The organism is Aquaspirillum sp. LM1, from assembly GCF_002002905.1.
Classification (GTDB): Bacteria; Pseudomonadota; Gammaproteobacteria; order Burkholderiales; family Aquaspirillaceae; genus Rivihabitans.
The window spans coordinates 1,545,321-1,602,991 of record NZ_CP019509.1; the positions used below are offsets into that span (position 1 = coordinate 1,545,321).

The 57,671-nt window shown below is 62.6% G+C and carries 48 protein-coding genes and 2 tRNA genes (1 of these 50 only partly in view); 25 read left to right on the plus strand and 25 right to left on the minus strand.

Annotated features, from left to right (window positions below):
* On the plus strand, positions 1–1,643 hold the 3' portion of the coding sequence (locus tag BXU06_RS06635; protein WP_077297986.1) for a glutamine--tRNA ligase/YqeY domain fusion protein. Its footprint begins 61 nt before the window's first position; 1,643 of the gene's 1,704 nt are visible here — the last part of the coding sequence; its start codon lies beyond the left edge, outside the window; the stop codon is at positions 1,641–1,643.
* A 1,044-nt stretch (positions 1,644–2,687) separates the two neighbouring features.
* Here the strand turns inward: BXU06_RS06635 and BXU06_RS06640 are convergent.
* A complete protein-coding gene (locus tag BXU06_RS06640) occupies positions 2,688–3,875 on the minus strand; it encodes a VWA domain-containing protein (RefSeq protein WP_077297988.1) in 1,188 nt (395 codons plus the stop codon).
* Between the two features lie 98 nt (positions 3,876–3,973).
* Between BXU06_RS06640 and BXU06_RS06645 the strand changes: the two genes are divergently transcribed.
* Genes BXU06_RS06645 through BXU06_RS06655 form a run of 3 tightly spaced genes read left to right on the plus strand, consistent with a single transcriptional unit; the run spans position 3,974 to position 7,597 of the window.
* Positions 3,974–5,407, plus strand: coding sequence for a coniferyl aldehyde dehydrogenase (locus BXU06_RS06645; RefSeq protein WP_077297990.1), 1,434 nt, complete (start codon positions 3,974–3,976; stop codon positions 5,405–5,407).
* Between the two features lie 34 nt (positions 5,408–5,441).
* Entirely contained in the window at positions 5,442–6,008 is a 567-nt protein-coding gene (locus tag BXU06_RS06650) for a hypothetical protein (RefSeq protein ID WP_077297992.1), read from the plus strand.
* Positions 6,005–7,597 carry a GMC family oxidoreductase gene (locus BXU06_RS06655; protein WP_077297994.1) on the plus strand — a complete coding sequence of 531 codons (1,593 nt, stop codon included), beginning with the start codon at positions 6,005–6,007 and terminating at the stop codon, positions 7,595–7,597. The genes BXU06_RS06650 and BXU06_RS06655 overlap by 4 nt, the downstream gene beginning before the upstream one ends.
* An 862-nt stretch (positions 7,598–8,459) precedes the next feature.
* Here the strand turns inward: BXU06_RS06655 and BXU06_RS06660 are convergent.
* A complete protein-coding gene (locus BXU06_RS06660) occupies positions 8,460–8,858 on the minus strand; it encodes a hypothetical protein (protein WP_077297996.1) in 399 nt (132 codons plus the stop codon).
* A 357-nt stretch (positions 8,859–9,215) separates the two neighbouring features.
* On the opposite strand from BXU06_RS06660, the gene BXU06_RS06665 reads away from it, so the two are divergent.
* The 4 genes from BXU06_RS06665 to BXU06_RS06675 all read left to right on the plus strand — a co-directional run bounded on the left by BXU06_RS06665 (position 9,216) and on the right by BXU06_RS06675 (position 14,431).
* Positions 9,216–10,451, plus strand: a complete 1,236-nt coding sequence (locus tag BXU06_RS06665) for a chloride channel protein (RefSeq protein ID WP_077297998.1) — start codon at positions 9,216–9,218, stop codon at positions 10,449–10,451.
* A gap of 46 nt (positions 10,452–10,497) precedes the next feature.
* The gene (locus tag BXU06_RS17335) at positions 10,498–10,854 is read left to right on the plus strand and encodes a hypothetical protein (RefSeq protein ID WP_150125133.1); all 357 of its coding nucleotides are present in this window, start codon (positions 10,498–10,500) and stop codon (positions 10,852–10,854) included.
* A 337-nt stretch (positions 10,855–11,191) separates the two neighbouring features.
* Positions 11,192–11,890 (plus strand): hypothetical protein, encoded by a 699-nt coding sequence (locus tag BXU06_RS06670; protein ID WP_150125134.1) that lies wholly within the window; start codon positions 11,192–11,194, stop codon positions 11,888–11,890.
* A gap of 411 nt (positions 11,891–12,301) precedes the next feature.
* Entirely contained in the window at positions 12,302–14,431 is a 2,130-nt protein-coding gene (locus tag BXU06_RS06675; RefSeq protein ID WP_077298002.1) for a TonB-dependent siderophore receptor, read from the plus strand.
* A 115-nt stretch (positions 14,432–14,546) separates the two neighbouring features.
* Here BXU06_RS06675 and BXU06_RS06680 read toward each other — a convergent pair.
* The 3 genes from BXU06_RS06680 to BXU06_RS06690 all read right to left on the minus strand — a co-directional run bounded on the left by BXU06_RS06680 (position 14,547) and on the right by BXU06_RS06690 (position 16,600).
* A tRNA-Thr gene (locus tag BXU06_RS06680) sits at positions 14,547–14,622 on the minus strand.
* 58 nt (positions 14,623–14,680) lie between these two features.
* Entirely contained in the window at positions 14,681–15,457 is a 777-nt protein-coding gene (gene yaaA, locus BXU06_RS06685) for a peroxide stress protein YaaA (RefSeq protein ID WP_077298004.1), read from the minus strand.
* Between the two features lie 51 nt (positions 15,458–15,508).
* Positions 15,509–16,600, minus strand: coding sequence for an AI-2E family transporter (locus BXU06_RS06690; protein WP_077302718.1), 1,092 nt, complete (start codon positions 16,598–16,600; stop codon positions 15,509–15,511).
* 144 nt (positions 16,601–16,744) lie between these two features.
* On the opposite strand from BXU06_RS06690, the gene purM reads away from it, so the two are divergent.
* From purM to BXU06_RS06720, 6 genes are all read left to right on the plus strand, one after another.
* Positions 16,745–17,782: a phosphoribosylformylglycinamidine cyclo-ligase gene (gene purM / locus BXU06_RS06695; RefSeq protein WP_077298006.1), complete on the plus strand. Its 1,038-nt coding sequence runs from the start codon at positions 16,745–16,747 to the stop codon at positions 17,780–17,782.
* Between the two features lie 178 nt (positions 17,783–17,960).
* A complete protein-coding gene (gene purN / locus BXU06_RS06700; RefSeq protein ID WP_077298008.1) occupies positions 17,961–18,590 on the plus strand; it encodes a phosphoribosylglycinamide formyltransferase in 630 nt (209 codons plus the stop codon).
* Positions 18,565–19,620 (plus strand): DUF3108 domain-containing protein, encoded by a 1,056-nt coding sequence (locus BXU06_RS06705; protein WP_077298010.1) that lies wholly within the window; start codon positions 18,565–18,567, stop codon positions 19,618–19,620. Before purN ends, BXU06_RS06705 begins: the two co-directional genes overlap by 26 nt.
* A complete protein-coding gene (locus tag BXU06_RS06710; RefSeq protein ID WP_374754326.1) occupies positions 19,616–20,875 on the plus strand; it encodes an RsmB/NOP family class I SAM-dependent RNA methyltransferase in 1,260 nt (419 codons plus the stop codon). Before BXU06_RS06705 ends, BXU06_RS06710 begins: the two co-directional genes overlap by 5 nt.
* A gap of 170 nt (positions 20,876–21,045) precedes the next feature.
* A complete protein-coding gene (locus BXU06_RS06715) occupies positions 21,046–21,579 on the plus strand; it encodes an OmpA family protein (RefSeq protein WP_171982136.1) in 534 nt (177 codons plus the stop codon).
* 111 nt (positions 21,580–21,690) lie between these two features.
* Positions 21,691–22,467 carry a zinc ribbon domain-containing protein gene (locus BXU06_RS06720; RefSeq protein WP_150125135.1) on the plus strand — a complete coding sequence of 259 codons (777 nt, stop codon included), beginning with the start codon at positions 21,691–21,693 and terminating at the stop codon, positions 22,465–22,467.
* Between the two features lie 79 nt (positions 22,468–22,546).
* Here BXU06_RS06720 and BXU06_RS06725 read toward each other — a convergent pair whose 3' ends face one another.
* From BXU06_RS06725 to BXU06_RS06740, 4 genes are all read right to left on the minus strand, one after another.
* Entirely contained in the window at positions 22,547–24,031 is a 1,485-nt protein-coding gene (locus BXU06_RS06725) for a calcium-binding protein (RefSeq protein ID WP_077298018.1), read from the minus strand.
* A 544-nt stretch (positions 24,032–24,575) separates the two neighbouring features.
* The gene (locus tag BXU06_RS06730) at positions 24,576–24,800 is read right to left on the minus strand and encodes a hypothetical protein (protein WP_150125136.1); all 225 of its coding nucleotides are present in this window, start codon (positions 24,798–24,800) and stop codon (positions 24,576–24,578) included.
* A gap of 232 nt (positions 24,801–25,032) precedes the next feature.
* Positions 25,033–25,108 (minus strand) — tRNA-Asn (locus tag BXU06_RS06735).
* A 184-nt stretch (positions 25,109–25,292) separates the two neighbouring features.
* Positions 25,293–26,102: a hypothetical protein gene (locus tag BXU06_RS06740; protein WP_077298022.1), complete on the minus strand. Its 810-nt coding sequence runs from the start codon at positions 26,100–26,102 to the stop codon at positions 25,293–25,295.
* Between the two features lie 534 nt (positions 26,103–26,636).
* On the opposite strand from BXU06_RS06740, the gene BXU06_RS06745 reads away from it, so the two are divergent.
* Entirely contained in the window at positions 26,637–27,959 is a 1,323-nt protein-coding gene (locus BXU06_RS06745; protein ID WP_171982137.1) for an NYN domain-containing protein, read from the plus strand.
* Between the two features lie 88 nt (positions 27,960–28,047).
* On the opposite strand, the gene BXU06_RS06750 is transcribed toward BXU06_RS06745, so the two are convergent.
* From BXU06_RS06750 to gpmI, 4 genes are read right to left on the minus strand one after another with little or no spacing between them, the layout of a single operon-like run.
* Positions 28,048–29,529, minus strand: a complete 1,482-nt coding sequence (locus BXU06_RS06750) for a S41 family peptidase (protein ID WP_171982138.1) — start codon at positions 29,527–29,529, stop codon at positions 28,048–28,050.
* Between the two features lie 30 nt (positions 29,530–29,559).
* The gene (locus BXU06_RS06755; RefSeq protein WP_253189541.1) at positions 29,560–29,979 is read right to left on the minus strand and encodes a murein hydrolase activator EnvC; all 420 of its coding nucleotides are present in this window, start codon (positions 29,977–29,979) and stop codon (positions 29,560–29,562) included.
* Positions 29,925–31,064: a murein hydrolase activator EnvC gene (locus BXU06_RS06760; protein ID WP_077298028.1), complete on the minus strand. Its 1,140-nt coding sequence runs from the start codon at positions 31,062–31,064 to the stop codon at positions 29,925–29,927. The genes BXU06_RS06755 and BXU06_RS06760 overlap by 55 nt, the downstream gene beginning before the upstream one ends.
* Positions 31,061–32,584, minus strand: coding sequence for a 2,3-bisphosphoglycerate-independent phosphoglycerate mutase (gene gpmI / locus BXU06_RS06765; RefSeq protein WP_077298030.1), 1,524 nt, complete (start codon positions 32,582–32,584; stop codon positions 31,061–31,063). Before gpmI ends, BXU06_RS06760 begins: the two co-directional genes overlap by 4 nt.
* 218 nt (positions 32,585–32,802) lie before the next feature.
* On the opposite strand from gpmI, the gene BXU06_RS06770 reads away from it, so the two are divergent.
* Positions 32,803–33,597: a 3'-5' exonuclease gene (locus tag BXU06_RS06770; RefSeq protein WP_077298032.1), complete on the plus strand. Its 795-nt coding sequence runs from the start codon at positions 32,803–32,805 to the stop codon at positions 33,595–33,597.
* A 117-nt stretch (positions 33,598–33,714) separates the two neighbouring features.
* Here the strand turns inward: BXU06_RS06770 and uvrA are convergent, their stop codons facing one another.
* Positions 33,715–36,531, minus strand: coding sequence for an excinuclease ABC subunit UvrA (gene uvrA / locus BXU06_RS06775; RefSeq protein WP_077298034.1), 2,817 nt, complete (start codon positions 36,529–36,531; stop codon positions 33,715–33,717).
* A 239-nt stretch (positions 36,532–36,770) separates the two neighbouring features.
* Between uvrA and BXU06_RS06780 the strand changes: the two genes are divergently transcribed.
* The 4 genes from BXU06_RS06780 to BXU06_RS06795 all read left to right on the plus strand — a co-directional run bounded on the left by BXU06_RS06780 (position 36,771) and on the right by BXU06_RS06795 (position 41,100).
* The gene (locus BXU06_RS06780) at positions 36,771–38,132 is read left to right on the plus strand and encodes an MFS transporter (RefSeq protein ID WP_077298036.1); all 1,362 of its coding nucleotides are present in this window, start codon (positions 36,771–36,773) and stop codon (positions 38,130–38,132) included.
* On the plus strand, positions 38,133–38,657 hold the full coding sequence (gene ssb, locus BXU06_RS06785; protein ID WP_077298038.1) for a single-stranded DNA-binding protein: 525 nt from the start codon (positions 38,133–38,135) through the stop codon (positions 38,655–38,657).
* 164 nt (positions 38,658–38,821) lie between these two features.
* Positions 38,822–40,432 carry a peptide chain release factor 3 gene (locus BXU06_RS06790; protein ID WP_077302722.1) on the plus strand — a complete coding sequence of 537 codons (1,611 nt, stop codon included), beginning with the start codon at positions 38,822–38,824 and terminating at the stop codon, positions 40,430–40,432.
* Positions 40,433–40,464: 32 nt separating this feature from the next.
* A complete protein-coding gene (locus BXU06_RS06795; RefSeq protein WP_077298040.1) occupies positions 40,465–41,100 on the plus strand; it encodes a TetR/AcrR family transcriptional regulator in 636 nt (211 codons plus the stop codon).
* A 94-nt stretch (positions 41,101–41,194) separates the two neighbouring features.
* On the opposite strand, the gene BXU06_RS06800 is transcribed toward BXU06_RS06795, so the two are convergent.
* The 6 genes from BXU06_RS06800 to BXU06_RS06825 all read right to left on the minus strand — a co-directional run bounded on the left by BXU06_RS06800 (position 41,195) and on the right by BXU06_RS06825 (position 48,231).
* The gene (locus BXU06_RS06800; protein WP_077298042.1) at positions 41,195–41,875 is read right to left on the minus strand and encodes a Fe2+-dependent dioxygenase; all 681 of its coding nucleotides are present in this window, start codon (positions 41,873–41,875) and stop codon (positions 41,195–41,197) included.
* A 381-nt stretch (positions 41,876–42,256) separates the two neighbouring features.
* Positions 42,257–44,488 carry a catecholate siderophore receptor Fiu gene (locus BXU06_RS06805; protein WP_077298044.1) on the minus strand — a complete coding sequence of 744 codons (2,232 nt, stop codon included), beginning with the start codon at positions 44,486–44,488 and terminating at the stop codon, positions 42,257–42,259.
* 303 nt (positions 44,489–44,791) lie between these two features.
* On the minus strand, positions 44,792–46,135 hold the full coding sequence (locus BXU06_RS06810) for a sulfite reductase subunit alpha (protein ID WP_077298046.1): 1,344 nt from the start codon (positions 46,133–46,135) through the stop codon (positions 44,792–44,794).
* 37 nt (positions 46,136–46,172) lie between these two features.
* On the minus strand, positions 46,173–47,009 hold the full coding sequence (locus tag BXU06_RS06815) for a DUF4198 domain-containing protein (RefSeq protein WP_077298048.1): 837 nt from the start codon (positions 47,007–47,009) through the stop codon (positions 46,173–46,175).
* A 17-nt stretch (positions 47,010–47,026) separates the two neighbouring features.
* Positions 47,027–47,542, minus strand: a complete 516-nt coding sequence (locus BXU06_RS06820) for a DUF2271 domain-containing protein (RefSeq protein WP_077298050.1) — start codon at positions 47,540–47,542, stop codon at positions 47,027–47,029.
* Between the two features lie 44 nt (positions 47,543–47,586).
* A complete protein-coding gene (locus BXU06_RS06825; protein ID WP_077298052.1) occupies positions 47,587–48,231 on the minus strand; it encodes a PepSY-associated TM helix domain-containing protein in 645 nt (214 codons plus the stop codon).
* A 325-nt stretch (positions 48,232–48,556) separates the two neighbouring features.
* On the opposite strand from BXU06_RS06825, the gene BXU06_RS06830 reads away from it, so the two are divergent.
* Genes BXU06_RS06830 through BXU06_RS06840 form a run of 3 tightly spaced genes read left to right on the plus strand, consistent with a single transcriptional unit; the run spans position 48,557 to position 50,475 of the window.
* Positions 48,557–49,297 carry an energy transducer TonB gene (locus tag BXU06_RS06830; RefSeq protein WP_150125137.1) on the plus strand — a complete coding sequence of 247 codons (741 nt, stop codon included), beginning with the start codon at positions 48,557–48,559 and terminating at the stop codon, positions 49,295–49,297.
* 45 nt (positions 49,298–49,342) lie between these two features.
* Positions 49,343–50,053, plus strand: coding sequence for a MotA/TolQ/ExbB proton channel family protein (locus BXU06_RS06835; protein WP_077298056.1), 711 nt, complete (start codon positions 49,343–49,345; stop codon positions 50,051–50,053).
* Entirely contained in the window at positions 50,050–50,475 is a 426-nt protein-coding gene (locus BXU06_RS06840; RefSeq protein ID WP_253189542.1) for a biopolymer transporter ExbD, read from the plus strand. The genes BXU06_RS06835 and BXU06_RS06840 overlap by 4 nt, the downstream gene beginning before the upstream one ends.
* A 99-nt stretch (positions 50,476–50,574) precedes the next feature.
* Here BXU06_RS06840 and BXU06_RS06845 read toward each other — a convergent pair whose 3' ends face one another.
* Positions 50,575–51,249: a hypothetical protein gene (locus tag BXU06_RS06845; protein WP_077298058.1), complete on the minus strand. Its 675-nt coding sequence runs from the start codon at positions 51,247–51,249 to the stop codon at positions 50,575–50,577.
* Positions 51,250–51,522: 273 nt separating this feature from the next.
* On the opposite strand from BXU06_RS06845, the gene BXU06_RS06850 reads away from it, so the two are divergent.
* Entirely contained in the window at positions 51,523–52,395 is an 873-nt protein-coding gene (locus BXU06_RS06850; protein WP_253189543.1) for a DMT family transporter, read from the plus strand.
* A 56-nt stretch (positions 52,396–52,451) separates the two neighbouring features.
* Positions 52,452–52,799 carry an STAS/SEC14 domain-containing protein gene (locus tag BXU06_RS06855; protein ID WP_077298060.1) on the plus strand — a complete coding sequence of 116 codons (348 nt, stop codon included), beginning with the start codon at positions 52,452–52,454 and terminating at the stop codon, positions 52,797–52,799.
* 123 nt (positions 52,800–52,922) lie between these two features.
* Here BXU06_RS06855 and BXU06_RS06860 read toward each other — a convergent pair whose 3' ends face one another.
* The 4 genes from BXU06_RS06860 to dnaB all read right to left on the minus strand — a co-directional run bounded on the left by BXU06_RS06860 (position 52,923) and on the right by dnaB (position 57,636).
* A complete protein-coding gene (locus BXU06_RS06860; protein ID WP_077298062.1) occupies positions 52,923–55,151 on the minus strand; it encodes a TonB-dependent receptor in 2,229 nt (742 codons plus the stop codon).
* A 130-nt stretch (positions 55,152–55,281) separates the two neighbouring features.
* On the minus strand, positions 55,282–55,902 hold the full coding sequence (locus BXU06_RS06865; protein WP_077298064.1) for an alpha/beta hydrolase: 621 nt from the start codon (positions 55,900–55,902) through the stop codon (positions 55,282–55,284).
* Positions 55,895–56,215 (minus strand): ferredoxin, encoded by a 321-nt coding sequence (locus tag BXU06_RS06870; protein WP_077298066.1) that lies wholly within the window; start codon positions 56,213–56,215, stop codon positions 55,895–55,897. The genes BXU06_RS06865 and BXU06_RS06870 overlap by 8 nt, the downstream gene beginning before the upstream one ends.
* A 2-nt stretch (positions 56,216–56,217) precedes the next feature.
* A complete protein-coding gene (dnaB, locus tag BXU06_RS06875; RefSeq protein WP_253189544.1) occupies positions 56,218–57,636 on the minus strand; it encodes a replicative DNA helicase in 1,419 nt (472 codons plus the stop codon).
* Positions 57,637–57,671: the final 35 nt, after the last annotated feature.

Sequence of the window (57,671 nt, forward strand, 5' to 3'; positions counted from 1 at the left end):
TCATTGATGACGACCTCGCCCAGGGCAAACACAGCAGCATCCTCACCCGTTTTCCGCCGGAGCCCAATGGCTACCTGCACATTGGCCATGCCAAATCCATCTGCCTGAATTTTGGCCTGGTGCAGGGCGACGCCGCCTACCCCGGCCAGTGCAATCTGCGCTTTGACGACACCAACCCGGAAAAAGAAAGCACCGAATACGCCGAATCCATCCAGGCCGACGTGCGCTGGCTGGGTTTTGACTGGGCCGGTGAAGTGAAATGGGCGTCCAATTACTTTGATGCCCTGTACGGCTACGCCGAAGCGCTGATCCAGTCGGGCAAGGCCTATGTGTGTGAGCTCAATGCCGAACAGATGCGCGAATACCGTGGCTCGCTGAAAGAAGCAGGCAAGAACAGCCCCTATCGCGAGCGCAGCGTGGCCGAGAACCTCGACCTGTTCCGCCGCATGAAAGCGGGCGAATTTCCTGACGGCAGCAAGACCCTGCGCCTGAAGATCGACATGGCCTCGCCCAATATCAACCTGCGCGACCCGGTGATCTACCGCATCCGCCGCGCCCACCACATCCGCACTGGCGATACGTGGTGCATCTACCCGATGTACGACTACACCCACTGCATCTCCGATGCGCTGGAAGGCATCACCCACTCGCTGTGTACGCTGGAATTTGAAGACCACCGCCCGCTGTACGACTGGGTGCTGGACAATATCGACATCCCCTGCCACCCGCGCCAGTATGAATTCTCCCGCCTGGAGCTGTTCTATACCGTCACCTCCAAGCGCAAGCTCAACCAGCTGGTGACTGAAAAACTGGTGGCTGGCTGGAACGACCCGCGCATGCCCACCATCGCCGGCATGCGCCGCCGTGGCTACACCCCGGAAGGCATTCGCCTGTTTGCCCGGCGCATCGGCATTTCCAAGTCGGACAACCATGTGGACATGAGCGTGCTGGAAGGCGCGGTGCGTGAAGAGCTGGAAAACAGCTCGCCGCGCATCATGGCCGTGGTCAACCCGCTGAAAGTCACCCTGACCAACTACACCGACGGCGTGACTGGCACCCGCAGCGCCGGCTTTCACCCGCACCACCCGGAATTTGGCGAGCGCGAAGTCAGCCTGTCGCCGGAAATCTGGATCGAACGCGACGACTTCTCCGACGCCCCGCCGCCCGGCTGGCAGCGTCTGACCCTGGGCAGCGAAGTGCGTCTGCGCTACAGCTACGTGATCAAGTGCGACGAAGTAGTGCGCGATGCCGCTGGCGAAGTGACCGAGCTGCGCTGCTCGATCGACCACGACACCCTGGGCAAAAATCCGGTGGGGCGCAAGGTAAAGGGCGTGATTCATTTTGTTGCCGCTGCTGATGCGCTGCCGATTGAACTGCGCCTGTACGACCGCCTGTTCACCGTGCCGCGCCCGGACGCGATGAAGGACGACACCGGCAGCGAAATCGACTTCAAGACCTTCATCAACCCGGAATCACTCAGCGTGGTCACCGGCTACGCCGAACCGGCGCTGGGCAAGGCCCAGCCGGAAGATCGCTACCAGTTTGAGCGCATCGGGTATTTTTGTGCCGACCGCCACGACCACCGCGCTGACCGCCCGGTGTTCAACCGCACGGTGGGGCTGAAGGATACGTGGAGCAAGTAAGCACGGCAGAAACCCCGCAGGCGAGCGCCTGATTGGCTCCCGCCTGCGGGTATCGACATACGAAGATCGCTGAGCGTATGAGTCGTCAGTCACCCTGATATTGGCACAGAGACCCAAGGTCAGCGCGCTCGCCTGCACGCGGGTATTTCAACGGGACGGCGACTCGACCGCTTTGGGCATGAACCTCATCCGACTTGTCGTTCCCACGTAGGCGGGAACCCAGACCGCGCCACATCGTGCGCCGTGGGTGTGGGCGTTGTGGGGCAGTCGGGAGAACACGCGCCCGCTGCACGCTGTGGATGCCCCTGGATTCCCGCCTGCGCGGGAATGACACGATTGGGGCGCGGTGGGTGGTTCGCTGCGGCTAGATAAGGCTTTGTTTTAAAAAGTTAAACCGGAGCACCCGTCGGAGGCTAGCCCTCCTCTGGCATGAATTTCACCCACTTGTCGTTCCCGCGTAGGCGGGAACCCAGACCGCGCCACATCGTGCGCCGTGGGTGTGGGCGTTGTGGGGCAGTCGGGAGAACACGCACCCGCTGCACGCTGTGGATGCCCCTGGATTCCCGCCTGCGCGGGAATGACGGGGTGGGGTGCGGCGGGTGGTTCGCTGTGGCTAAGTAAGGTTTTGTTTCAAAAGAAATGAAACCGGGAAACCCATCGGATGCTAGCCCTCTTCTGGCATGAATTTCACCCACTTGTCGTTCCCGCGCAGGCGGGAACCCAGACCGTGCCACCGCGTGCGCCGTGGGCGTGGGAGGGACGGTCGTGAGCGCACGCACCTGCTGCACGCTGTGGATGCCTCTGGATTCCCGCCTGCGCGGGCATGACACGATGGGGTGCGATGGGCAGTTCGCTGTGGCAAAGTAAGGTTTTGTTTTAACAGAAATGAAACCGAGATGCCCGGCATAAACTTGCTCGTATGAACCCTTGTGTTTCAACGTAACTGACTACTAGAGATGCGCTGACAAAATCGTCATTCCCACGGCGGCGGGAATCCAGTGCTTTGATTTTGCCTGCACCAATCCCCCCTTTCTGACGCATGATTCACCCCACATGCGCGATTTTCAGCTGGCGGATGCCCCGTTCCAGCCCTTCCACCGTCAGCGGGCACATCCGTCCGCCCATCAGTTGCTGGATCAGCTGGCTGGATTCGCTGTAATCCCAGTGCGCCTCGGCCACCGGGTTGATCCACAGCGCGTGCGGAAAATGCGCCAGCAGGCGTTTCATCCACACCTGGCCGGCTTCTTCGTTGTGGTGTTCCACACTGCCGCCGGGATAAACGATTTCATACGGGCTCATGCGTGCATCGCCTACCAGAATCAACTTGTAGTCGCGGCCATAGGTGTGCAGCACATCCAGCGTCGGGGTGCGTTCGGTCCAGCGGCGGGCGTTGTGCTTCCACAGGCTTTCGTACACGCAGTTATGAAAGTAAAAGTGTTCCAGGTGCTTGAATTCGCTGCGCACTGCGGTAAACAGCGTTTCTACCGTGCGGATGTGATGGTCCATCGAGCCGCCGATGTCCAGCAACAGCAGCACCTTGGTGCTGTCGTGCAGCTTGGGGTGATAGCGTAAATCCAGCAGGCCGGCCTGGCGGGCGGTGGCGGCAATGGTGGCGCTGATGTCCAATTCTTCGGTGGCGCCTTCGCGGGCAAACTGGCGCAGCCGGCGCAGGGCAATCTTCATGGAGCGGCTGCCCAGCGCGCTGTCACCATCCAGATCGCGAAATTCGCGCTGGTCCCACACCTTGACGGCGCGCTGGTGGCGTGAGCCCTCCTGGCCAATGCGCACCCCGGCGGGGTTGTAGCCATAGGCACCAAACGGGCTGGTGCCGCCAGTGCCAATCCACTTATTGCCGCCCTGGTGGCGTTCGCGCTGCTCGGCCAGCCGCTGTTTCAGGGTGTCCATCAGCTGCTTGAAGCCCATGGCTTCCAGCGCGGCCTTGTCTGCTTCGCTCAGGTGCTTTTCGACCAGCTTGCGCAGCCAGTCTTCCGGGATGTCCTGCTGCAAGTCTTCGGCCTGCCATTCCCGCCCCTGAAAATGTGCGGCGAACACCCGGTCAAAGCGGTCAAACCACTTTTCGTCCTTGATCAGGGTGGTGCGCGCCAGATAATACAGCTGGTCGAGGCTGGCAAACGCCAGGTGTTGTTTCAGCGCTTCCAGCAGGGTGAGCCATTCTTTCAGGCTGACCGGCAAGCCGGCCTGGCGCAGGGCCAGAAAAAAGTCGATGAGCATGGGCTTGTACCCAGGTAAACAATCGTTTAATCTTGTCTAGAGCTTTTACTCTAAACCACGCTGACGCAGTCTGGCTGCGCCTGCCCCGAGGATAGCATATGCCTGCCCCCCGTTTACTTTGCGATCCCGCCGAGCTGCCTGCCGCCCTGGCCGCCAGCCGGGCTGCCTGGCAACAGCAGCCCTACCCGGATCTGGCCTGTCGCCGGGCGCGGCTGCAGAGGCTGCACGATGGCCTGCTGCGCCATGCCGACGCGCTGGCGGCGGCCATCAGCCGCGACTTTGGCCAGCGCAGCGTTGACGAAACCCGGGTGGCCGAGCTGTTTCCGGCGCTGCAGGGCATTGCTTACGCCCAGCGCCATCTGCGCCGCTGGATGCGCGCGCAGCGGCGCGGGCTGAGCCCCTGGTTCTGGCCAGCGCGGGCCGAGGTGCAGGCGCAGCCGCTGGGGGTGGTCGGGATTATCGTGCCGTGGAATTACCCGCTGTATCTGGCCATCGGCCCGTTGACCGACGCGCTGGCGGCGGGCAACCAGGTGATGATCAAGATGAGCGAATACACCCCGGCCACCGCCCATTGCCTGGCCCAATTGCTGGCCGAGGTGTTTCCGGCGGGCGAGGTGCAGCTGGCGCTGGGCGAGGTGGCCATGGCGCGGGCGTTTGCCGCGCTGCCCTTTGACCACTTGCTGTTTACCGGCTCCACCGCCGTGGGCCGCCAGGTGATGCAGGCGGCCAGCGCCAACCTCACCCCGGTGACGCTGGAGCTGGGTGGCAAATCGCCCACCCTGATTGCCCCCGGCTATCCCATTGCCCAGGCTGCCGCCTGCATTGCCCAGGGCAAGCTGATGAATGCCGGGCAAACCTGCGTGGCCCCAGACTATGTGCTGCTGCCGCGCGCGGCGCTGGCCGAATTTGTTCAGGCGTTTGCCCAGGCGGTGGCGCGCAGCTACCCCACCCTGGCCGACAACCCGGATTACAGCACCATCATCCACCGTGGCCAGCTCGACCGCCTGCAAGGCTATCTGGACCAGGCGCGCGCTGCCGGCGCACAGTGGCATGCCTGCCTGCCCGCAGCAGAAACGGAGGCGCAACTGCGCGCCGTGGGCAAACTCGCCCCACAGCTGCTGTGGGCGGTGCCGGACGGGCAGGCAGTGCTGGAAGAAGAAATTTTTGGCCCGATTCTGCCGCTGCTGGTGTACGACGAGCTGGCCGATGCGCTGGCCTGGATTCAGGCCCGCCCGCGCCCGCTGGCGCTGTACCTGTTTGACCATGATCGCGCCCGCATCCGCCAGGTGCTGAAACACACGCACGCCGGCGGCGTGGTGATCAACGACACGCTGCTGCATGTGGTGCAGGATAGCCTGCCGTTTGGCGGGGTAGGCGCTTCCGGCATGGGCCAGTATCATGGCCATCACGGCTTTCTGACCTTCAGCACGCTTAAGCCAGTGCTCTACCAGGCCCGCCTGAACGCCATGCCGCTGCTGCGCCCGCCGTATGGCCGGCTGTTGCGCTGGCTGCAAACCTGGATGATACGGTGAAGGCGCGCCACCACTTTACCCACCCGGAGGGTGTATGAAACCCCTGCTGACCCGACGCCATTTTTTGCGTGCTGGCCTGGCTGGCGGCGCGCTGCTGCTGGGCGTGCGCCTGGCCTGGGGGCCGTTTGCCCGCATGCGTCTGGCCGATGTGCCGGAACAGTTCAAGGTGTTGAACGAACGCACCGCCACTGCCCTGGCGGCAATTGCCCCGGCCATGCTGGGCTCGGTGCTGCCGCCAGAAGACGCGGAAGACGCCCGTCTGGCGGCGCTGCATGCGCTGCTCAAGGCGATTGACCAGGCCATTGCCGCCCTGCCGGTGCCGGTGCAGGCCGAAGTGACCCAGCTGCTGGATTTGCTGATTTTTCCGCTTACCCGGCGCTGGCTGGCCGGCATTCGCGGCGAATGGACCCGCGCCAGCGAAGCGGAGATTACCGATTTTCTGTATGGCTGGCGCACCAGCCGCTTTCAGCTATTGCGCGCCGGCTATCAGGGCTTGCATCAATTACTGTGTGCTGGCTGGTATGCGTTACCCACCAGCCAGCAGGCCATTGGCTACCCCGGCCCGCCCGCGCACTGGCTGGCGGCAAGGAACCCGACATGAATTTTCCTGATCCGATTGCCGCCGGGCTGGCCCGTGGCTGGCAGGTGGTAGATGCCGCCACGCTGAACGCCGATGCCCGGTTTGACGCCGATGTGGTGATTGTGGGCACTGGCGCGGGCGGTGGCGTCAGTGCCGAAGTGCTGGCCCAGGCCGGGCTGAAGGTGCTGATGATTGAAGAAGGCCCGCTGCCGCGCGGCAGTGATTTTCGCCTGCAGGAAACCGACGCCTACCCGCAGCTGTATCAGGCCTGCGCGGCGCGGCAAACCCAGGACAAGGCCATCACCATCTTGCAGGGCCGCACCGTGGGCGGCTCCACCACGGTAAACTGGACGTCCTCGTTTCGCACCCCGGCCAGCACGCTGGCGGTGTGGCACGAACGCTACGACCTGCCGCTGACCGAAGCGGAAATGCGCCCCTGGTTCGAGCAGATCGAAACCCGGCTGTCGGTGGTGGACTGGCCAGACGCGCCCAACGCCAATAACGCACTGCTGGCGCGTGGCGCCCAACAGCTGGGCATCAGCCATGGGCGGATTCGGCGCAATGTCAAAGGCTGCTGGAACCTGGGCTACTGCGGCATGGGTTGCCCCATCCACGCCAAGCAGTCGATGCTGGTCACCACCATTCCGGCTGCGCTGGATCTGGGCGCGCGCCTTTTGGTGCGCTGTCGCGCCGAGCAGCTGACGTTTACCGCAGGCGAAGTGACCGGGCTGGAATGCCTGGCGCTGGACAGCGCCGGCCTGCGCCCCAACGGGGTGCGGGTGTCGGTGCGTGCCCGTCACTATGTACTGGCCGGCGGGGCGATCAACACCCCGGCGCTGCTGCTGCGCAGCCACGCACCCGACCCATCGCGCCGGCTGGGCAAGCGTACCTTTTTGCACCCCACCGTGTTATCGGGTGGGGTATTTTCCGAAGCAGTCCACCCCTACCATGGTGCGCCGCAAACGGTATACAGCGATCACTTTCTGCATACCCAGGAGATTGACGGCCCACTGGGCTACAAGCTGGAAACCCCGCCAGTGCATCCGCTGCTGGCGGCAGTCACCCTCACCGGCATGGGCAGCAGCCACGCTGCGCTGATGCATTACCTGCCGCATCTGCAGGTAATGCTGGCGCTGCTGCGCGACGGTTTTCATGTGGACAGCCAGGGCGGTGTGGTCAGCGTGGACGACGCTGGCCATGCCCGGCTGGACTACCCGCTGACCGACCCGCTGTGGGAAGCCGCCCGCCGCGCCTGGCTATCCATGGCCGAGCTGCAGTTTGCCGCCGGTGCCCAGCAGGTGCTGCCCATCCACGAAGACGCCCGCCCATACCGCAACTGGCCCGAAGCCCGCGCCGCCATCCTGCAGCTGCCACTGGAGATCCTGCGCGCGCGCTGGGTGAGCGCCCATGTGATGGGCGGGGCAATGATGGGCAAGGATGAACAGCGCGGCGTGGTCAACGCCGACGGCCAGTATTGGGGCGTGCGCAATCTGTCGGTGTTTGACGGATCGGTGTTTCCCACCAGCATTGGTGCCAACCCGCAACTGTCGGTGTATGCGCTGGCACTACGCAATGCCAGCGGGCTGGCGGCACAGCTCAGGAAACGCTGAAAAAATCGTCATTCCGCGCAGGCGGGAATCCAGGGGCGTCCACAGCGTGCAGCGGGGATGTGCGCTCACGACTGCCCCGCCTGCTCCACGCCCACAGCGCACGCAGTGGCACGGCCTGGGTTCCCGCCTGCGCGGGAACGACAAGTCGGGTGAAATTCATGCCAGAAGAGGGCTAGCCTCCGATGGGGGATCTGGTTTAATTTTTTTTAAAACAAAGTCTTATCTAGAAACAGCAAACCACCCGCCGCACCCCACCGCGTCATTCCCGCACAGGCGGGAATCCAGGGGCATCCACAGCGTGCAGCGGGTGTGTGCTCTTATGACTGTCCCGCCTGCTCCACGTCCACGGCGCACGCGGTGGCGTGGTCTGGGTTCCCGCCTCAGCGGGAACGACAAGTGGGTGAAACTCATGCCAGAAGAGGGCTAGCCTCCGATGGGTTTCCCGGTTTCATTTCTTTTGAAACAAAACCTTACTTAGCCACAGCGAACCACCCGCCGCACCCCACCCCGTCATTCCCGCGCAGGCGGGAATCCAGGGGCATCCACAGCGTGCAGCGGGTGTGTGCTCACGACTGCCCCGTCTGCTCCACGCCCACAGCGCACACTGTGGCATGGTCTGGGTTCCCGCCTCAGCGGGAACGACACGTCGGGTGAGATTCATGCCGAAAGCGGTCGAGTCGCCGTCCCGTTGAAATACCCGCCAGCAGGCAAGCGCGCTGACCTTGGGTATCTATGCCAATGATCGGTTTATATCATGATGACTGGTGACTGGCATCTTGACGCAAAACGCCCCGCCGCCTGCTGGCTGACGGGGCGTTTTGCATCACGCGGGCTGGTGTGGCCGTGTGTGTCGCTGGCGTGCTTAGTGCAGCGTGGTGCTGGCGTAAGCCAGACCCCCATTGGCGCGGCCCAGCTCGGTGAAGAAGCGCGAGGTGTGGCTGACTTCACGCTGCAGATAATCCCCCCACGGCTTGGCCCAGGCCGGCTGGCCGCAGGCGTTGAACATCAGCTGCCACTGGCTGATTTGTGCTTCCAGCGCCTGGATCGACAGATCGTGACCCAGCGCCAGGCTGTCGCTAAAGCCGATACATGCCAGGCGTTCACGTTTGCGCTCCCACGGCTTTTGCCGGGCAGCTTCGCGCATGACGCGCAGTACCGAATCTGCCACGCGGGTGTAGCAGGTTTGTTGCTGACGCAGCGCGTGCAGGGTGGCTTCGTTGCCCAGGGCAACATTGAGTGTGGCGACGGCAGGATAGTCCATGATGCGTCCTTTCCAGTTATTGTGCATTGCAACATAACTATACGTGGTTTTACGGATTTCGGCAAAGTCAATAGTCAGTTTTTTATGGGTAATGTCGCATCTGCACAAAAAAATGACTTAATAAGCAAGGCTTTCCGTGTGGTGGCCCACATAAGCAACAACTGCGCCATGCTCAGTGGGTGGCTTACACCACTGGCAAATTATATTGCATGGCAACATAAACACCCCGTGGAAGGCGGTCAGCGGCAGAGCCTCCCCCGGCCCTGGCCCGCCAGGCGTGCAGTTGGGCCGCTGCCAGTGCCGGCACGTTCCGATGCTACACTTTGCCCCGTTGGCGTTTACCCCGAGAACAACACGATGGTTTTCCCCCGCGCAGCGCAGTACCGGCGGCCCCTGATTGCACCAGTGAAATGGCTGGCGCTGATTCTGGCGGTGGCCGCGCTGGCCGGCAGTGCATCGGCAGCGTTTTTGGCCGCGCTGGACTGGGCCACCGCCACCCGCCTGGCCCACCCCTGGCTGCTGGCCGGCCTGCCACTGGCCGGATTTGCCGTGGCCTGGGTGTACTGGCGCGTCGGCCAGCCGGTAGAGGCCGGCAATAATCTGCTGATTGACGAAATCCATAACCCGAAAAACACCATTCCGCTGCGCATGGTGCCGCTGATCTGGCTGGGCACGGTGATTGCCCACCTGTTTGGTGCATCGGTCGGGCGCGAAGGCGCGGCGGTGCAGATGGGCGGCGCGCTGGCAGACCAGGTTGCCCAGCGCTGCCGGCTGGACGCCTTCGACCGCCAGCGCATGCTGCTGACCGGCATCAGCGCCGGGTTTGCCTCGGTGTTTGGCACGCCGCTGGCCGGCGCGGTGTTTGCGCTGGAAGTGCTGGCGCTGGGCCGGGTGCGCGCCGATGCCTTGCTGCCCTGCCTGCTGGCGGCGCTGCTGGCCGACCAGGTGTGCCTGGCCTGGGGCGCGCAGCATGCGCACCACACGGTGGCGGCCATTCCGGCACTATCGCCGGCCACGCTGGCCGCCATCCTGCTGGCTGGCGCGCTGTTTGGCCTGGCCGGGCGCAGCTTTGCCCACGCCACCCACGGCCTGGGCCAGTGGCTGAAAAACCGGGTCAGCTATCCGCCCCTGCGCCCGCTGCTGGGCGGCGCGCTGGTGGCCGGGCTGGCCTGGACGCTGGGCGGCGAGCGCTTTCTCGGGCTGGGGCTGGGGCTGATTGACGCGGCGTTTACCCAGCCGCTGGGCATGCAGGAAGCCGCCGGCAAGTGGGCGTTCACCGTGCTGTCACTGGCCAGCGCTTTCAAGGGCGGCGAAGTCACCCCGCTGTTTGCTATCGGTGCCACCCTGGGCAACGCCCTGGCCCCGCTGCTGGCGCTGCCCGCACCGCTGCTGGCCGGCATCGGCCTGGTGGCGGTGTTTGCCGGCGCAGCCAACACCCCGCTGGCGTGCACGCTGATGGCGATGGAACTGTTTGGCAGCGGCGTGGGCGCGTACGCCGCCCTGGCCTGCGCCGCCAGCTACGCCTGCTCCGGCCACCACGGCATCTACCGCGCCCAGCGGGTGGACGCACCCAAACACCGGCCAGTGTCGTAGTTGTTGCTGGGTGGGGGGCAGGCGTGGGGGGAGGCGGAGAAAAACCATGACTTCCGTGCCACCCATGATTCAACACATTGATTTTGCTTATTTTATTTTTAGAAAAACAATTGGCCTGACAGCGACAATTTGTCGCAGGGGGGGCCGCCAATTAAGCTGCTGCAGTTCGGCCTTCCAAAAAAACGTAACTGGGGAAGGGCGAATCATGGGAGAGATCCGTTTGTCGGTTGGCATGCTGATCTGTATGCAGGCATTTTGCATGCAGGCTAAAGCAGCAACACCGACGCTGGGGGTTGTCGAGGTTCGCGCCGGACTGGAAGTATTCAATCAAGAACAAAGCAGCCTGTCAGCGTCGCGCTTGGGTGTTACCCTAAAAGTACGCAGCAGTGGCCGAGACTGTTGATTTATTTGCTAAGAAATTTAGTAGAGCCTCCGGCGATTTAGCATGCTTTTCTGATTCTTTGCATGGAAGTTTATTGGTATAGTGGCCTAGCCTAAACCCACACAGCCTACGTTTCCCCACCCACCCCGAGCTTAGCCGCGCCCCCATGCGGCCCACCTCGGGGCTGTCTTCCTCACCCTTTCCCCCTTGATTACTGATGAAAACCATGACCTGTTTCACCCGCGCCTTGCGACCATGCTATTTGGCTTTTTTATTGTTTCCTGCCATCGCCATGGCCAATGACGCCACGGAGCCGCCATTGGGGGTGTTGCGGCACAGCAGTTTCGCAGACCGCACTATGACGGCATGCAAGGGTAGCAATGGCAAAATGCTGTTTGAAGACATGGCGGTGGTGGTGGCCGGTCGTTACCGCTGCACACCGGCGTATGGCAAAGCCAAAGACTATCTGGTGGCGTATTTCGGCAAGCAGCACTTTTTTGTTGAGCACGATGCAGTGTTCATGCTGGATGAAAAACGCGCAGCGCTCCCCGAGCTGGACGACCAGACGCTGGCCAGGCTGGACGTTGCCGCGCTGGAAAAGGCCGGGGAGCACTATCGCGATGTGGCAATCCATAGTGCGCTGAAAGCCTACCATGCGCCGGCAAAACATGGCGTCAGCGTGCTGAGTTTCTCGGTGTACGACGAAAGCGAGCATACCGAGGCCACCGGCTTCAAGCTGGAGGTGTACAACCCCACGCAAAAAACCATCAAATACATTCGTGTCGAGCTGATGGGCATGAACGCCGTCGATGACCCGGTGCGTGACCGTTTTGGCGGCAGCGCTGTCAAGCGGGTAAGAGGGATTGGCCCCATCGAACCGCGAGACTTCGGCACCTACACCTTTAAGCACTTATGGTTTACCGATGCGGTGGAATGGGCAAAACTGGTGTCGTTGCGGGTGGATTACATGGACGGCAGCAGCAAAACCATCAAGAGCCTGAAGCCGGTCAAGGTAGATCAGGTACACCAGGACGCCCTCGCCTGGGAGCCGGAGTAAGCCTGGGCTGCGGTTGTTGCACCAGCGACCAACTGGACTGGTTTGAACACCTCGATGGGGAATCAACAGCTTAAACCTGCTCGGGCGCAGGTTTAAGCCGGTATTGTCTTTCAAATTCCGCTGGGTGCATGCTAGAGACAGCCGCTGCGTGTGCGGATATAGTCGGCTTGTTTCGAACCACGACAAGTACGAAGAAGCCCGGCAAGGTCGTGCCACAACGTCAGGACGGGTGTGTTCGCGCTTAACCTCCCGCTGCAACATTACGTTACATTTCCCCTCTGCCCGGACATGCACCGGTTACATGCCTGCGGTTTAATCAGGAACCGTTCTCACGTTTACAAAACTTAACCCTGGCCTGGCCCGTGGCGCTGCTGCACGCCCAAATCCCATGGCCACAGGAGAGTGTTCAGCATGTCCGTGTCTTTTTCGTCCCACCCACCGCGCCGTTGGTGGCATGTGGGTGCCGTGTGCCTGAGCCTGACGCCGCTGGCGCAGGCCAACGACGCGGTGCTGCAAGAGGTCAGCGTCACTGCCACCCGCGATGCCCAGGAAATGCGCCGTAACTCAACCGCCGGCAAGATTATTGTCGATCGCAAGGAGCTGGATACGCTGGACGCCAGCAGTGTGGGCGAGCTGCTGCGCAAGCTGCCCGGCACCGGCCTGTTTGCCGACCCGGACACCGGCAGCCGCGCGCCACGCGGGCGTTCGCCCAGCCGCAATATGCCGCAAATTGTGGTGGATGGCCAGGCGCTGCCCGGCGGTCCGGCGGCGCTGGGCACGGCCTTGCGTTTTCCGGTGGAGCTGATCGAGCGGGTGGAAATCATCCGCAACAGCACCCCGGAGTTTCCCAGTGTGGGCTCGGGCGGGGTGATCAACCTGATTCTGCGTGACACGCCCCCCAGCCGCACGCTGGCGGCCAAGCTGGGCCTGGGGGCCAGCCAGGGCCGGCCCAATGCCCGGCTGGAAGGGCAGGCCGGGGATAATCTGGGGGCGTTCAGTTATTTATTGTCCGGGTCGTTTACCCAGCGCCCAAGCAGCGGCAACCGCACCACCGATGAAACCCAGTACGCCAGCCAGGGCGAAGGTCAGGTGCATGAGGTGGCGCACAGCCACGGCCAGGACGGCAATGCCACCTTCAGCCCCCGGCTGAACTGGAAGCTGGGCGAATATGGCCAGCTGACGCTCAGCCCGTTCTTGAGCTATAGCCGGCTTACCCGCACCAGTGCGGTAGACAGCCAGGGTAGCGGCACGGCCAGCAGCAGCCATGAAGACAGCCACCAGCGTGAGGTGCGCAGCAGTGGCCGGCTAATGGCGGAATGGAAACTGGCCACGCCGCAGATTGGCGAAACCAGCGTGCGCATGATGGCGCAAGGCGAACGCGAGCAATCCGACCGTCAAACCGAGCGCCAGGACAGCCAGGGTGCGCGCGCCAGCCAGGACACCACCCTGCGCCACGAGCGCGAATGGCTGGCCAGCCTGCGCCATAAAAAAGCCTGGGGCGACGATCATCTGATCACCAGCGCGCTGGAATGGCGCACCCGCGCCAGCGATGACCGCCAGGACAGCAGCGGCACGCGCGCCGGCACCAGCCGCGCACAAACCAGCGAACAGCAAAAAGTGTTCTGGATTCAGGACGAATGGCAGCTGGCTGAACAGCATGTGCTCACTCCCGGCCTGCGCTGGCAGCTGGACCAGACCGAGGTAGACGACGGCCAGAGCACGCTGCGCCGCACCCACCAGGCCTGGCTGCCGTCGCTGCATTATTTGTGGCAGGTGGATACGCAATGGAATCTGCGCGCCAGCGCCAGCCGCAATAACCGCGCGCCGTCAATCCGCGAGCTTAGCCCGGTGGTACGCATCGCCAACGGTGAAAACAGCGCCAGCAACCCGGACCGTGCGGGGAATGCCAATTTGCAGGGCGAAACCCTGCGCGTGCTGGAAATTGGCATCGAGCACTTTTTGCCCGCCCGCGCCGGCACCATTGGCCTGTCGCTGTTCGAGCGGCGCATTGACGACTACAGCCAGCGGCTCACGCTGCTGGAAGGCGAGCGCTGGGTGGAACGTCCGTTCAACCTCGGCCAGGCGCGTTCACGCGGGCTGCTGTTGGACGCCAAGGCCAAGCTGGACAGCCTGGGCCTGCCCAAGCTGACTGCGCGGGCCAATCTGTCGCTGTCGCGCACCCAAGTGGAAGGCTCGATTCTGGGCGATGGCCCACGCAAGGGCGGCAATGTTGGCCTGGATTATGAAACGCCTTACACCGGGCTGACGCTGGGCGGCCTGTTCAGCTACACCTCGGCGCTGGACCGCGACAGCAGCCTGACCGTGCGCCAGCAGCAGGACGCCCGCCGCCAGCTGGATTTGTACGCCACCTATAAAATCGACCGCCAGCTGACGGTACGTGCCTCGGCGCAGAATGTCACTGGCGAAAAAGCTCGCAATCAGGTGTGGGAGTACGACAGCACCGGCGCGCTCAAGCGCCAGGAGGTGGAAAGCCGCCGCGCCAACCGCAGTTTTTTGCTGACGCTGGAAGGCAAGTGGTAGACGGTTGACTTGAGCAAACTGACGTAAAAAAGCCCCGGAAGTCCGGGGCTTTTTTACGCGATGACGCCAAAATTACGCCAATTCCTGCGTAACATATTGATTTAAAACAAAATCGTGGTGCCGGCGAAAGGAGTCGAACCCTCGACCTTCTGATTACAAGTCAGCTGCTCTACCAACTGAGCTACGCCGGCGAAAGAGGGCGAATTATGCCGAAGTTATTCGGCCAGCGCAAGCCCGGCTGGCTGGCTTTTACTCGGCGTGGTCGCGGCGGAACAGCAGCGTTTCTGCATCCGACCCGGCGCTGACCAGCTGATAGCCGTCCAGATCAAAATCGCGCAGCCCTTCTGGCCGGTCGATGCCGTGCAGGGCGGCGTAGCGCACCATCAGACCACGGGCGCGTTTGGCATAAAAGCTGATGATTTTGTACTGGCTGTTTTTCAGATCCTGAAACACCGGGGTGACCACTGGCACCGCCAGTTTTTTCGGGCGGATGGCCTTGAAGTATTCATCGCTGGCCAGGTTCACCAGCACGCGACTGTCATGCTCGGCCAGCAGCGCATTCAGTGCCTCGGTCAGGCTGTCGCTCCAGAAGGCGTACAAATCCTTGCCGGCGCGGTTGGCCAGTTTGGTACCCATTTCCAGCCGGTACGGGCGCATCAGGTCCAGCGGGCGCAGCAGGCCATACAGGCCAGACAAAATGCGCAAATGCTGCTGCAGCCAGTCCAGCTGGGCGTGGCTAAGCTCGGCGGCATTCAGGCCGGTGTACACGTCACCCATGAACGCCAGCACCGCCTGCTTGGCGTTGTCCGGGCTGCAGTCCACCGCCCAGCTGGCAAAGCGCCCGGCATTGAGCACCGCCAGTGGGTCGCTGATGTGCATCAGCTGGGCAATTTCGGCAGGGCTGAGCGTGGCCAGCTGGGCGATCAGCTCGGCGGAGCGGTCCAGGTAGTCAGGCGTGGTGTGGTGGTCGATGCCGGGCGGGGTGTCGTAATCCAGGGTTTTGGCGGGGGAAATCACCATCAGCATGGCGGCGCTCCTCAGGGCGGCGGAATTTCGGTTTGGGGGAGGGCGATTGTATCACTGGCCTTGTGGCGTGGTGCGCCGCTGCCGCCGGTAAAAGCGGCTGTCCAGATAGCGCAAGCGCCCCAGCCGCACCAGCACCACCAGCACCGCCGAAATCGGTAGCGCCAGCATGATGCCAACAAAGCCAAACAGCTGGCCAAACGCCATCAGGGCAAAAATCACCACCAGCGGATGCAGGCCGATGCGCTCGCCCACCAGCTTGGGGGTGATGATCATGCTTTCCAGCAGTTGGCCCAGTGCAAACACCAGCCACACCAGCAGCAGGTCGCTCAGGTTGCCAAACTGCAAGACCGCCGCCAGGGTGGCCAGCAGCAGGCCAATGGCCGCGCCCACATACGGAATGAACACCAGCAGGCCGGCCACCACGCCAATGGCAAAGCCGGATTCCAGCCCCACCGCCCACAGCCCGCAGCCGTACACCGCCGCCATGATCACCATCACCGCCAGCTGGCCGCGCAGAAACTGGCCCAGCATGCTGTCGATTTCGCCGCCGATGCGGTCCAGCTCGGCAAACCAGCGCCGGGGGATCAGTTCGGCCATTGGCGCGGTGAATCTGCGCCAGTCGCGCACCAGATAGAACAGCACCAGCGGCAGCAGCAGCACATTGGACACATAGCCAAACAAGGCCAGGCCCTGGTCGGTAATCAGCGGTACGGCACGGGCCAGCATGCCGCGCAACGAGCCCATATTGCTGGTCAGCGCCCGCTTGAAGGTAGCCGTGTCAAAATGCCACACCAGCCCCAGGGTGTCGCGCAGCCAGGGCGACAGGGTGTGCTCCGCCCAGTCCACCAGGCCGGGCAGGCGCAACGACAGCGCCTGGCCCTGCTCAATCAGCATGGGCACAATCAGCAGCAGCAGGCAGGCCAGCGCCAGCATCAGCAGCACAATCACCAGCAGGGTGCCCAGGGTGCGCCCCAGCCGGCGGCGCTCCAGGCCATCCACCAGCGGTACCACAATGTAGGCCAGCACCGAACCGGCCACAAACGGGGTTAAAATGGGCGTCAGCAGGTAGAGCAAATAGCCCAGTCCGGCCAGCGCGGCCAGCCATAACCAGCCATTTCTGGCGGAATCGCGGGTGTGTTTCATGATTTGAGGTAAAATGCTCGAAAATTTGGCCGCCCGAACGGTGGCCGACAACGACAGCATTCAATCCCTGCGGCGTTCCGTCAAGCCCAACCCGACCCGGGCTGGCTGTTTGCCGGAAGCCGGACTGACGAAAGTGAGCCCATTTTGACCCAAGCTTCCCTCTCCTACCGTGATGCCGGCGTGGACATCGATGCCGGTGACCAACTGGTTGAAAACATCAAGCCGTTTGCCAAACGGACGATGCGCCCTGAAGTGCTGGGCGGGCTGGGCGGTTTTGGCGCGATGGTGGAAATCTCGAAAAAATACCGCGAGCCGGTGCTGGTGTCCGGCACCGACGGCGTGGGCACCAAGCTGAAACTGGCCTTTGAATGGAACAAGCACGACACCGTTGGCATTGACCTGGTGGCCATGAGCGTGAACGACATTCTGGTGCAGGGTGCCGAGCCGCTGTTTTTTCTGGACTACTTTGCCTGCGGCAAGCTGGACGTGCCCGCCGCCACCGAAGTGATCAAGGGCATTGCCGCTGGCTGCGAACAGGCTGGCTGCGCGCTGATTGGCGGCGAAACCGCCGAAATGCCGGGCATGTACCCGGTGGGCGAATACGACCTGGCTGGCTTTGCCGTGGGCGTGGTGGAAAAAAGCGACATCATCACCGGCCAGAGCATTGCCGCTGGCGACGTGGTGCTGGGCCTGGCCTCCAACGGCGCGCACTCCAACGGCTATTCGCTGGTGCGCAAGATCATCGACCGCGCCCAGCCAGACCTGGACGCCGAGTTTGACGGCGGCAAGAGCCTGCGCGACGTGGTGATGGCCCCCACCCGCATCTACGTCAAGCCGCTGCTCAAGCTGATGGCCGCCAAACTGGTGAAGGGCATGGCCCACATCACTGGCGGTGGCATCACCGAAAACACCCCGCGCGTGCTGCCGGCTAATGTGGTGGCCCAGCTCGACGCCAGCAGCTGGGCGCTGCCCAAGCTGTTCCAGTGGCTGCAGGCCGAAGGCCAGGTGGACGCGCAGGAAATGTACCGCACCTTCAACTGTGGCGTAGGCATGGTGGTGATTGTTGCCGCCGACCAGGCCGACGCCGCCACCGCGCTGCTGCAGGCTGAAGGCGAAACCGTATACCGCCTGGGCCAGATTCGCCCGCGTCAGGGTGACGAGCACCAGACCCAGATTGTCTGATTGCTGAATTCAGGCTTGCCATCCGGGTAGCAGTCCGCCCGGATGGCCTCTCGTGCGCCGGGTGAGCAGTCCCCGGCCCGTTTTGTTTGTTGGAGGCGTTTTCCGGGGCATCCCGGCGCAACGCTTTTGCCGGGCGTGCTGTTTTACCGCCGCGCCGGCACATGGGTTAAAGCTGAACATGAAAAATCTCGTCATCCTGATTTCCGGGCGAGGCTCGAATATGCAGGCGCTGGTGGAGGCAAATATTCCCGGTGCCCGCGTGGCAGCGGTGATTGCCAACCGCCCCGACGCCGCCGGCCTGGCCTGGGCGGCGGCGCAAGGCATTGCCACCGAAGCGCTCGACCACAAGGCATTTGCCAGCCGCGAAGCCTTCGACGCCGCCTTGCAGGCCAGCATTGACCGCCACCAGCCCGACCTGGTGGTGCTGGCCGGGTTCATGCGCATTCTGACCGCCGACTTTACCCGGCACTACGCCGGACGGATGCTGAATATCCACCCGTCGCTGCTGCCGGCCTTTCCCGGCCTGCACACCCACCAGCGCGCGCTGGACGCCGGCTGCCGGCTGGCGGGTTCCACCGTGCACTTTGTCACCGCCGAACTGGACCACGGCCCGGTGGTGATTCAGGGTGCGGTGGCGGTGGCCGACGACGACACCGCCGACAGCCTGGCGGCCAAGGTGTTGCGCGTCGAGCACCGCATTTACCCGCAGGCGGTACGCTGGTGGGTGGAAGGCCGCTTGCAGATTGACGGCCTGCGTGTCCGGGTGGACGGCGGGCAAGGACATGGCGAACTGCTCAGCCCGCAGTAAGCCTGGCCCTGGCGGGCTGCTGGGGCTGGCGCTGCTGGCCTCGCTGCTGTTGCATCTGCTCGGCCTGGTGGGCGACTGGCCCGGATTGGCGCTGCCTGCGGCTGGCGACAGCCCGGCGCTACAGCCCTTGTCGGCCACCCTGCGCACCCTGGCCCCGGCCAGCCAGGCTGACCTAAGCCCGGCCCGCAGCGTGTCACCGGCCAAGGGCCATGGGGCGACGCTGCGCGTGCCCGTGCAGGCGAAAGCCGCGCCAGCGGCAGACGAGGACCAGGCAGCAGTAAACGACAACCGTGCGGAAGCGTCTGCCGGGGCCGAAAGCAGCCCAGCACCCAGCCCGGTGGCAGACCCGCCCGCAGCTGGCGCTGACGCCGCCGTGGCCACTTTTCCGGCTCAGGCCAGCGTGCGCTACGAAGTGCTGTACGGGGTACTGATGGCCGGCGTGGCCGATCTGGATTGGGAAAGCCGCGATGGCCAGTACCGGATTGTGCTCACCCTGCGCTCGCTGTTCAGCCCCACCTTGCGCTATACCAGTGAGGGGACGCTGAACGCCCAGGGTTTGCGCCCGCTGCGCTTTGAGGCGCATCGGGGCGATACCCGGCGCGAACATGCCGAGTTTGACTGGGCCAGCCATACGCTGCACTACGGCGACCGCGACGACAAAACCGCCGAGCTGGAAGACGGCGCGCAGGATATTCTCAGCCTGATTTTTCAGCTGGCATTGCGCGCCGGCGCGCTGGAAGGGCAGACGGTGCAGATGACCACCGGCAAGAAAGTGTATCGCCAGCCGGTCAGCATCGACGGCGAGGCCGCGCAAAACCTGGCCGGACACACCCTGGCTACCGTGCAGGTGAGCAGTGAAGCCCGGGGGGATCGCACCGATGTCTGGCTGGCCCGCGACCAGCATCACCTGCCACTGCGGATACGTCGCAGCGGCGACAAAATCATTGATCAACGCGCCATCCGGGTTCAGCTGGATGGCGTGACGATTCTGGAACGACCTGAACCTGAAAGATTGCCCCATGGCCATTAGCCATTCCCTGTTTCAACATGCTGTCGATGCCCTGCGCCGGGTGCTGCCGTGCGACAAGCCGGCTGACGCCGCGCTGTCGGCGTTTTTTCGTGACAACCCCAAGCTGGGCCAGCAAGACCGCCATTTTATTGCCGAATCCGTGTTTGCCGTGCTGCGCCGCCACGCGCTGCTCAGCGCCCTGACCGCCCCGCAAGCCACTCCCAAGCGTTTGCTGATTGCCTCGCTGGTGCGGGTGCGCGGGCATAATCTGCGCGAACTGTCCGACGCCCTGACCGAGGCCGAACAAAAATGGGCCGGCGAACTCAAGGCGCTTGAACCGGAACTGACCCTGGCCGAACGCGCCGAGCTGCCCGACTGGGTGGTCAGCGCCATGCAGCAGGATGGCGGCCTGGACGACGAGGCCGTGTTGACCCTGGGTCGGGCCATGCAACATCCCGCCCCGCTGGATTTGCGTGCCAACACCATCAAAACCCGCCGCGAAGACGCGCTGAATGAGCTGACCGCGCTGGGCATTCCGGCGGAGTTTACCCCGCTGTCGCCGTTTGGCCTGCGGGTAAAAGGCAAGCCGGCGCTGACCCGCATGCCGCTGTTCACCAACGGCATGGTGGAAGTGCAGGACGAAGGCAGCCAGCTGCTTGGCCTGCTGCTTGCCCCGCGTCGTGGCGAAATGGTGGTGGATTTTTGCGCCGGTGCCGGCGGCAAAACCCTGCTGCTGGGCGCAATGATGGCGTCAACGGGCCGGCTGTACGCATTTGATATTTCAGAAAAGCGCCTGGCCAACCTCAAGCCGCGTCTGGCCCGCTCGGGGCTGTCCAATGTGCATCCGCAGCTGCTGGCCTCAGAAAAAGACGCACGCATCAAGCGCCTGGCCGGCAAGATTGACCGCGTGCTGGTGGACGCGCCATGCTCTGGCCTGGGCACCTTGCGCCGCAACCCAGACCTGAAATTCCGCCAGTCCCCGGACAGCGTGGCCCAGCTCAACGCCACCCAGGCCAATATCCTGAATGCTGCTGCCGCGCTGGTGAAGCCGGGTGGGCGTTTGGTGTACGCCACCTGCAGTCTGCTGCCTGCCGAAAACGACGCGATCATCGACGCTTTTCTGGCCAGCCATCCAGAATTCAGCGAGCTGAACGCCGAGGCGCTGCTGGCCGAACAACGGGTGACCCTGGCCACCGGCAGCCGCCTGCGCCTGAACCCGGCCCAGCATAATACCGACGGCTTTTTTGCCGTGGCGCTGGGGCGCAATCCGGCCTGATATCGGCGCAAGCCAGCCATCCCCGCCGCAACAGGCCGCGCCAGACCAGCGCAGGCCTGTTTTTTTTGAAGCGAGCGCACCAAGTCAGGCGGCTTGCCCAGTGCCATGTCATGGCTTCCTCCGGTAAAATGCCAGACATGCCAACGTTTTGCCCGAACGAGGAAATGCCCATGCGCTGGAAACCGTTGCTCGCCTTGCTGCTGCTGACCGTGCTAAGCGCCTGCGCCACCCCGCCGGCCTCGCGTGATGTCACCATCACCCAGACTGCGCGTGGGGTAGAAATCCGCTCCAGCGATATCATCCTGTTTGACAGTGGCAAGGCGGATATCAAGCCGGCGGGCCAGGTGTTTCTGGACCGGGTGGCCAGCATCCTCACCCACCGCACCCATCAGCCGGTTTCCATTGAAGGCCACACCGATAATATCGGGCCGCCGGATTTGAACCGCGACTTGTCTGAGCTGCGTGCGCTGGCGGTGATGAAAGGCCTGCTCGACCGGGGCGTGCCCAAGGCGCGCATGCGCTATGTGGGCTACGGCATGAGCCGACCGATTGCCGATAACAGTACAATGGAGGGCCGCCAGCTGAACCGGCGGACCGAAATCATTATTTTGAACGAGCGCAAGGAAAACATCGGCAGCGTGCTGGACGATCTGGCCGGGTTTTTCAGTGGCGTGGTGCAATTTGGCAAGAATCTGCTGAATTGACCACGTCATGCATTGTGACGCGCTGCACCGGATCAGCCCAGGGCGCGGAAGCATGCCTGTTTCAGCATGCGCCCTCCCCTCCCGTTCCAGTGCGGACACCAAGGAAGTTTCATGGCTGAATGCCCTACCTGCCACACCCCCTGCCCGGATGCGGCACGCTTTTGTCCGGCGTGCGGCCAGGCGCTAACGGCCATGCCGCCTGTGCTGGCCGACCGCACGCCACCCACCGTGGCCACCTTGCGGGTCGATACCGCTGCCGCTGCACCAGCCATACCACTTGAGCCCAGCGTTCAGCCTAAGCCGCCGCGCGGCTCGTTGCGCTGGGGCTGGTGGCTGCTGGGCAGCCTGTTCACCCTGCTGCTTGGCCTGATGGGCGGCGGCTGGTTATGGCTGGAACATACCATCTCAGCGCCCTTGCCGGCCCCCGCCAGCCCCGCTGCTGCGCCCGCCGCCCCCATTGAACTGGCACCGGGTCTGACCTTGCAGGAGCGCCGGCCAGCAGAAACACCCAGCCCGCCAGCCGCACCTGCTACGCCAGCGGTGTCGGCCAGCCCGGCTCCGGCACCGGCGGCCACGCCAGCAAGCGTTGCACCGCTGCCCGCGCCACCCGCCGCCGCCCCTGCGCCGGCGGTGAGTGTTGTGCCTGCCAAGCCGGCGCTTGCTGCCAGCCCTGTGCCCGCCAGCCCGGATGCCAATCGCCGACAAACCCCGGCCCCGCCCAGCCAAACCTTTCAGCCACCGCCAGAAAGCAGCACGCCACCTGCCGTGCCAGCGCCCGCCCCAGCGGTCGCCCCCGCCCGAGCCAATACCCAGCCCAATACCCAGGCGCTGCACGATGACATCCTGCGGCGCAAGGAAGCGCTGAAGCAACAGATGGGCGTGGAATAATCGTCGCAAATGACTCGGCCCACCCGATTTTCTGTCGGGTGGGCCGAGTCATTTGGCACAATCAGGGCGGGTGATTGGCTTACACCAGATCAAACACTAAATCACTGAGTGCCACACCCGGCGTGCCAGCCAGGCGAATGGCCAGATCCGACGCGGTAAAGGTCAGCGTGCTACTCTGGTCGAGCACCAGATAGGTGTCTGCGCCAAACACAAACTGATTGATGGTCGGGTTGGTGGCGCTGCCGCTGCCAGATGCGGCGCGATCCAGCACCATGGCCAGGGTGTCGCCGCCGTAGACCGGCGTGGTGTCCAGCGTGGCTGGCGCGGTGGCTGTGGTGCTGATGCCAAAGCGGATGCTGTCCGTGCCGGACGTGAAATCCAGCAGTGACAGCTGGTTGGCTCCGCTGCTGTGGTCGCCGCGATAGCCCTTGCCGGTCCAGAACACATCATTGCCCAGGCCGCCATTCATCGTGGTGGCACCGCTGACCCCGCCGCTGTCGGAGCCGATTTTCAGCACATCGTCGCCGCTGCGGCCCTCCAGAATGTCATTGCCGCCTTTGCCATCCAGGGTGTTATTGCCGGTATTGCCCAGAATGGTGTTGGCCAGACCATCACCAAAGCCGTAGGTATTCAGGGTGCCGGTCAGTTCCAGGGTTTCAATATTGCCGCTGGCCCACGATGCAGCCGGATCGGCGGTATACAGCAGGCTGAACGAGACATCGCTTTTCACCAGGTCAACGCCAGCGGAATCCACCACCATGTTTTGCGCGCCAATGATGTAAAAAATGTCGTTGCCGGCATCGCCAAACAGTTTGTCATTGCCGTTGCCAAACAGCTGGTCGTTGCCAATGCCGCCATACAGCCAGTCAGCATCCGCCGTCACCCCGACCCCCGGTGCATCGGCGTACAGCTTGTCATCACCATCGCCGCCATACAGCGAATCAGCCCCCAGGCCGCCGGACAGTACATTGGCCCCGACGTTGCCATTGATGGTATTGGCCAGGTTATTGCCTATGCCGTCGATATTGGCGGTGCCGGTGAGGGTGAGTTTTTCCACTTCGCCACTGACCAGCGCTGCGCCAACAAACGGCAAGGTGCCATTCAGCGCAATGGTGGTGCTGCTGTACACCAGGTCGATGCCGCCAGCCGGTGCTTCATTGATGATGGCGTTATTGGCCGCCACATAATAGACATCGTTGCCCACCCCGCCAGTCAGCACGTTATTGGCACCCAATTCGCCATGCAGGATGTCGTTGCCCACTTCGCCATACAGGTAATCCAGGCCGTCGGCAAACAGGGTGTCGGCATTGTCCCCGCCGTACAGCAGGTCGGTGTATACCGTATCCACACTGCCTGCATCTCCGGCATACAGGGTGTCGTTACCCGCGTAGCCATATAGGGTGTCGGCATCCAGCAAGCCCTTGATCACATTGGCTCCGGTGTTGCCAGAAATACTGTTGGCGGTATTGTTGCCTGTGCCATTGATATTGGCCGCACCGGTCAATACCAGATCATCTTCAGCAGCGGCCAGGGTGTAGCTGACAGCAGAGCTCACAGTAGTCATGATTTTTGTCCTTTGAGATTCGATAAAAACGAACTGCCAGCGCTAAGCTACGATGATTGTCGTCAAACAGGCAAATTAAACTCACCCTCCTGCTTGCTTGCAAGGAGCAACTCAAATGTGCTGGCCTGATACGCTTTATGGTTATTTACGTATAATTACTTAAAAAAGAGCCGGGTTTTATGCGAATTGTTACAATATGATTGTATGATTCAATTGTATGACCTAGCCTGGCAAAGAAAAAATTAGCCGATAACTGATTGTTTATCCAGGCTAAAATGCTTAACAGGTTTAAGTCTGAACTGACCGGACATCCCTGGGCATTTCATGCGCAACGATGTGGTAAAACTACCACATCAATGCCATCTCATTCTGTCCAGGTTTATGCTTGTGAATAGTATTTTTTTTGCGTATCAACCAAAGAATACCAATAAGGTATATAGGCTGACAAAAAAATGCCCATCACCAAGGATGGGCACGAACAGGATGTGGGAACAACCCGGAGAAAACCACCGGACAAGCCTGGGGGCAGACTTGCCGGAAAAACTTAAGCCAGCGTCGGGCGTGGAAACGCGCCGCCAGCAAACAAGGTACGGAAAAACTGGTCGATTTCCTGTTCAATCTCCGCCACAGGGCGGGTATAGCGCTGACGCAGCACGGCAAGCAGGCTGTTCCGGTTGGCCACCTGGTCCAGGTCGCGTTCGGTCAGACGTTGCCAGCATTGCTGCATCAAACGACGCAGTCGAGGAGAAATCGGGCGGGAAGTCATCATTACAGGCCTCCTGTCAGACAACAACCGGCTGCGGCTGCGGCTTACCCACCAGCCTGAAACAGCGCGGTTACAGTATGTGATATGACTGGGGTGTGACCAGGAAGTTCCGGTTTCGGGCAAAAAACCAGCAAAAATTTTTAGCGCTGCCGCTCGGTGCAGCACTGAAAAAGGAAAATGGGAAGCAGACAAAGCAAAAGCCCCACATCTTGCGATGCGGGGCTTTGCTGAATACTGGCTCCTCGACCTGGGCTCGAACCAGGGACCTGCGGATTAACAGTCCGTCGCTCTACCGACTGAGCTATCGAGGAATCGATGGGGCGTATAGTACCGATCACCCAGCGCCCTGTCAAGCGCTAATTTTCAAAAAAGCCCAATCTGGCAAAATGTTTTAGAAAAACCATGGTTTTTCAACAACATCTGCTCACCCCCTCCAATACCGCTTCAGCCACAGGGCAATTTGCGCCAGCACGGTGGCGCGAGTAGGCCGGGGAATTACGGGCCAGATCCAGGTGCTGGCACCATTGAATCCGGCTCTGCGGGTGGGTGGGTTTCGGCGTCTGCTGTCGAATGTGTACCCTGCCAGTGCGCAGGCCGGGCAGATTCGGGCAAGGCGGCGGTGGCAGCCTGCACTTCGGCACTGAGTGCTGCATAGTGGGCGCTGAGCAAGCGGGCATCCAGCGTATGCCCGCCGCCATGGGCCAATTGCCCGCCCAGATTGCGCTGGGCACCCAGCACTTCAGCGTGTACCCCGGCCACCAGCGCATCCAGCCGGCGGCTTAGCATGGCATCGCGCTCTGCCGCCCAGGCCAGCCGGGCAGCGTCCACCTGCAACTGCCCGTCGCCATCCAGGCTAATGCCCTGACTGGTCAAAGGCAGGCCGCCGCCCAAGGGTATCCGGCTCAGGCCTTCGGCCAGGCTGGCAGTCACACCGAGCATGCGTGCCGGGTGCGCATGGCGGCCATGGGGGGCGGCCAGGCGCTGATAAGCCTGGCGCAACTGGTCTGCACCACGCAGCACGGTATATATCGCATCATCGCTGGCCAGCCGGGCGCGCACCGAAACAAAGGCTTCCGCCACTTCATCCAGCAATAACAGCAATTCACCGCGTTCGGACACATCCACCGCATCCCACAGCGTGCCAGCGCGTGGCTGGCGGCGGCTGGTGCGGGTGTGATCCAGCAGCGGGCGTCCTGCGTTGGCCAGCACCGGGGCAATCTGGCTAACGGCGGCCACATCCGGCACCCGATCCGGAGCTTTTGGGGTGTACACCGGCAGTTGCGGCGACACGGCGGGGATGAACATACAAACCTCCTGGCTGAACCGAATCCAGCACACGCCAAACCATGACATGCTTGCCATGGTATCAGGATGGTCAGGGAAATCCGGGCAAAGTTCCGATGCATGGCAGATTCTTCAGCAGATTTTACCGGTCTGGCCATGCCTGCGCGCTGGCCCTGGTGTTGGCCGATCCTGTCTGCCTGGCCAGGCAGGGCAGATGAGCAGCATCGTCTGGCGCGTCGGATAAAAAATGTAAAAATACGCAATTGCACTGAACTTTAGTGCCATGTCGATGTCCATAGTCGTTGCCTATGATTGGCCTGCCCGCCAGCCAAGGCACAAACGCCCCAGGCGCAGCAAACCCTGATGCAGATCACAGCGCTTGCGCCGGTGGCGCTCCAGCAAAAATGCCATTGATTTGCTCAAGGGAAATACTCAGGCATCAGCCAGACGGACAGGCCATGCTGTTCAGTTGATACTGAAAAAACATTCAGTTTGCCATCCTGCAAGCCTGTTGCTACCATCCCTGCTTGCCAGACCTTTTGCAAGGATACATGTGTGCCAAAAAAAACTGCGCTATTTGTCGATTTCGACAATGTCTTTCTTTGCCTGAAAGCCATTGATCCTGCGATGGCGGATTGCTTTGCCAAACGCCCGGCGGAGTGGCTGAAGCAGCTGGAAGGCTCCGACCGACGATTTTTGATTCGTCGCTGTTATATGAATCCCACTTCTTTTGAAGAATATCGTCCTTATTTTATATATTCTGCTTTTGATGTGGTGGATTGCCCTGCCGTGACCATGCAGGGCAAAACCCTGGCGGATATGCACATGACCATCGACATTGTCGACCGGCTGATGCATCCCACCCGATTTGAAGAGTTCATGCTGTTTTCTGCCGATTCAGACTTCACCCCGGTGCTGCAGAAACTGCGTGAATACGACCGGCAAACCTGCGTGGTGCTGGCCGGGCCGTCGTCGGCAGCATACCGCGCCTCGGCAGATGAAATCCTGTCGCTGACCCGGATTCTGGAAGAAATGCTGCCGGCAGGTGGCAGCAGCCAGGATAGCCCGTCGTTTCCGCGCCCGGAATACCGCCAGGAAGCACGCCCGGAGTACCGCGACTACCGCCAGGACTACACCCCGCGTCCCCGCCTGGGCCTGAACAATGAACTGATGTCGCGCGACAAGATTGAAGACATCACCAAGGTGCTGCTTGAGGCACTCAATCAGGCCTCACACGCCATTCCCTCGGCCAAGGTCATTGAAATCCTGCGGGAAAAATTTGGTGCTGACGCCAATAGCTGGTTTGGTTTTGGTCGCCCGGCCAGTTTCTTTACCGCGATCAATATTTATGAACAAGGGGTCACTTTTTCGCAGGCGGCACCTGGGTATCTGTACCTGACCCATAAACACACCCCGCCGCGAGAACTGGCGTCGCTGGGAGAATGGCTGCGCAATCCGGCCAGCGATCCGGCGCTGGTGGCGTTGGCCAACAAGGTATGCGCGCTGACAGAAACACCGCCGCTGAGCCCCGATGAATTCCAGATCTGCTTCAATTATATTGCCGAGCAGATTTGTCACGGTGGCGCAGGCCTGAATGAGCTGTCAAAAAACCTGCGTGACTTTGCCAAGGACAAGGAAATTTCGTTATCCCGTCAGGATGCAACGGGTATTTTGTTCCTGCTGGAACGCAATGGCGTCAATCTGCAATATTCAAATAAACCGGCTGAAGCACTGGCGGATATCTATGCCGAAGCGGTGGTGCGTCGCTGTTCGGCCAGCCAGTGGCAGATGAATGCGGACGAGCACGCCATGCTGCTGACCTGGCTTGGCGCATCGACAGCGCCCACGGCTGCTGCCACGCCAGAGATACAGGCATAAGCGATGTTTCCCGGTGGTGCTGACGGATTGTGTCAGCCAAACAAAACGCCCGGCATGCCGGGCGTTTTGTTTGGGGCGCACGCGATGCTTATTTGGCCACCGGCGTGTCCGCTGCCTTACTGGCCGCAGCGCCGCCCGGCAGAATCTGCTGCACCTTGAGAATGGTCAGCGCCTGATTCAGCTGGTGGTCGGTTTTCGGGTTGGGATCGCGCGGGTTGGCCGACTTGTCGTCGTCCTTGTTCTTGTCGCCCTTGTCATCACGCGCCTTGGCCGGCGTCACCGGGGCCTTGTCGGCCTTGTCGGTTTTTTCGCTCTTGCCGTCCTTGTCGCCATTCGGGTTGCTCAGGTGATGCTCCAGGTCAGCCTCGCGAATGCGCAGCGACGGACCGGCACTGCTGGCCGCAGCGGTCAGCGTGGCTTCTTCCACCACCACATCCGGGGCAATCCCGGTAGCCTGGATCGAGCGGCCATTTGGCGTGTAATAGCGGGCAGTGGTCAGCTTGATGCCACCCTGGTTGCCCAGCGGCAGTACCGACTGCACCGAGCCCTTGCCAAAAGTTTTCACCCCGACCACCAGCGCGCGCTTGTGGTCTTGCAGCGCCCCGGCCACAATTTCCGACGCCGACGCCGTGCCACTGTTGACCAGCACCACCACCGGCACGGTTTTTACCGCAGCCGGGGTATTGCGGAAGTAATCCGTCTTGCTCTGGTCGCGCATATAGTTGGCTGGCGCGGCGGTCAGCCGCATCTTGGCGTCTGGCGCGCGGCCATCGGTGTACACCACCAGCGCATCCTTGGGCAGGAAGGCCGCAGAGACGCCCACGGCGCTATTGAGCAGGCCGCCCGGATCGTCGCGCAGATCCAGCACCAGGCCCTTCAGCGGCTTGGCGTTTTCCTTGTACAGTGCTTCCAGTGCCTGTGCCAGGTTCTCTGTGGTGTGCTCCTGGAACTGGGTGATGCGCACATAGCCGTAATCCGGTTCGACCATCTTGAACTTGACGCTCTTGGTCTTGATCACCGCTCGGGTCAGCGGCACCACCAGCGGTTTGGATTCGCCCTTGCGGGCAAGGGTCAGCGTGACCTTGGTGCCCGGCTTGCCACGCATGCGCTTGACCGCTTCGTTGATGCTCAGCCCACGCACCGAAACATCGTCGATCTTGACAATCAAATCACCCGATTTCATGCCGGCGCGGAATGCCGGGGTGTCTTCAATCGGTGCAATCACCTTGATCAGGCCGTCTTCAGCACCGATTTCAATCCCCAGCCCGCCAAATTCGCCCTGGGTGCCTTCGCGCAGTTCCTTGAAGGCGTCTGGATCGAGATAGGACGAGTGCGGGTCCAGCCCGGACAGCATGCCGTTGATGGCTTCGGTAATCAGCTTTTTATCTTCAACCGGTTCGACATAGTCCTGCTTGATGCGCCCGAACACTTCGGTAAAGGTGCGCAGTTCAGTCAGCGGCAGGGTGGTGCTGGCCGGCTCTTTGTCGGCCATGGCCGTGATGCTCAGGCTGAGAATGGCGCCCGCCACGGCACCTGCGCTGACCAAGGCCATTTTTTGCAGAGTATGCATAGTTCTCCCCGGCTGGTGCCGGTTATCCGGTTACGATTGGGCCCAGCTCATCGGGTTGAGCGGGCGTCCCAGGTGTCGAATTTCAAAATATAGCCCGTTGTCACTGCCGCCGCCGGATGCACCGGTGGTGGCCACGGTGTCGCCCGCGCGCACTTTGTCGCCAGTGGACTTCATCAGCGCTTCGCCACCGCCATAGACGGTCATGTAGCCACCGCCGTGATCGACAATCAGCATATTGCCAAAGCCGCGCAGCCAGTCGGCGTACACCACCCGGCCATCGGCCACGGCGCGGGCCGCCTGGCCGGCGGCGGTACGGATGAATACGCCTTTCCAGGTCATCCCCTCGGCACGCGGCGTGCCAAACTTGCCGGCCAGCTCACCGCGCACGGGCAGTTTCAGCTTGCCCTGCAGGCTGGCAAATGCCCGGCCAGAGCTGGACGCATCGTCCACGCTGTCATCCACCCGCTGCGGCGCTGTTGGCGCGGGCTCGACTTTGGCCACCGGCGGTGGCGGGGGGGTGGCGGCGGGGCCACGGGGGCCGGGGCCGGTTCTGGCGGCGGTGCGGGCTTGCCCACCTTGGCCGCCGCCTGCGCGGCAGCCAGATCGCGCGCCTGACGGGCTTTGGCTTCACGTTCGTTCTGCGCCTTGGCTTCGCGCACGGCCTGCTCGTGCTTGGCCTTGGCTTCGCGCTCGGCCTTGGCTTCGCGCTCGGCTTGTTCGCGCCGGGCTTTGGCCTCACGCTCGGCTTGCTCACGCTTGGCCTGGGCCAGCTTGCGCGCTTCCTCGGCCTTCTTCGCTTCGGCCTTGCGCTGGGCTTCAAGTTCCCGGTTGAGCTTGTCAATCAGGCTATTGATGCGTTGTTCGTCGGCTTGCAATTTGCCAATCTGCTGGCGTTGTTGCTGAATCTGGCTGGACAGCTGAGTGATGACCTGCTGACGGTTTTCTTTTTCCTGAACCAGCTTCTGCTTTTGTTCATGGCGCGACTGGGCAATGGTGTCGAGCTTGGTTTTTTCTGTCTGGAGCTGGGCAGAGAGTTTTTCCAGCTGGCCAAGCTGGTTTTTCAGCTGCAAGGCCACGGCCTGCTGGGCCTGGGCAATCTTGCGGTAGTAGGCCAGGTCGCGCACGGTCTGGTTAGGGTCCTGCTGGTTGAGCAGCAGGGTCAGCGCATCGTGCTGGCCGTGGCGGTACTGGTTGTTCAGAATCTGCCCCAGACGCTGGCGCGAGGCCTCAATGCCGGCGCGCGCGCGGGTCATGTCGCCGCGTACCTTGGCCATTTGCTGTTCAGACAAGGATTGCTGCTGGTTCAGCTCGCCCAGGGTGCGGTTGGCCTCGCTGATGGCCACTTCCGACGCGCGCAGGGCATCGCTGGCCTCGGCGCGGTTGGCTTCCTTGGTCTTGACGTCTTTTTCCAGCGTGGTGATCTGCTGACGGATGTCTTTCAGGTCCTGCTTGGGGGCCTGGGTGGTGTCCGCTACCGGTGCCGCGCCGGCCAGGGCCGGCAGCAGGATCAGCAGCGCAAGGGCAGGTGATTTCACTGGAACTGAATCAGCGAGCGGCCAGTCATTTCAGCCGGTTGTGACAGCCCCATCATTGCCAGCAGGGTGGGGGCAATATCGCGCAGCGCACCGCCGCTGGCCAGCGTGGCCGGTCGGCCAGCGTACAGCAGTGGCACCAGGTTCAGCGTGTGCTGGGTGTGCGGCTGGTCGTGCGCGGCGTCAAACATCTGCTCGGCGTTGCCATGGTCGGCGGTGATCAGCACCTCGCCGCCGGCGGCACGCATGGCTTCCACGCAACGGCCCACGCAACGGTCCAGCGCTTCGATGGCCTTGACCGCTGCGGGGAAATTGCCGGTGTGGCCCACCATGTCGCCATTGGCGTAGTTGCAGATGATGGCCTGATACTGGCCGCTGGCAATCGCCTCAATAATCTTTTCAGTTACCGTGTCCGCGCTCATTTCCGGCTGCAGGTCGTAGGTGGCCACCTTGGGCGACGGCACCAGAATGCGGTCTTCGCCCGGATACACCTGTTCTTCGCCACCGTTAAAGAAATAAGTGACGTGCGGGTATTTTTCGGTTTCGGCAATCCGCAGCTGCTTCAGCCCCAGGCCGGACAGATACTCGCCCAGGCCATTGCTCAGGGTTTGCGGCGGATAGGCCACCGGGTGGGAATAAGCTTCGCCGTAGCTCGTCAGCGAGGTGAACAGCGCCAGTCTGGGCTGACGCACGGCAAAGCCGTCAAACGCCGGGTCGGTCATGGCGCTGGTCAGCTCGCGGGCGCGGTCGGCGCGGAAATTCATGAACAGCACCACGTCGCCGTCGTCAATCCGGCACGGCGCGCCCACGGCGGTAGGCTTGACGAATTCGTCGTTTTCATCGCGGCCATACGCTGCTGCCAGCGCCGCCAGGCCGGTGTCGGCGTGGAACTCGCCTTCGCCGTCCACCACCAGCCGGTAAGCGGTTTGCACCCGCTCCCAGCGTTTGTCGCGGTCCATCGCCCAGAAGCGGCCACACACGCTGGCCAGCCGGGCATTCGGGCACTCGGCCAGCACCGCGTCCAGGCGCTGCAGATAGGTGTCGGCGCTGCGCGGCGGGGTGTCGCGGCCATCCAGGAAGGCATGCACGCACACCTCGGCCACCCCGGCGGCCTGGGCGGCGCGCAGCAGGGCGTGCAGATGGTTTTCATGGCTGTGTACGCCGCCGTCGGACAGCAGGCCCAGCACATGCAGGCGATGGCCTGCGCCTGCGCGGGCAAAGGCGTCGGCAATCACCGGGTTGCCGGCAAACGCGCCTTGTTCGATATCCAGATCAATCCGGCTGATGTCCTGCTGAACCACCCGGCCTGCGCCGATGTTCAGATGGCCCACTTCAGAATTGCCAAACTGCCCGCCAGGCAGACCCACAGCGTGTTCGGAGGCATCCAGCACGCTGTACGGATAACGGGCGCGCAGGGCGTCCCAGTTGGGGGTATGGGCATGGAAGATGGCATTGTCGTCGCCATTTTCGCGATGGCCAAAACCGTCAAGAATCAGCAGCAACACCGGAGTAATCGAATTCATGGGCACAGGCAGTCAGGTTCAGGGTCGGAACAGATATGGCGGCATTGTACCGGTTTTCCAAGGCGGCGCGTGTTTGTCAGCCCACGGCAAAACGGTTAAAAACGGCAAAATCCAGCCCGCTGCGCGTGCCCATCCGCCCGCTTGCCGTGCCTGCGGCTGGGCGCTGGCCACGTCAGGCACTACAATCCGCTCATCCCGACCTTTTGCGGAGTCCTGCTTTGACCCCCGTTCTTGCTTTTGACATCGAAACCATTCCGGACATTGCCGGCCTGCGCACCTTGCACAGCCTGCTCGACGCCGACATCAGCGACGCCGACGTGGCCGAATACGCCTTCCAGCGCCAGCGGCAAAAAAACGGCAGCGACTTTTTGCCGCACCATCTGCACCGGGTGGTGGCCATTTCCTGCGTGCTGCGCTGGAGCGACCGGGTTCACGTCAGCACTATCGGCCAGCCGGGTGACAGCGAAGCGCGCATGCTGGAAACCTTTTTTGCCCTGATTGAAAAATACACGCCGCAGATGGTCAGTTGGAACGGCGGTGGCTTTGACCTGCCGGTGCTGCACTATCGGGCGCTGATTCACGGCGTGACCGCACCGCGCTACTGGGACATGGGCGACGGCCATTACCCGGACAGCCGGGAGTTCAAGTGGAACAACTATATTGGCCGCTACCACACCCGCCATCTGGACCTGATGGACCTGCTGGCCATGTACCAGCCACGCGCCAGCGCGCCGCTGGACGACCTGGCCAAGCTGGCCGGTTTTCCCGGCAAGCTGGGCATGGACGGCAGCAAGGTGTGGAGTGCCTGGCAAGCCGGTGCCGAGCAGGAAATCCGCGATTACTGTGAAACCGACGCCGCCAACACCTATCTGGTGTTTCTGCGCTTTCAGCAGATGCGCGGCGCGCTGGACGCCAGCGCCTACGCCAGCGAGTGCCAGCGCCTGCGCCATTGGCTGGAGAGCCACGCCGACAAGCCACACTGGCAGGCGTTTCTGGCGGCGTGGCCGGTGTAGCGTTAGCGGCGCGCTGTGATGGATTCAAGGGCAGGGGGGCAAAAAAACCATCAAAGACCCGGATTTTGAATTGCCAGCCCCACCTTACTGAAGGCTGGCAATGGCTTCTGCGTATCCTTAACCCAACATCCGCGCCAGATACTTGCCGGTATGGCTGTCCGGATGCGCGGCCACGTCTTCCGGCGTGCCCGCCACCAGAATCCGCCCGCCGCCCGCGCCGCCTTCCGGGCCGAGGTCAATCAGCCAGTCGGCAGTCTTGATCACGTCCAGATTGTGCTCGATCACTACCACGGTGTTGCCCTGCTCGCGCAGGCGATGCAGCACTTTCAGCAGCAGGTCGATATCGTGGAAGTGCAGGCCGGTGGTGGGTTCGTCCAGGATGTACAGCGTGCGCCCGGTGTCGCGCTTGGACAATTCCAGCGCCAGCTTCACCCGCTGCGCCTCGCCGCCGGACAGCGTGGTGGCGCTTTGTCCCAGGCGGATATAGCCCAGACCGACGTCCATCAGCGTTTGCAGCTTCCGCGCCACACTGGGCACCGGCTGGAAAAACGCCAGCGCATTTTCCACCGTCATGTCCAGCACCTCGTGGATGCTCTTGCCCTTGTACTGCACTTCCAGCGTTTCACGGTTGTAGCGCTTGCCGTGGCAGACGTCGCACGGCACGTAGATATCCGGCAGAAAGTGCATTTCCACCTTGATCATGCCATCGCCCTGGCAGGCTTCGCAGCGGCCACCCTTGACATTGAAGCTAAAGCGGCCCGGCCCGTAGCCGCGTTCGCGCGCCATCGGCACGCCAGAAAACAGCTCGCGGATCGGGGTGAACAGGCCGGTGTAGGTGGCCGGGTTGGAGCGCGGGGTGCGGCCAATCGGGCTTTGATCGACGTTGATCACCTTGTCGAACTGCTCCAGCCCGTCGATGCGGCCATAGGGGGCCGGTTCGGTGCTGCTGCCGTGCAGGTGGCGGGCCACTGCGTGGTACAGGGTGTCGTTGATCAGGGTGGACTTGCCCGAGCCAGACACCCCGGTGACGCACACCAACAGGCCCAGCGGCAGGTTGAGGGTAACCTGTTTCAGGTTGTTGCCCTGCGCGCCGCTCAGCGTCAGCCAGCGCTCCGGATGCGGTGCGCGGCGCTGGCTGGGCAGTTCAATCCGCCGCCGGCCCGACAAAAACGCCCCGGTCACCGACACTGCGCTATCGGCAATGTCCTGCGGCGTGCCGGCAATCAGCACCTCGCCACCATGCACCCCGGCACCGGGGCCCATGTCCACCACATAATCGGCGGCGCGGATGGCGTCTTCGTCATGCTCAACCACAATCACGCTATTACCCAGGTCGCGCAGGCGCATCAGCGTGGCCAGCAGGCGGTCGTTGTCGCGCTGGTGCAGACCGATGGACGGCTCGTCGAGCACATACATCACCCCGGTCAGCCCGGAGCCAATCTGGCTGGCCAGGCGGATGCGCTGCGCCTCGCCGCCAGACAGGGTGTCCGCCGAGCGGTCCAGGCTGAGGTAGTCCAGGCCCACATTGACCAGAAACTGCACGCGGTCGCCAATTTCCTTGATGATTTTTTCGGCCACCGCCTGTTTTTGCCCGCTGAATTCCAGCCCGGCAAAAAACGCTGCCGTCTGCTTGAGCGGCCACTGGTTGATGGTGTGCAGGGTTTCGCCACCCACCAGCACATGGCGCGCCTCGCGGCGCAGCCGGGTGCCACCACAGCTGGGGCAGGGCTGGTTGTTCTGGTATTTGGCCAGTTCTTCGCGCACGGCAGAGGATTCGGTTTCCCGGTAACGGCGCTCCAGATTGGGAATGATCCCTTCAAACACATGGCTGCGGGTGAACTTGCTGCCTTTTTCGTTCAGGTAGGTAAATGGAATGCTTTCCCGGCCCGAGCCGTACAGCACAATTTCACGCAGGCTGTCGGGCAGTTGCTCGAACGGGGTGTCCACGTCAAAGCCATAGTGCAGCGCCAGGCTTTGCAGCATCTGGAAGTAAAACTGGTTGCGCTTGTCCCAGCCCTTGATGGCACCGGCGGCCAGGCTCAGGTCGGGGTGGGCCACCACGCGCTTGGGGTCAAAAAAGGTGATATGCCCCAGCCCGTCGCACTTTGGGCAGGCCCCCATCGGGTTATTGAACGAAAACAGCCGTGGCTCCAGTTCGGGCAGGCTGTAGCTGCACACCGGGCAGGCAAATTTGGCCGAGAACCAGTGTTCCTGGCCGCCGTCCATTTCCAGCGCAATCGCCCGGCCATCGGCGTGGCGCAGCGCGGTTTCAAACGATTCGGCCAGCCGCTGCTTGGCGTCGGCGCGCACTTTCAGCCGGTCCACCACCACTTCGACCGTGTGCTTCTTGTTTTTGTCCAGCTTGGGCACGGCGTCCAGCTCGCACACCACGCCGTCCACCCGCACGCGGACAAAACCTTGCGCGCGCAGTTCGTCAAACAGATCCAGCTGTTCACCCTTCTTGCCCACCACCACCGGGGCCAACACCATCAGCTTGGTGTCTTCCGGCAGCGCCAGCACATGGTCCACCATCTGGCTGACCGTCTGGCTTTCCAGCGGCTGGTTGTGCTCGGGGCAGAATGGCGTGCCCACGCGGGCAAACAACAGGCGCAGGTAGTCGTGAATTTCGGTGACGGTGCCCACGGTGGAGCGCGGGTTGTGGCTGGTGGCTTTCTGCTCGATGGAAATTGCCGGCGACAGGCCTTCAATCAGGTCAACGTCGGGTTTTTCCATCAGCTGCAAAAACTGCCGGGCATAAGCCGACAGGCTTTCCACATAGCGGCGCTGCCCTTCGGCATACAGGGTATCAAACGCCAGCGAGGACTTGCCGGAGCCGGACAGGCCGGTCATTACAATCAGCTTGTGCCGGGGCAAATCCAGATTGACGTTTTTGAGGTTGTGCGTGCGTGCACCGCGAATACGGATCAGATCCATGCGTGTCTGCGCTCGAAGCCGGGGAATCGGGTAATATACCCTGTTTCCCGCTGTCGGCCCAAACCCGGATGCGTGTTGCGCTGCAGACTGCGCCAGCCCTTGTCTGGGCGGGCTTCTGCGCACGGCCATGTCGTGGTGCAGCATGGGCGGGCTGACCGTTTACCCCCGGACCGGGCTGGCCTGGGCTGCGTAGGGTGTGCTCCCTCTGCGGCCTGGCACCAGCGCACGATGATGGCACCATGACAAAACTCGAACTACGGGCAAGCCTGGGGCTTGCCGGCATTTACGCCCTGCGCATGCTGGGCATGTTTCTGATTCTGCCGGTGTTTGCGCTGTACGCCCAACACCTGCCCGGCGGCGACAATCCCACCTGGATTGGTATTGCCCTGGGCAGTTACGGCCTGACCCAGGCGCTGTTGCAGCTGCCGCTGGGCATGCTGTCCGACCGGATTGGCCGCAAAAAGGTGATTTACGCCGGCCTGCTGGTGTTTGCTGCCGGCAGTTTTCTGGCTGCCGATGCTGACAGCCTGCTGATGCTGACCCTGGGCCGCACCCTGCAGGGGGCCGGGGCGATTTCCGCCGCAGTGACCGCGCTGCTGGCCGACCTCACCCGCGAAGAACATCGCACCAAGGCCATGGCGATGATTGGCATGACCATCGGGCTCACCTTTGCCGCCAGTCTGGTGCTGGGCCCGCTGCTGGCCCGGCTGATTGGCGTGCCGGGCATTTTTGCCCTGACCGGCATCCTCAGCCTGCTGGCACTGGTGTGGGTGAAATTTGCCATTCCCGACCCGGCCATCTCGCGCTTTCATTCCGACGCCGAAGCCAACCCGGCCAGCCTGCCCACCGTGCTGCGCGATGCGCAACTGCTGCGGCTGAACTTTGGCATTTTTGCCCTGCACGCCGCACAAATGGCCATGTTTGTGGTGATTCCGTTTGCGCTGACCAATACCGCCGGCCTGGACAAGGCCCACCACTGGCAGGTGTATCTGCCGGTGGTGGTGGTGGGTTTCATCCTGATGGTGCCGGCCATCATTTATGGCGAAAAGCGTCACCAGCTGAAAAAAGTGTTTGTCGCCGCCATCGCGCTGATGACCGCCAGCCAGATTGGCCTGACCTTTGCGCTGGATTCACTGACCCATATGGTGATTCTGCTGGGCGGCTACTTCATTGCGTTCAATATTCTGGAAGCGACACTGCCTTCGCTGATCTCTAAAATTGCCCCGGCAGATGCCAAGGGCACGGCCATCGGTGTGTATAATACCGCCCAATCGCTGGGCCTGTTTCTGGGTGCCGTGGCCGGTGGCTGGCTGTACAGCCACGGCGGTGCCCCCTACGTGTTTGCCCTGTGCGCCAGCCTGATGCTGTTGTGGCTGGCCATGGCGCTGACCATGCGCCCGCCGCGCGCGGTGCGCACCCAGATGTTTCATCTGGACGAACACTGGCAGGGCAACCCCATGGCGCTATCCGCCCGCCTGCGTGCGCTGCACGGCGTGGAAGAAGCCGTGGTGATTGCCGCAGAAGGCGTGGTCTATCTCAAGGTGGCGCAAACCGGCTGGGACGAAGCAGGCGTAAGCCAATCAATCAGGGAGACTCAATAAATGGCATCGGTCAACAAGGTGATTCTGGTCGGCAATCTGGGCCGCGACCCGGAAGTGCGCTACATGCCCAACGGCGACGCCGTGGCCAATTTCAGCATCGCCACCACGGAAACGTGGAAAGACAAAAACGGCATGCGTCAGGAAAAAACCGAATGGCACAATATCGCCATGTACCGCCGTCTGGCGGAAATTGCCGGTGAATACCTGAAAAAAGGCAGTTCGGTGTACATTGAAGGCCGTCTGCAAACCCGCAAATGGCAGGACAAGCAGGGCAACGACCGCTACACCACTGAAATCATCGCCGACCAGATGCAGATGCTCAGCGGTCGCAATAGCGGTGGCGGCGGCGGTTATGAAGGCGGCCAGGGCGGCGGCAACTACGGCGCACCGCAAGGTGGCCACGACGAAGCCCCGCCCGCCCGCATGCGCGACGACAGCAGCCACACCCCGCCGCCGCCGCCGCGCCGCCAGGAACCCAAGCCGGCAGCCAATTTTGACGATATGGATGACGATATTCCGTTTTAAGCAGGCAAGCCCAAGCCTGGTATGACAAAACGCCCCCGACTGATGCAGGACGGGGGCGTGTTTATTGGACGAGCGGCAACGGGATGACACGCTGGCGCTTGCCCGGCTTTGCGTCCCGGTGGCTATCCATTACAATTCAACGCTTTTCCCGCACCGGCCCCCTCATGTCCGACGCCCTGACCGCCCTGGCCAGCGAAGCTGCCCGCCGCCGCACCTTTGCCATCATCTCCCACCCCGACGCCGGCAAAACCACGCTCACCGAAAAACTCCTGCTCTTCTCCGGTGCCATCCAGATGGCCGGCACCGTCAAAGGCAAAAAAGGCGGCAAATTCGCCACCTCCGACTGGATGGACATCGAAAAACAGCGCGGCATTTCCGTCGCCTCGTCAGTCATGCAGTTTGATTACCGCAACCATGTGGTCAACCTGCTCGACACCCCTGGCCATCAGGACTTCTCCGAAGACACCTACCGCGTGCTCACCGCCGTCGATGCCGCGCTGATGGTGATCGATGCCGCCAAGGGTGTGGAAGCGCAAACCATCAAGCTGCTTAACGTCTGCCGCCTGCGCCACACCCCGATCGTCACCTTCATGAACAAGTACGACCGCGAAGTGCGCGACTCGCTGGAGCTGCTCGACGAAGTCGAAAACGTGCTCAATATCCGCTGCGCGCCGATCACCTGGCCCATCGGCATGGGCAAAACCTTCCGTGGTGTGTATCACCTGCTGCGTGATCAGGTCATGCTGTTTGAAGCCGGCCAGGACATCGCCGACCAACTGGTCAGCGAAGTCATCGACGGCATCGACAACCCGCGTCTGGACCAGCTGTTTCCGCTGGAAATGGAACAGCTGCGCATGGAAATCGAACTGGTCAAAGGCGCGTCCAATGACTTTGACCTGGACGCCTTCCTGGCCGGCCAGCTCACCCCGGTGTTTTTTGGCTCGGCCATCAACAACTTTGGCGTGCGCGAAATCCTCAACGCCCTGGTCGACTGGGCCCCGCCGCCCTCCGCCCGCGACGCCACCGTGCGCCAGGTGGACCCCGCCGAAAGCAGATTCTCCGGCTTCGTGTTCAAAATCCAGGCCAATATGGACCCGAAACACCGCGACCGCATCGCCTTCATGCGCGTCTGCTCAGGCCGTTTCGAGCGCGGCATGAAAATGAAACACCTGCGGCTCAACCGCGACATCTCCGCCTCCAGCGTGGTCACCTTCATGGCCCACGACCGTGAAATTGTCGAAGAAGCCTTTGCCGGCGACATCATCGGCATCCCCAACCACGGCAACATCCAGATCGGCGACAGCTTCTCCGAAGGCGAAGCCCTGCAATTCACCGGCATCCCCTTCTTCGCCCCCGAACTGTTCCGCTCGGTGCGCATCCGCAACCCGCTGAAAATCAAGCAACTGCACAAGGGCCTGCAACAACTGGGCGAAGAAGGGGCCGTGCAAGTGTTCAAACCCGCCAACGGCGCAGACCTGATTCTGGGTGCCGTCGGTGTGCTGCAATTTGAAGTCGTCGCCCACCGCTTGCTCAGCGAATACGGCGTGGAAGCGGTGTTCGACCCGTGCCAGATCTACACCGCCCGCTGGGTCAGCTGCGACGACGGACGCATGCTGGGTGACTTTGAAAAAACCCTGGTCAACAACGTCGCCATCGACGCCGCCGGCAGCCTGGCGTATCTGGCCCCGAACCGGGTGAATCTGGATCTGACCCAGGAACGCTGGCCGAAGGTGGTGTTCCATGAGACGCGTGAGCATGCGGTGAAGTTGTCGTGAGGGAGCAGGCGTTTGCCGGGTGAGGCCCAGCCATGAAAACCTACGACAGAATCCTGGCCGCCAGCCTGCAGCTGTTCAATGAACAAGGCGAGCGCCAGGTGAGCACCAACCATATTGCCGCGCATCTGGGCATCAGTCCGGGCAATCTGTACTATCACTTTCGTCACAAGGAAGCGATAGTTCACCAGATTTTTTTGCAATATCAGGATTTTATCCGTGCCAGGCTGACCCTGCCATCCGAGCGCAGCCTGCAGGTGGCCGATATGCTGGGCTATCTGGACAGCGCGTTTGACGGCATGTGGCAGTATCGTTTTCTGTTTTACGACCTGCCCGGCCTGCTGGCGCGCAACCCGCCCTTGCAGCAGGCGTACCAGCAGTTTTTGCAGGAAGAACTGAACCACACCCTGCACACCTTGTGCCAGCGTGCAGTGGACGCCGGATTACTGACCCTTGATGCCAGCGATATCAACCCGCTGGTGGTCAATATCTGGCTGGTGGTGAAATTTTGGTTTGCCTTTGAACAAGTGGCCCAGCCCGGCCAGGCAGTCAGCGAGGCCTCGGGCCGACGTGGCGTCAGCCAGGTGCTGGCGCTGCTGAAACCGTATGTGGCCGACGCCCTGCGCCCAGGCTTTGCCCTGGCGCAGGCGCGCTATGGAGGCGCTGATTGATTCAGAAAAATCGTGTTGGCCAACAGTAAAACCCAGAAAAATCAATGCTATGGATTCCCACCTTCGCGGGAATGACGATTTTTTCAGCGTTTCCCTATGGCTCACCCCACTGGCGCAGCAGGTTGTGATAATGGTGGGTGAGCTTGAGCACTTCGGCGCTGTCGCCCAGTTGCTGGCGCAGTTTGAGGATGGTCATGTCCAACTCAAACAGCATGCTGCGCTGCCAGGCGTCGCGCACCAGGCTTTGTGTCCATAAAAACGCCGCCAGGCGGCGGCCTTGAGTGACCGGCTCGACGCGGTGCAGGCTGGTGGAGGGGTAAACAATGGCGTCGCCAGCGGCCAGTTTGACCTCGTGCGTGCCGTAGGTGTCTTCCACCACCAGCTCACCGCCCTGGTAGTCGTCGGGGTCGGATAAAAACACCGTGGTGGAGACATCGGTGCGCACGGTCTGGCGGGTGAAGCGGTCTTGCTGGACGGTGTTGTCTACATGGTTGCCGTAGGTGCCGCCGCCCTGGTAGTAGTTGAACATCGGCGGCAGGATGTGTGCTGGCAGGGCGGCGGCGATGAATAGCGGGTGGCGTTCCAGCGCGGTGCGCACTTGGCCAGACAGTTCGGCAAAGGCGGGATGGTCTGGCGACAGTTGCAGGTTGCGCTTGCTGTGCGCGGCCTGGCTGCCGGCGGTGAGCGCGCCGTTGGCCCAGCCGGCGGCATCCAGTTGTTCACGCAGGTGGAGGACTTCGGCGGGGCTGAGCACGCCGGGGATATGCAGCATCATAAAGATTCCTGGTGTTAAAAGGTGCTGCGACAGAAGTTGGCAGGAGGACGTCCATAGCATGAACCTGAGCAAAGCACGGCCAGTGGCGCCTAGCCGGTTTACCTCCCGTAAAGCGTGCCGAGCATCGCAGAAAACCGGGGGGAAGTCCGCCCCGCATGTTCGAAGCGACGGCGCAGCCGGCGCAAGTTCGGGGCGGCCCCGGTTTTCGAGAAGCGCAGGGGACCCGAAGCCGCAGGCGTAGGGCGCGCGTCCCGGGTCGCCTTTCTTTTCCCCCTTTTCTTTGGCGAGACAAAGAAAAGGGGTCGGGCGTGGGGTGAAACCCCACCCAAAATTCAGCTCCGTGCGCAGCGCGGCACCGACAATCGGGCCATCCCCCTCACATTAAAACTGCACATTGGCACTCAACATGGCCGAACGCGGCGCGCCCAGAGTGGCGCGGGCGCCGCTGTTGTTCAGCGTGCTGATGTACTCCTCATCAAACAGGTTGTACACATTCAGGCGCAGCGACACATTCTTGCTCACCTTGTAATCCACCATGGCGTCGGCCACCCAGTAAGACGGAATGTTCGGCATGTTCGACGCCGCCAGGTTGGCCGCCGGGTCCACCACCCGCTTTTGCTTGGACACATAACGCACGCCGCCACCGACGGTCAGCGCGTCGTTAAAGTGGTAGCTGCTCCACAGCGTGGCGGTCAGTTCCGGTGACCAGCGCGCGGCAGCGCCAATGGTGTTGTTGCCGGTGCTGCCGGCTTTTACCTTGGTTTTCATGGTGGCCAGGCCGGCAGAAATCTGCCAGTCCTGGGTCAGCTGACCCACTGCGCCCAGCTCGATGCCTTCCACCGTGCGCTTGCCCATCTGCGCGTAGGTGTTGCTCAGGCTGTCCAGCACTGCCAGTTCATTTTTGTGTTCGGTGCGATACAGCGCGGCGGTCAGGCCCAGCTTACCGCCCAGCACGTCCCATTTGGTGCCCAGCTCCATATTACTGGTGTCCTGGGTGTCCATATTCGGGTTGCTGGTGCTGTTGGCGCTGCTGCTTAACGAGAAATTGGCACCGCCCGGCGGGGTTTGCGAGGTGCCGTAGGCCAGGTATACGCTGCCATTGGCGGCGGGTTTGTACAGCGCGCCCAGTTTCCAGCTGGTCAGCAGGTCGGATTTGCTCAGCGAGTAGGGGGTGAGCGCGGTGACGGCACCGGTGGTGCTGTTTTGTGTGGCAGTGGCGCTGTCGGTTTCGGTGCGGTAGCGGTCCAGACGCACGCCGCCCGACACTTGCCATTGCGGGGTCAGCTCAATGGTGTCAAACAGATAGGCCCCGGCGGTCAGCGTCGAGCCACGCACATAAGCGCCAGTCGGGTAAGGGTCGGGCAGTGCGTCGTTGGCGTTGGGGTTGTACAGATTGGCGGCGGTAACAGTTTTGCCGGTGGTGCTGAAGCTCAGGGTGTTCTGTTTTTCATACAGAAATTCCAGGCCGGCGGCCAGGCTGTGCTTGAGCGGGCCGGTGGCAAAGCTGGCGCTCAGATTGGTCTGGTTGGCCAGGATTTCATTGTCCTGATCCACCCGCTGACGCAAGCGGCTGACGGTCCAGCTGGCTGGGTTGGCGCTGGGTGCGGCCAGGGTGTACACCCCGGTCATGATGCGGTCCATGCTGGTTTTACCGTAGCGGGCAATATTGCTCAGCTTCATGCCTTCGCCCATATCGTGCTCGATTTTCACCGTCACCATGTCGGCGTGGACTTTTTCCTGGTCGCGGGCGCTGCCGTAGTAGTTCTTTTCGTTCACCTTGGCACCACCTTGCAGGGTGGCGTTGGCGTTGTAAAAGCCTTCCATGCCGATGGTGGGAATGCCGCCGTCCGGCACATTGTCCTGGCGGATGTGCTGTGAATACAGATACAGCCGGGTAGGGGTGCCCAGGCCAAAGGCCAGCGATGGGGCAAAGCCCAGGCTGGTGTTGTCCACCCGGTCGCGGTTTGGCACATCGCCACCCTGCGCCATCACGTTCAGCCGTACCGCGCTGCTGGTGCCAAAGGCTTTGTTCAGGTCGCCGGTCAGGCGCGAGGCACCGGCGGTATTAATGCTGGCTTCGGCGCTGATGGCGTCGGTCTTGTTGGGCAACTTGCTGACCAGATTGATATAGCCAGACGATGCGCCCCGGCCAATATCTGCCCCCGCCGGGCCTTTGACCACTTCCACTTGTTCAATATTGAAGGTGTCGCGGGTGACCGCGCCGAGGTCGCGCACGCCGTCGATAAACATCGACGATTGGGTGGAAAACCCGCGCAGCTGAAAGGTATCGCCAGCGCTGGTGGCACCGTTTTCACCCAGTTGCATGGTGATGCCGGGGGTGTTGCGCAGTGCTTCCATCAGCGAGCTGGCCCCTTGTTCCTTGAACAGCTCCTTGGGAATCACCGACACGGTTTGCGGGGTGTTCAGCAAGGGCTGGGTGGCCTTGGGCGAAGAGACGGTGTCCACTTTGTAACCGCTGTCGCTACTGGCGTTGATGGTCATTTCCGGCAGCGTGGTGGAGGTTTGCGCCTGGGCGGCCAGGGGCAGCGCGGCGCTGGCCAGCGCCAGCCAGTGAACGGCGTGTTGGTGGGTGCGGCTACGTGGGTGGGCCATCGGGGAAAATCCTTATGCGTGAAGTGGTTGCAAGAGTGTGCTGCCGTCGTTCGCGAGGTCGGTCTGGCTGGGGAGGCACAGCGATGGCTGCCGACTGACGACGTGCATATTAATGATAACTATTATCATTGGTTCGAGCAATCTTTTCGCACAAGATTTTGCTAAAAATATGATTTTTCGGTTATTTATCTATTTTTTACAGAAGATAGCGCCTATTGATCGCAGTTTGCCTGGGGGCTGGTGGGTCGCCCTGTGCGGATGGCCCACCTTACCGGGTACCGCGTGTTAAACGTGCTTGCCAGCTCAAAACACATCACGCCGATAGCGCCCTTCCTGCATCAGCACGGCGTGGCCGGCTTCGCCCAGCACCCCGCGCAACACCTGGTCTACTGCCTCGGCCATGCCCAGCCGGCTGCCGCACAGATAAATCACCGCACCGTCCGCCACCCAGTGGCGCAGCTCATCCGCTGCCGCCAGCAAGGCATGCTGCACATAGCCGCCACCGGCATCGCGGGAGAAGCAGCGGTCCAGCCGTTGTAACTTCCCCTCGGCCAGCCAGTGGTCAAATTCGGCGGCAAAAAAGTTGTCGCACGCTTGCTGGCGCTCGCCAAACACCAGCCAGTTCGGCCCGCAACCAGCCTGAATCCGCGCTTTCAAATGCGCGCGCAAACCAGCCACCCCCACGCCATTGCCAATCAGGATCATCGCCCGCCCGGTGTGGTCGCCCTGGCGAAAGCGGTGCTGGGCGCGCACCCGCAGCGGCACAATGCCCCCGATGGGCACTTGCCCGGCCAGCCAGCCCGACATCCGCCCCAGTTGGCCATCCGGGTGGCGATGCAGGCGCAGCAGCAGCTGCAGTACGCCATCGCCCGGCAAGGAGGCGATGGAATAATCGCGCATGCAGTCGGCCTCGTCGGGCAGGGCAAGCTGGGCCAGATCGCCGGCCTGCCAGTCGGGCCAGGGCCCGGCGGATGGCGTCAGGCTGAGCAGAAACACTTCGCCGCCCTGGCTACCGGGATTGAGCTGAACGCGTTCACGCAGTTGCCAGGGTCGAAACGGCGGCAGCGCCCAGCTGGGGGCATCGCCCAGCTGGGCCAGATGGCTGACCTGCTGCTGCCAGGCGAGCAGGGCTTGTGGGTCGTTGCGATGGACTTCAATGGGGGCAAACAGCGCCCGCCCGCCGTGCGCGCCCAGCCATTGCGCCACCCGACGGCCAAAGCCGCAGTAGGCCGGGTAATCACGGTCGCCCAGCGCCAGCAGGCCAAAGCTCACCCGGCTCAGGTTCAGCGAGCGGGTCAGCAGGTTGCGGGCAAAGCGGGCGGCGTTGTCGGGCGCGTCGCCGTCGCCGCAGGTGCTCAGCAGCAGCAGATAATGCCCGCCGGCTTGCAGTTGGTCGGCACTGAGCGCATTCAGTGGCCGGCATTGCACCGGCAGGCCGGCCATCTCCAGCGCCTTGGCGGTGTTCAGCGCCAGCGCTTCGGCGCTGCCGGTCTGGCTGGCAAACACCACTTGCCAGTGGCTGGCTGATTCGGCGGCAGGCCGCTGGCGGCGGTGATGCCGCCACCAGAGCAGCAGGCACAGCGCCAGGTACGCCAGCAGCACCAGCGCGGCAGCCAGCAGGCGCGTTGGGTCAAGCGGCGCGTTCATCGCCGTCTGCCCGGCTGGCGGTGGGGGTGCGGGTGATTCATGGTTGGGTGACTTCCACCGTCAGCACCGACACAAAGCGCTGGGCAGGCGGGGCCGGGCGTGGTTGGCCGGCGGCAGGTGCCGGCGCGCGCGGCGGGTAGCTGGCTTGCAGCCAGTAGTGCTGGGCAAATGGCCACTTCACGCTGAATTCGCCCTGGCTGTCGCTGGTGACGGCAAAGTCTTTCAGCACGCCGCGATGGCGCACCCCGCCGGGCACTACCGCTACCTGCTGGTTGGCCAGCGGCTTGCCGTCCAGCAGCACGCGAAAGCGGCTGGCATCACCGGCCAGCAGTTCGGTCGGGTGTGACAGCGGCAGCAGTTCCAGGCCGCTGCCGGCGGGTTTGAGCACCTGAGTGCTGCTCTGGTTGGCGCTGACATAAGTCTCCAGGCGCTGGTGGGTGCGCGACACTTGCAGGGCTTCGGCCTGGGCCGGAATCGCCTGGGTCAGGTCGTCCGGGTGGCCACGCCAGCGCTTGGTTTCGCCGTTCAGCGTGTAGCTGGCCATGGCCGAAGCGGTCACCAGCGAAAATTTGTAGGTGCCGGGCTGGGCCAGTTTCAGTTCAACGCTACTGCGCTGCTTGCCTTGCAGCACGTTGGCCCCGCTGACCGGCTGGCCATCCGGGCCGCTGATGGTCAGGCCGTCAAGCTTGAGGGCGTTGCCATCCACATCAAACAGGTTTTCCGAGACGGCGGCGTCAACGGTGACCCAGGGTTCCTTGCCGTCCACTTCGCTGGCGCTGGGCAACAGCCACGGACGATGGGCCTGGGCGGCGCTGGAGAGGGTCAGCGCCAGCAAGATGGCCAGGGAGGTGGACACGGTGGGACGGTGCTTCATGGCTAAGGCTCCTGACATCACGGTTTGACTTGCACGGTAATGGTTCCCAGCTCTTGCTGGCCTTGCGCCGAGGTCTGGCGCGGGGTTTTGCCCGGCCAGCTCACTGGCACGCGCACCACTTCCCGCCCGCCGCCTTCACGCGCGGCTTCCACCATCAGCTGGTAGTCGCCCGCCGGCAGCTGGTTAAGCGGGGCTTTCTGGCTATTCCAGTACAGGGTATGCACGCCCGGCGCACGGGTGGCACCGGCCACGCCGTCCACTGGCATGGCCAGATCGCGCCCACCCTTGCGCCACCACTGGCGCAGGTCTTTCAGCCATTTGGTGCCGGCGTTGTCTTTCTTGTTCTGGTCGTACCACACCGCCAGCTGGGTCACCGCGCTGCCATCGGTTTTTTCCAGCCAGACGGCCAGGTAGGGGCGGTGGTATTCGGCCACCGGCAGGGTGGGCTGTTCAATTTTCACCGACAGCTCGGCAGCGCTGGCGGGCAGCGCCAGCAGGGCCAGCGCCAGGGTCAGGCAATGACGTGTTTTCAACGGGCAATCCTTTGGGTCAGAGGGTCAGCGGATAAAAAAACCGGTCAGGGCAGGCACAGCAGCACAATCAGCAGCGGCACAACCATGCCCAGCGCCACCAGCGGCCAGGTGGTCACCCGCTGGCGGGCATGCACCTGCAAGATCAGCAATCCGGTGATGGCAAACAGCACACAGCCCAGCGCCAGGCTGTCCAGCAGCCAGCGCCAGGCCTCGCCGGTATGCCGGCCCTTGTGCAGGTCGTTCAGCCAGGCAATCCAGCCCCGGTCGGTGCGTTCGTATTCCAGTGCGCCATCGGTCAGGTCGATGCGCAGCCAGGCGTCGCCGCCTGGGCGCGGCAGTGACAGATACACTTCGTCATCGCGCCATTCAGCCCGCTCCTCGGCAGTGCTTAGCGCCAGGCTGTCGGCCAGCCAGTGGTTCAGCGCGGCGGGCAGCGGCGCACGGTCGCTGCGGCGTTGCTGGCTGTGCCGCTGCACGTCGGCCAGCAAGGCCGGTGGCAGCTGGCGGGCGCTGCGCTGGGTGTCGGGCCGGGCTTCAATCTGGCTGGCGTGGTTCAGGGTCAGGCCGGTGACGCTGAACAGCAGCAGGCCAAGCAGGCAGATGGCTGAGCTGATCCAGTGTACGGTCAGCAGCCCTTTCAGCCAGCGGGCGCGACGCGGGGCGGCGGGGGAGGATTCAACAGGCGGCATGGCAAAAATCTGGTGAGGGTGGACGGAACATCAACGGGTGCGGCCATTGGCACGCGGCGCAGCAAGGTGTATGGCCGGCAGTATAAATACGAATCATTGCTATTTGCAAATTAAACAGGTGGGCGCTTATCCACGCCGAACTGTGATTACAAAGGCATATTTTGGCTGGGTCGTCCCGTCAGGGCATCGGGCCTACACCAGGATATTGGAGAGAATGTTGCCCGACATGGCTTGACTTGATTTTGATAATCGTTATCATTGCGTCCCATCACCCTGCTGGCGTATCCACCGGCAGGCCACTTTATTGACACGGATGATGTTTGCCATGGCGCTTGCTTCTGCTTCCCCCTCTGCCACGGCCTGGCCAATGCGTTTGCACCTGCCGGCGGGTTCCAGCTGGCGTTACCGTCAGCACTGGCTGCCGGTGTCGGCGGCCACCGTGCTGCACGCCGCACTGGTGTTTGGCGTGTTCTGGCAGGCGCAACAGTCACCGCCGCCGCTGGCCGCGCCCAGCATGCAGGCCAGCATCTTGCCGCCCAGCCCGTTGCCGATGGCCGCCCCCGAACCAGCCAAGCCCACGCCGCCCAAACCGCAGGCGCGGGCGCAGCCGGTGAAGCCCACGCCGCGCCCGCCGGTGCTGGTCAGCCAGCAAGTACAGCCCACTTCGGCACCGGTGAGTGTGGCCCCCGCACCGCCCACCCCACCCGCACCCAGCGCGCCAGCCCAGGAGGCTGTGCCAGCGCGCAGCGACAAGGCCAGCCCCAGCGGCGCGCCCGCGTCGGCACCACGCTTTGATGCGGCGTATCTGAACAACCCGGCCCCGGCCTATCCGGCGGTGTCGCGCCGGCTGGGTGAAGAAGGCAGGGTGCTGCTGGCGGTACAGGTGGATGCCGACGGCGCGCCGCGCCAGGTGCGCATTGCCCGCAGCAGCGGCTACCCCCGGCTGGATGCCGCCGCACAGGCTGCCGTCGAAAAGTGGCGCTTTGTGCCGGCCCGCCAGGGCGAGCACAGCGTGGCGGCCAGCGTGAATGTGCCCATTCATTTCCGGCTGGACGACGCCGCCTGAGGCTGTCCTGCCGCTGTTTTTTTATCCTGAACCGAGCCTGAACCAATGACCGAAACCAACTATAGCGTGGCCCATTTGTGGGCGCAGGGAGATAGCGTAAACCGCAGTGTGGCAGTCTTGCTGCTGCTGATGTCGCTGGCATCGTGGAGTGTGATGCTGATCAAGGCCTGGACGCTGTGGCGCATGCGCCGCCAGGTGGACAGTGCCCAGGCGTTCTGGCACGCCACCAGCTATGAACAGGGCGTGCAACTGCTGGCCGCCCACGCCGACAACCCGTTTCACGATCTGGTCAGCCGGGGCCACGAGGCGGCCCAGCACCACAGCGACAAGCAAAACGAGCTGCATGGCGTGCTGAATCTGTCTGACTGGCTGATGAGCTGCCTGCGCCAGTCGCTGGACGACAGCGCCTCGCGCCTGCAAAGCGGGCTGTCGATTCTGGCTTCGGTGGGCAGCACCGCGCCGTTTATTGGCCTGTTTGGCACGGTCTGGGGGATTTACCATGCGCTGATCAGCATCAGTGCCTCAGGTCAGGCCAGCATCGACAAGGTGGCCGGGCCGGTGGGCGAATCGCTGGTGATGACCGCCATGGGGCTGGCGGTGGCCATTCCGGCGGTGCTGGGCTACAACGCGCTGGTGCGCGGCAACAAGGGGGTGATGGGCAAGCTCAAGCATTTTGCCCACGACCTGCATGCCTATCTGGTGGTGGGTAAATCGGTGCGTCACCAGGCACCGCGTCCGCTCAGGCAGGTGGCATGATGGCGTTCAATACCTCAGATCTGGATGACGATGACGACAATGTGATGTCGGAAATCAATATGACCCCGCTGGTGGATGTGATGCTGGTGCTGCTGATCATCTTTATCATCACCGTGCCGGTGATCAACCACGCGGTGAAGCTGGACCTGCCCAAGGCCAGCAGCGCGGTCAACGACCTCAAGCCAGCGCATGTGAGCGTGTCGATTGACGCTGACGGCGCGGTGTTCTGGGATGCCCAGCCACTGGGCCAGGCCGCGCTACCTGAACGTCTGGCCAGCGCCGCCATGCAAAACCCGCAGCCGGAACTGCACCTGCACGCCGACAGCCAGACGGCGTACCAGCATGTGGCCCGCTTTCTGGCGGCGGCGCACCGCGCCGGGCTGAACAAGGTGGCGTTTGCCACCGACCCGACCTCCCCCTAACGTCCGCCCCACCGGACTGGCCAGCGGCAGGGGGTTACCGTTTTCATCCTGGGGTTGTCCCGATTGCGCCGCATCTTGCCCAACCCCGGCAGGATGCGGCTATTTTTTTTGCACCGCCAGCACAATGCGCACCTGATCCTGCTCGGTGGCCAGGCGCTTGATGCCAACGTAGTCAAACGGCTTGTAGCCCATGATCTGGGTGTTGAGGTAGGGAATCAGCGACGGCACCTGATCCATGCGCACCGACAGCACATCGCCGTTGACCATCAGGTAGGGGTGTTTTTCGGTCAGCTGCTTGACGCCATTGCGCCCGGTGGCGGTTTCAAATGCGCCAATGGCAATGGTGCCCAGCACCTGGCTGAGCAGGCCGTCATTCAGCGGCTCGCTGTGTTGCTGAAAGCGCAGGCGCACGGTGCGCTGGGCCCAGTCCACCGGCAGAAAGGTGAAGTCGATGCGGTGTTTGGCGTCAATCGGGCCTTGGGTGGTCACCAGCTCCAGCGTGCCTTTTTCCGGGGTCAGGCGCAGGTCGCGCACTTCTACCCCTTCTTTGTTGAAACGCTCGCGCAGTTTGTCGAGCAGATAGGCCCGCGACAGCGTCACGCCGTCACCGCGCAGGCCGGGCATGCGCGCCAGCTGGTCTTTCAGCACCAGATAAAAATCGATGAAGCGGTCTTTTTCCACGGTGACCACACCGCCTTCGGCCTGGGCGGGCAGGGCCGGCAGCAGCAGGGCCAGGGCAGTCAGGGCATGGCAAAGGGGGCGGAATGCAAACATGGCGGGCTTTCGCGAGGGGGTCAGCGGGGATCGGGGCCGGGCGGGCTGCGCCGAAGCGGAATCTTCCCGCCTTTCTGGCGCGGGTGCAAGGTGGGATATCCGGCATGCCGGGCGTTCATCCACCAGGAAACGATACCGGTAGCGGATGTCGGTTTGGCGTCGCTCCGGTTTGCCATCCGCGCCCGGTAGAGGTAAGGTCACCCCTTTGCTGCACCGCCGCCAGCGGCCATTGACCGCCCTGGCTGGCTCGCATCCCGATTCAGAAAGCCTGCCATGACCCCGACTGCCCGCCTGTTCTCCCGCCTGAAAACTGGCCGCCTGGGGGCGGGGTGGATGGTGGTGGCGTCGCTGCTGTTTGGCTTGATGGGGGTGTTTGTCAAACTCGGTGCCGCGCATTTCACCTCGATCGAGCTGGTGTTTTACCGCACCGTACTGGGCATGGTCAGCATTGGCGCGGTGGTGTGGCTGCGCGGCCAGAGCCTGGCCACCGCGCATTTTGCCTACCATTTCAAGCGCAGCGCATTTGGCTATTTGTCGCTGCTGATGTACTTTTACACCATCACCCAGCTGCCGCTGGCCACCGCCGTGACGCTCAACTACACCTCGCCAATGTTTCTGGCCGGGCTGTCCGCCTGGTGGCTGAAAGAGCGACTGGGCCACCGGGTGCTGCTGTCGCTGGGGCTGGGCTTTATGGGCGTGGTGTTGCTGCTCAAACCCACCTTCAGCGCCGACGCCTGGCTGGCTGGGCTGCTGGGGCTGTTTTCCGGCCTGTTTGCCGGGCTGGCTTACCTGCATGTGCGCGAACTGGGCCGGCTGGGTGAGCCGGAATGGCGGGTAGTGTTTTATTTCACCCTGATTTCCACCCTCGGCGGGCTGGGCCTGGTGCTGTGGCATACGCCCAGCCCGATTACCTGGGACAATGGCTGGATTCTGCTCGGCCTGGGCACCACCGCCACCCTGGCCCAGCTGGCCATGACCCGCGCCTACCACGACGGCAACAAGTTTGTGGTGGCCAATCTGGCCTACCTCACCGTGGTGTTTTCCAGCGTGCTGGGTGCCTTGCTGTGGGGGGATGTGCTGCCGCTGGAGGGTTATCTGGCCATGGGCTTGATTATTGTCAGCGGCATTCTGGCCAGCAGGCGCTAAGCTGAAAGCATACCGGTGCGCAACACGCCCATCGGCTTATCTCAAGGAGCACTGCCATGATCTCGATTCAACACCGCCCTTATGGCCTGGATGTCGCACTGTTCGGCACATTCACTGTGGACGATTTTCGCGCCTTTGAAACCGCCGTGCTGGCACACGCCGGCCAGGAAGGCGGGGTGAATGTGCTGCTCAACCTGACCGGGCTGCTGGATTTTACCGTGGACATGGTGCTGGAAGAACTGCGCTTCATCCGCGAGCACCAGCAGGACTTTGGCCGAGTGGCGATTGTCTCGCCGGAAGGCTGGGTCAGCCTGGCCGCGCACATTGCCGGCCTGCTCAGCCACACCAACAGCGAATACTTTGATACACCGGAAGACGCGCTGACATGGGTCAGCGGACAGTAAGCGGTTTTTAACAAAAGCCATCATTTCCACACCATTTGCAAAAACAATTTTTCTGAAAAAAAAACGCCCCGGCAGATTCCTCCGCCGGGGCGTCACGCACATCACCCTCTACTTGATACCCGATCAGAACTTCACATTCACCCCCGCATACAGCGAGCGGCCCATGCCGGGCACGGCGATGCCCCAGGGGATGCTGGTGATGCCCATGGTGGTGCCCTGGCCGGTGTAAGCGCCGCCGGTGGGCAGGGCGTAGCCACGGTCAAACAGGTTGGCCACGCCAAAATCCAGCCGCACTTGCTGCCAGCTGTAGCTGGCGCGCAGATTAACCAGCGCGTAGCCGCCGGTCTGGATTTCGTTGCGAGCGTCGGAGACTTTTTTCTTGCCGCTGACGCCTTCGATTTCCAGCGCATTGTCCCAGCCGCCGGTTTTATGGGTCAGGGTCAGCTTGGCGTTGAACGGCATGATGTTGTACAGATCGTCGCCGGTGTCGGTGTTCTTGCCACGGAGATAGCTGAGCATCCCCTTCAGGCCAAATTCACCCAGCGTGGTTTTGCCCAGCGGCAGTTGGCCTGAGAGGTCCAGGCCGTACAGGCGGGCGGTCTGGTTGGTGTAGCGCAGGTTGGTAAACTGCTTGCGCTGCGGGGTGGTGCGTGCGGTGTTGCTGGCGTTGTCCCACTGGATGGCGTCGATGTAGTCGGTGACGTGGCTGTAATGCGGGGTCAGCTTGAGTTCGCGGCTGCGCTCGGCGTCGTGCCAGTCAAAGGTGGCGGACAGGGTGTGGGCTTTTTCCGGCTTGAGGTTGGGGTTGCCAATATAGCCGTTACCGTCGCCGACAAAGTTGTTCATGATCGCCATCATATTGGCGGTGGACCAGGAATAACGCTCGTACAGATTGGGCGAGCGCACCTTGCGCGCCAGGCCAAATTCGATATCTTGAGTGGCGTCAATCTTGTAATGCGCCAGCGCGGTGGCGTCCCAGTTGTTGTCGGTGCTGTCGCGCTTGGCGCTGGTGTTGAAGCGGGCGGCGTCGTTGGTCTGGTTCATCATCGACATGCCGCCGCTGGTCGGGTAGCTGTTCTGGTTGTAGCCGTGTACCTGCCCGGTGCTGGTGTTCACCCGCTCATAGCGCAGGCCCAGCTGGGTTTTCCATTGCGGGGTGAACTGTTTTTCCCATTCGCCAAACAGCGCCAGGCGGTTACGCTCGCCGTCGTTGATGTTGAGGAAGGTATACGGGGCCATGCCGCCGGTGCCAGAGGCCGGCCACCAGTCGTTCAGCGTGTAGTGCTGATATTCGCCGCCCAGGCGCAGCAGGCTGCGCGCGGCCAGGTCGATTTCGGCCTTGAGGGTGGCACCCGTGGTCTTGCCTTCGGTGTGCATCGGCATGCCAGGCGCGGTGCCATACTGGAATTGCTTGTCGGCACCAAAGTCCATGTAGTGCTTGACGGTTTCGTGGTAGGCGCGGGTTTCCAGCTTGCCCCAGGCGTAGTCGCTCAGCCAGCGCAGATTGATGCGTTTTTGCTCGTTATTGAGCAGGTCCATGCGCTGGTTGGGGTAGAGCTGCTCGGGCATGTTCTGGTAGCCCAGCTTGGCTTCAAACAGATGGTTGTCGCGCTTGACCGCCAGATCAAGCGTGTGATTGGCGCTGCGGTAGGCGCTGGAGCCCACTTCGTCGCGCGCCAGATCGTGGCCGGGGCGGCCACTGGCGGTGAAGGGCTTGAAATCCTTGCCGGCTTTGTAATTGTCGGCTTCGCTGTAAGCACCGCTGTAGCTCAGGCTGACGTTTTCGGTGGCGTAAGTCACCGAGGCATTGCCGCCACGGGCGTTGTTGTTGCTGCGGAAAAACGCACCCACTTCGCCCTTGACCAGCCGACCCTGGCCGGGCTCGGCAAATTCCGGCGCGCGGGTGTTGGCGACAATACTGCCGCCAATGCTGTCGCCGCCCAGGCTGACCGGGCTGATGCCGGCGTACACCGTCAGCGTGCCGATCTGGCTGGGGTCGAGGTAGGACAGCGCCGGGTTCATGTGGTTGGGGCAGGAGGCAATCAGGTCCATGCCGTCCACCTTGATGCGCAGGCGGTCATCGGCCAGGCCGTGGATGGCCGGCAGGCTGGACACTGCGCCCGCGCCGTACAGGCTGACGCCGGGAATGTTTTTCAGCAGCGATGCGGCATCACTGCTGGCGGCGCGCTGCGCCGCCAGATCGCTCACCTGGCTGGCGTTAGGCAGCGCAGTGTCTTTGCTGGCGTTGACCACCACTTCACCCAGCGCTTGCGCCTGGGCCAGTTGCCAACAGGAAGAAGACACAAAAGCCAGCGCCACGGCGGCGGTTAACGGACGGATGCGGCACCCCATGAAACACTCCCCGAACTTTATCAATAAGCATGAATTGTCCGGGACTGGGGCCGCGCCGGGAATGCGGCAAATTGTCGCACCCCGGTGTGGGGGAGGGCGCAGGGCGGGGGGCGATGGCCGCCCCAGTTGTTCACACCGCCGGAATCAGCCGCTGCACATACTGCTGCAGCAACACCAGCTTGCCATGAAAAAAGTGCCCGACACCGGGGAACACCACCACCGGCAGGCTTTGCGGACGCGCCCAGTCCAGCACCTGGGCCAGGCTGATGACTTCGTCGTGCTCGCCGTGAATCACCACGGTATCCGCCGGCACGCTGGGCATGGCGTATTTGGGCGACACCGCCGCGCCCAGCATGATCAAATGGCGGGCGTCGATGCGCTGGCGCAGCTGGGCGGCCACGTAGCTGCCAAACGAAAAACCGGCCAGCACCAGCGGCAAATCGCCATGCTGGGCGCGGGCGTAGTCCACCACCGCCTGGGCGTCGTCCACCTCGCCGTGGCCATAGTCGTGCGCGCCGCCGCTATTGCCCACGCCGCGCAGGTTGGGGCAATAGCAGACATAGCCGTGCTGGCTGAGCGCGCGCGCCGTGGTTTGCACCACTTTATTGGTGTGGGTGCCGCCTTGCAGCGGGTTGGGGTGGGCAATCATGGCAATGCCGCGTGGCGCGCCATCCTTGGGGCTAATTACCAGGGTTTCCAGCTGGCCCACCGGGCCGGCAATCAGGATGGGGTCTTGTTGCAGTTTAAGCATGGTCGGCCAGCTTCAGACGTTCGACCACCCGGCCATTGACCAGGTGCTCGTCGATGATTTCGTCAATATCGCTCTGGTCCACATAGGTGTACCACACCGCTTCCGGGTAAACCACCAGCACCGGGCCTTCGCCGCAGCGCTCCAGGCAGCCGGCTTTCTGAAAGCGCACCTTGCCCGGCCCGGCCAGGCCCAGCGCCTTGATGCGGCCCTTGGCGTGGTCCAGCGCCTGGCTGGCCCCCAGTGCGTTGCAACAGGTTTCGCCTTCGGCGCGCTGATTGGTACACAAAAATACATGGCGAGCAAAATAGCTCATGGTCAATCTCCTTGATCCCAGCCGGACACTTGTTGCGGCGAGGCGTTTTCAAAGCGGGAATAATGCCCCAGAAAGGTGAGCGGCACCCGGCCAGTGGGGCCGTTACGCTGCTTGCCGATAATGGCCTCGGCCATGCCCTTGAACTGCGAATCCGGGTTGTAATATTCGTCGCGGTACATAAACAGAATCAAGTCGGCATCCTGCTCGATGGCACCTGATTCGCGCAAGTCGGACATCATTGGGCGTTTGTCGGTGCGCTGCTCTACCGAGCGCGACAGCTGCGACAGGGCAATCACCGGCACTTGCAGCTCCTTGGCCAGCGCCTTGAGCGAGCGGGAAATCTCGCCCAGCTCGGACGAACGGTTCTGGTCGCGGCGGTCGCTGGAGCCGCTCATCAGCTGCAAATAGTCGATCACAATCAGACCCAGCTGGCCGCCCATCTTGCGCGCCAGCCGGCGGGCGCGGCTGCGCAGCTCCAGGCCAGACAAGCCGGGGGTTTCGTCGATAAACAGCGGCGCTTCCCACAGCCGCGACACCGCCATGCCAAATTTGTCCATTTCTTCGTCAGACAGCTGGCCGGTGCGCAGCGCGTGCTGGTCCAGCCGGCCCACCGAGCCAATCATCCGCATTGCCAGCTGGGTGGCACCCATTTCCATCGAGAACACCGCCACCGGCAAGCCGGTGTTCAGCGCCACGTTTTCGGCAATATTCATCGAGAACGCGGTTTTACCCATCGATGGCCGCCCGGCCACAATCACCAGGTCGCCCTTTTGCAGGCCGGAGGTTTTTTTGTCCAGATCCAGAAAGCCGGTGGGGATGCCGGTCACGTCGTCCGGGTTATCACGGCCATACAGCTCGTTGACCCGCTCGACCACTTCGGTGAGGATCTGCTCCATATTGAGAAAATCCTGCTGCGCACGCGCCGTGCTTTCGGCAATGCGGAACACCTTGGTTTCCGCCTCGTCCAGCAGCTCGCGCGCATCGCGGCCCATCGGGTTGTACGCCGAATCGGCAATCTCGGTGCCGATCTGCGCCAGCTGACGCATGATCGAACGCTCGCGCACAATCTCGGCATAGCGCTTGATATTGGCCGCCGACGGGGTGTTTTGCGCCAGCGTGGCCAGATACGCCAGCCCGCCCACCTCGCCCAGCTGGGCGCTTTTTTCCAGCTGCTCGGACACCGTCACCACATCAGCCGGGTGGCTGCGTTCGATCAGCTTGGCAATTGCCTGAAAAATCAGCCGGTGGTCGTGACGGTAAAAGTCTTCGTTGATCACCACATCGCCGATGCGGTCCCAGGCGGAATTGTCCAGCAGCAGGCCGCCCAGCACCGATTGTTCGGCCTCCAGCGAATGCGGCGGCATGCGCAACTGCTGGTATTCGGTGTCGGCGGGTGGGGGATTGGGGATGTAATCAGTCATGCAGGCAGGCATCCAGAGCGCACCGGGGCGCGGCA

Bases quoted from the DNA above. Each gene is read 5' to 3' on its own strand.
- BXU06_RS06640 (WP_077297988.1), bottom strand. From the start codon at position 3,875: ATGCTCATCGACTTTTTTCTGGCCCTGCGCCAGGCCGGCTTGCCGGTC.
- BXU06_RS06645 (WP_077297990.1), top strand. From the start codon at position 3,974: ATGCCTGCCCCCCGTTTACTTTGCGATCCCGCCGAGCTGCCTGCCGCC.
- BXU06_RS06650 (WP_077297992.1), top strand. From the start codon at position 5,442: ATGAAACCCCTGCTGACCCGACGCCATTTTTTGCGTGCTGGCCTGGCT.
- BXU06_RS06655 (WP_077297994.1), top strand. From the start codon at position 6,005: ATGAATTTTCCTGATCCGATTGCCGCCGGGCTGGCCCGTGGCTGGCAG.
- BXU06_RS06660 (WP_077297996.1), bottom strand. From the start codon at position 8,858: ATGGACTATCCTGCCGTCGCCACACTCAATGTTGCCCTGGGCAACGAA.
- BXU06_RS06665 (WP_077297998.1), top strand. From the start codon at position 9,216: ATGGTTTTCCCCCGCGCAGCGCAGTACCGGCGGCCCCTGATTGCACCA.
- BXU06_RS17335 (WP_150125133.1), top strand. From the start codon at position 10,498: ATGACTTCCGTGCCACCCATGATTCAACACATTGATTTTGCTTATTTT.
- BXU06_RS06670 (WP_150125134.1), top strand. From the start codon at position 11,192: ATGACGGCATGCAAGGGTAGCAATGGCAAAATGCTGTTTGAAGACATG.
- BXU06_RS06675 (WP_077298002.1), top strand. From the start codon at position 12,302: ATGTCCGTGTCTTTTTCGTCCCACCCACCGCGCCGTTGGTGGCATGTG.
- yaaA (WP_077298004.1), bottom strand. From the start codon at position 15,457: ATGCTGATGGTGATTTCCCCCGCCAAAACCCTGGATTACGACACCCCG.
- BXU06_RS06690 (WP_077302718.1), bottom strand. From the start codon at position 16,600: ATGAAACACACCCGCGATTCCGCCAGAAATGGCTGGTTATGGCTGGCC.
- purN (WP_077298008.1), top strand. From the start codon at position 17,961: ATGAAAAATCTCGTCATCCTGATTTCCGGGCGAGGCTCGAATATGCAG.
- BXU06_RS06705 (WP_077298010.1), top strand. From the start codon at position 18,565: ATGGCGAACTGCTCAGCCCGCAGTAAGCCTGGCCCTGGCGGGCTGCTG.
- BXU06_RS06715 (WP_171982136.1), top strand. From the start codon at position 21,046: ATGCGCTGGAAACCGTTGCTCGCCTTGCTGCTGCTGACCGTGCTAAGC.
- BXU06_RS06720 (WP_150125135.1), top strand. From the start codon at position 21,691: ATGGCTGAATGCCCTACCTGCCACACCCCCTGCCCGGATGCGGCACGC.
- BXU06_RS06725 (WP_077298018.1), bottom strand. From the start codon at position 24,031: ATGACTACTGTGAGCTCTGCTGTCAGCTACACCCTGGCCGCTGCTGAA.
- BXU06_RS06730 (WP_150125136.1), bottom strand. From the start codon at position 24,800: ATGATGACTTCCCGCCCGATTTCTCCTCGACTGCGTCGTTTGATGCAG.
- BXU06_RS06740 (WP_077298022.1), bottom strand. From the start codon at position 26,102: ATGTTCATCCCCGCCGTGTCGCCGCAACTGCCGGTGTACACCCCAAAA.
- BXU06_RS06750 (WP_171982138.1), bottom strand. From the start codon at position 29,529: ATGCATACTCTGCAAAAAATGGCCTTGGTCAGCGCAGGTGCCGTGGCG.
- gpmI (WP_077298030.1), bottom strand. From the start codon at position 32,584: ATGAATTCGATTACTCCGGTGTTGCTGCTGATTCTTGACGGTTTTGGC.
- uvrA (WP_077298034.1), bottom strand. From the start codon at position 36,531: ATGGATCTGATCCGTATTCGCGGTGCACGCACGCACAACCTCAAAAAC.
- BXU06_RS06780 (WP_077298036.1), top strand. From the start codon at position 36,771: ATGACAAAACTCGAACTACGGGCAAGCCTGGGGCTTGCCGGCATTTAC.
- ssb (WP_077298038.1), top strand. From the start codon at position 38,133: ATGGCATCGGTCAACAAGGTGATTCTGGTCGGCAATCTGGGCCGCGAC.
- BXU06_RS06790 (WP_077302722.1), top strand. From the start codon at position 38,822: ATGTCCGACGCCCTGACCGCCCTGGCCAGCGAAGCTGCCCGCCGCCGC.
- BXU06_RS06795 (WP_077298040.1), top strand. From the start codon at position 40,465: ATGAAAACCTACGACAGAATCCTGGCCGCCAGCCTGCAGCTGTTCAAT.
- BXU06_RS06800 (WP_077298042.1), bottom strand. From the start codon at position 41,875: ATGATGCTGCATATCCCCGGCGTGCTCAGCCCCGCCGAAGTCCTCCAC.
- BXU06_RS06805 (WP_077298044.1), bottom strand. From the start codon at position 44,488: ATGGCCCACCCACGTAGCCGCACCCACCAACACGCCGTTCACTGGCTG.
- BXU06_RS06810 (WP_077298046.1), bottom strand. From the start codon at position 46,135: ATGAACGCGCCGCTTGACCCAACGCGCCTGCTGGCTGCCGCGCTGGTG.
- BXU06_RS06815 (WP_077298048.1), bottom strand. From the start codon at position 47,009: ATGAAGCACCGTCCCACCGTGTCCACCTCCCTGGCCATCTTGCTGGCG.
- BXU06_RS06825 (WP_077298052.1), bottom strand. From the start codon at position 48,231: ATGCCGCCTGTTGAATCCTCCCCCGCCGCCCCGCGTCGCGCCCGCTGG.
- BXU06_RS06830 (WP_150125137.1), top strand. From the start codon at position 48,557: ATGGCGCTTGCTTCTGCTTCCCCCTCTGCCACGGCCTGGCCAATGCGT.
- BXU06_RS06835 (WP_077298056.1), top strand. From the start codon at position 49,343: ATGACCGAAACCAACTATAGCGTGGCCCATTTGTGGGCGCAGGGAGAT.
- BXU06_RS06840 (WP_253189542.1), top strand. From the start codon at position 50,050: ATGATGGCGTTCAATACCTCAGATCTGGATGACGATGACGACAATGTG.
- BXU06_RS06845 (WP_077298058.1), bottom strand. From the start codon at position 51,249: ATGTTTGCATTCCGCCCCCTTTGCCATGCCCTGACTGCCCTGGCCCTG.
- BXU06_RS06850 (WP_253189543.1), top strand. From the start codon at position 51,523: ATGACCCCGACTGCCCGCCTGTTCTCCCGCCTGAAAACTGGCCGCCTG.
- BXU06_RS06855 (WP_077298060.1), top strand. From the start codon at position 52,452: ATGATCTCGATTCAACACCGCCCTTATGGCCTGGATGTCGCACTGTTC.
- BXU06_RS06860 (WP_077298062.1), bottom strand. From the start codon at position 55,151: ATGGGGTGCCGCATCCGTCCGTTAACCGCCGCCGTGGCGCTGGCTTTT.
- BXU06_RS06865 (WP_077298064.1), bottom strand. From the start codon at position 55,902: ATGCTTAAACTGCAACAAGACCCCATCCTGATTGCCGGCCCGGTGGGC.
- BXU06_RS06870 (WP_077298066.1), bottom strand. From the start codon at position 56,215: ATGAGCTATTTTGCTCGCCATGTATTTTTGTGTACCAATCAGCGCGCC.
- dnaB (WP_253189544.1), bottom strand. From the start codon at position 57,636: ATGACTGATTACATCCCCAATCCCCCACCCGCCGACACCGAATACCAG.